This is a genomic window from Alsobacter ponti (assembly GCF_024294805.1).
GTDB classification, from domain to species: Bacteria; Pseudomonadota; Alphaproteobacteria; order Rhizobiales; family Beijerinckiaceae; genus Alsobacter; species Alsobacter ponti.
Genome location: NZ_JANCLU010000018.1, coordinates 57,172 through 106,284, shown reverse-complemented (window position 1 = coordinate 106,284; position 49,113 = coordinate 57,172). Strand labels below are relative to the sequence as shown.

Sequence of the window (49,113 nt, the reverse complement as noted above, 5' to 3'; positions counted from 1 at the left end):
CAACCAGACCCCACGCCGGAATCGGAGGCCTCAGCCCATGGCAGAGGCTGAACAACCTCTTTGGAAACGACACCTAGCGCAATATGTCGCGCGTAGCGCGTCCTGATGGCCTTTTTCCATGGAGCGCCGCTTCGCGGCAGCATCCATGCGCTGGCCCCCGGATATGCCTCCGCCAAGGCTCCGGCATTCCGGGAACGGGCGGACTGCCGTCCGCCCTTTGGCGGCCGGCCGGAGGCCCGCCATCCCCATCGCGCGCCGCTTCTACCCCGCGGCGGCGCCGGCGTTTTGGGCGGCTTCGGCCTGGAGGCGGGCGACGGTGGCCGCGGCGCCGGCGGCGTGCGGATCGACCGCGCCGCCGGAGGTCGACACCGCGACGGTGGCGCTGGCGAACTCGATGCCGAGCGCCGGGAAGGTCGCGACCATGCGCTTGATCGCGTTGCGCTGGATGAAGGACGGCTTGCCCGGCCGCACCGTGAACTTGAAGCGCACCACCAGCGCCTGGTCGGCGATGTCGGCGACGCCCTGCATCTTCAGCGGCTCGAGGATCTCCGGCTTGATCTCCGGATCCTCCAGCATGTCCTGGCCGATCTTCTTCGTCGCCTTGCGCAGCTTCTCGACGTCGGTCTCGCGGGCGAAGCGCAGGTTGAACTTCACCGTCGTCCAGTCGCGGCTGAAATTGGTGATCTGCCCGAGCTGGCCGAACGGGATGGTGTGGACCTGCCCGTTCTGGTGGCGCAGCTTCAGCGAGCGCAGCGTGAAGCCCTCCACCGTGCCCTTCGCCTTGCCGCAGTCGATGTACTCGCCGATGCGGAAGGCGTCGTCGGTGAGGTAGAACACACCCGACACGATGTCGCGCACCAGCGTCTGGCTGCCGAACGAAATGGCGAGGCCGAACACCGACGCGCCGGCGATCAGCGGCGTGACGTTGACGCCCATCTCCGACAGCACGATCAGCACCGCCAGCACGCCGATGACCACAGCCAAAGCGACGCGCATCAGCGGCATCAGCGTGGCCAGCCGCGACGCCCCGCTGTCCGCCGCGCGGTCCTCGTCGGTCGGCATGCCGACCTGGTGGCGCGCCACATAGCGGCCGGTGACGAGCTTGACCAGCTCCCACGCCACATAGGCGACGAACAGCGTCGCCCCCGCCCGCACCGAGGCGCGCGTCAACTCGCGCCACTGGCTGGCGTCGAACAGCCCGATCACGTTGACGACCCAGCTCTGCGCCACCGCCAGCGCCGCGAAGATGACCACCAGCACGCGCAGGCTGCGCGCCACGACATCCATGGCCAGCGGGGGCGCGACGTGCGTCACTCCCGGCAGCGCCCCATCGGCCGCCGCCTCCTCCGACGCCAGCGCCGCCGGCCGCAGCCGCTCCAGCACCGCCTTCAGCAGCGTCTCGAAGACGAGCAGCGCGATGACGATGTTGAGCGTCAGCAGCATCGCCGAAGGCACGGCGAAGCGCGCCGAAATCGCCCCGAACACCTGCGTCCCGACCAGCAGCGTCCAGAACGGCACGGCGAGCATCAGCCAGCGCGCCCCCAGCCACGCCCCGAAGCTTCCCGGCGCGGCGAGGCCGCCGAACCAGTGCGCGCCGACATCCCGGCCCCGGCGCGACACCGCGACGAAGACCAGCAGCAGCACGAGGTTGACGACGAGCTGCCCGGCGCTGATCGCCTCCGACGGCGCGTGAATGGCGATGAGCATGCGCAGCACCACGCGCAGGGCGACCACCGCCAGGATGACGCGCGACACCAGCCGCATGCCGAGCGCGGCCTCGTCGTCGGACACGGACGCGAGGCGGGCTCCCGCCTCGCCCGGCCGCAGCACGACCCGGAAGGCGAACAGATAGAGCCGCCACCCGAACAGCGCCGCCAGCACGCCGCTGGCGACCCGCGACTGCGGCTCGACCCCGTTGAACCAGGCGCCGATGGCCCCGTAGCTGACCAGCCACACCGCGGCGAGCCCGAGAACGTCGAGCGCCGCGAGGCCGGCCAGGCTCATGAGCCCCCGCGGCCCGTTCGACGGCGCGGACGCCGCCGCAAGCCGCGCCCGCGTCGAGGCGAAGACGCGCCGCGTCGCAGCCTCGGCCCCCACCGCCGCCACGCAGGCGAGCGCCAGCAGGATGAGATAGGCGAACGGGCCGCGCCGCGCGTCGACGGCCAGCTCGTCCGGGATGCGGGCGAGATTCGCCCAGAACGCCGGCAGGGCGGAGAGCACGCGCTGGGCGCGGGACACGAAGTCGCCGACCTGCTGCGCCATCGGGTCCGCCGCCTCGGCCTCGGCCGGCCGCGCCGCAACGGGCGGCTGCGCCGGGGCCTGCGGGACGGCCTTGCCCTCCTCGCGCAGCTTCTGCGCCACCGCCTCGCTGATGGAATTGACGAGCTGGTCGAACTGCTCGCGGCTCATGCCGGCCGGCGGCGCGGCGGTTTGCGCCAGGGCCGGGCCCGCGCCGAGCCAGAGCGCCAGCACCAGTCCGAGCGTCGCGACGAGGCTGCGCAGCATCATGAAAGTCCCCCACCCCGGCTCCCGGGTTCGGAGGGAGCTTGTCGGATGTTTAAAGCGCGTCGACGACCTTGCATAGATCAAGGCAACGCGAGGACCGCAACTTAACTGACTATAGGGTTGCGCAATGAAGCAGCGCATAAAAAAGCCCCGCCACGAAGGCAGGGCTCAAGTTGGAAGCAATCGCCACTCTTCGTGACCGGGCCGATGGTAGCTCCGGCGGGGCTCTCACCAAGTTAAGGTTTCGTATAGCCGTTCAGGCCGCCGTGCGCGTCAGCGACGGCTCGAAGACCAGCCGGACGATATTGCGGTCCCCGGACTCGGTCACCGGCACGTGCCAGTACTGCGGGCCCATCGAGGGAAACTGCTCCATGGCGAGCTGGATCTCGACCAGCGGCGTGTTGTGCCGCCGCGCCGCCGACAGCGCGCCGTCGAGCAGGAGGGTCATGTGGTCCTCGGCGGAAGGCGGCTCGGTGACCACGAAGGACAGCCGGCTGTTCGCGGTTTGAAGCGACAGTTCGAGGGTCTGCATCAGCTCGGAAACCATTCGGGACTCCAGGGTAGTCGAGGTCGCCGGCGCGCGGGCGCGGCCGGGAAGCGTCCAGCCTTCAACTCGCAACCGGGGCGGAGGTTGCCGAGCCCAGCGGGCTTCGGCGGGCCGCGCGGCGGAATCCGAACGGAAAACGGCCCGAATTCGCGGAATCAATCTCGAAGACTTGATAAAGGCGGTGTTCGGGGGCGGATTCCGCGCGGAACAGGAATCCTTCCGCGCGGTTTCGATCCGCGTTTTCGGAAGCTCAGCCGTCGCGCCGGCGCCGACGGCGGCCGCCGGATTCCGCAACCGATTCGCGTGGCGTCGGGAACTCCACAACCTTGGCGAGTTCCGGGAACGGCTCGACCTTGTTGGGAATCGCCATGGCGTTGACGAAGTGCTCCTGGAAGGCCGGCTCCAGCGCCGTCTCGATTTTCTCGATGCCGAGCACCGTCTTCTCGATCTCGGCCCGCGACCGCAGGTTGAGAAGGGCGATCCGCGCTCCCGTCCCCGCCGCGTTGCCGGCCGAGGCGACCCTGGAGAGGTCGCAGTCCGGGATCAGCCCCAGCACCATGGCGTAGCGCACGTCGATATGGCTGCCGAACGCGCCGGCCAGCGTAATTCTCTCAACCTTGTCAACGCCGTAGCGGTCCATCAGCAGGCGGATGCCGGCGTACAAGGCGGCCTTGGCGAGCTGGATGGCGCGCACGTCGTTCTGGCTGATCGACAGGCGCGGCTCGCCCTCCCGGACGAGGTAGGAGAAGGTCCGCCCCGTCGCCTCGATGCGCGGGGAGCGCTCCGCCAGCCCGCCGTCGATCACCCCGTCCGTCGTGATGATCCCCGAAAGCCACATCTCGGCGACGATCTCGATGATGCCGGACCCGCAGATGCCGGTGACGCCGGTGGAGGCGGTCGCCTCCTCGAAGCCCGGCTCGTTCGACCACAGGTCGCAACCGATCACCTTGTAGCGCGGCTCCAGCGTCTGCCGGTCGATCCTGACCCGCTCGATCGCCCCCGGCGCCGCCCGCTGCCCGCAGGAGATCTGCGCCCCCTCGAAGGCCGGCCCGGTGGGGGAGGAGCAGGCCAGCAGCCGCTGGCGGTTGCCCAGCACGATCTCGGCGTTGGTGCCGACGTCGACCAGCAGCGTCAGCTCGTCCTTGAGGTAGGGCCCCTCGGAGAGCACGACGCCCGCCGTATCGGCCCCGACATGGCCGGCGATGCAGGGCAGCGCGTAGACATACGCCCCCGGGGCGATGACGATGCCGAGGTCCCGCGCCGGGACCTCGTAGGCCCCGTCGATGGTGAGCGCGAAGGGCGCGCCGCCGAGCTCCACCGGGTTCAGCCCGAGCAGGAGGTGGTGCATGATGGGGTTGCCCACCACGGTCATCTCGAGCACGTCGGCGCGGTCGATGCCCGCCTCGGCGACGACGTCGCCGACCAAGCGGTCCAGCGCCTCGCGCACCGAGGAGGTGAGCTCGCGCTCCCCGCCGGGGTTCATCATCACGTAGGAGACGCGCGACATCAGGTCCTCGCCGAACCTGATCTGCGGGTTCATCAGGCCCGCCGAGGCGACCACCTCGCCGGTGATGAGGTCGGTGAGATGGGCGGCGATGGTGGTCGAGCCCACGTCGACCGCCATGCCGTGCGCCCGCTCCCGCAGGCCCGGCCACAGCGCCACGATCTCGCGTCCGCGCAGGGCGGCGGTGACGCTCCACTCGCCTGCGTGCAGCGTCGCCTGCAGCGTGGCGAGCACCGGCAGGCTGGCGGTGACGCCTTCGACGCCCCACTGCGCCGCCAGCGCCGCCTGCAGGCGGCGGAAGTCGCTCGCCGGGTCGTGCATGTCCGGCTGCGCGACCTCGACGAAGGCGAGCCGGACGACCGGGTCGATCTCGATGGGATGGGCCTCGGCGCGCTTGCGCACTACCTGGCGGTGGACCTGGCTGTCGGGCGGGACGTCGACCACGAGGTCGCCGGTCACGCGCGCCTGGCAGCCCAGCCGGCGGCCGTTCGCCAGCGCGCCGCGCTTGGCCGCGTAGCGCGCCTCGACGGCGTTCCACGCCGTCACGTGGCGCGCGCCGGACTCGATGCCGTGCTTGGAGAACGTGCCCTCGCCGATCTCGACCTGGCAGCGGCCGCAGATGCCGCGCCCGCCGCACACGGAGTCGAGGTCGACGCCGAGCTGGCGCGCCGCCTCGAGCACGGGCGTGCCCTCGGCGAACCGGCCGCGCTTTCCGGACGGCGTGAAGACGACGAGATGGTCGGCCAAGGCCTCGCCCTCAGCCGCGCGCGCGGCGACGGCCCTCGCGGCGGCCGCGCTCGCCGGCCGCGCCCTCGGGGGCGGGCTCGCGGAACTTGCGGATCCACGAGCCGCAGTTCGGATCGTGCCCCATCACCACGTCCGCGCCGAGGATCGCCTGGATGTCCTCGTTGTGCAGCGGATTCATGATGGCCGAGGTCATGCCGGCGCCGATCATCATCGGCAGGAAGGCGGCGTTGAGCCCGCGCCGGTTGGGCAGGCCGAAGGAGAAGTTCGACGCGCCGCAGGTGGTGTTGACCTTCAGCTCCTCGCGCAGGCGGCGCAGCAGGTGGATCAGCTTGCGGCCGGCGTCGTTGATCGCGCCCACCGGCATGACCAGCGGGTCGACCACGATGTCCTCACGCGGGATGCCGAAGTCTGCGGCGCGCTCGACGATCTTGCGGGCCACCTCGAAGCGCACGTCCGGGTCCTCGGAAATGCCGGTCTCGTCGTTGGAGATGGCGACCACGGCGGCGTTGTACTTCTTGACGAGCGGGAGCACCTGCTCCAGCCGCTCCTCCTCGCCGGTGACGGAGTTGACCAGCGGCTTGCCGCGATAGGCGGCGAGCCCCGCCTCCAGGGCGGCCACGATGGACGAATCGATCGACAGCGGAACCGGCACGGTGTCCTGCACCAGCCGCACGCACTCGGCGAGGATGGCCGGCTCGTCGGCGAGCGGGATGCCGGCGTTGACGTCGAGCATCTGCGCCCCGGCCTCGACCTGCGCGACGGCGTCGGCGAGCACGCGGCTGTAGTCTCCCCGCGCCATCTCCTCGGCCAGCAGCTTGCGCCCGGTCGGGTTGATGCGCTCGCCGATCATCACGAAACGGTGGTCGAAACCGATCACGACCTTCTGCTTTTCGGACGTGAGCACAGTCTCGGTCATGCGGTCCTCCTGGGGGGCGAAGTCGGCGTCGGGGGCACGATGGGGGATGGGTCGTCGCTGCAGCGCAAAAGAGCCGATATGGCGGGCTTGTCAATGCCCGTCAGCCGGAGCCGAGCGATTCCACGGCCTCCAAGCGCGGCTGGAAGTCGCGCCGCCACGGCGTGCGGCCGCGCAGCACGCCCGACTCGTGGACGATCTCCGACACGTACTCCTCCTGGCGGTAGGCCATGACGTGGATGCCGGCGACGCCTGGGATCTCCCGCACCTCCTGGATGATGTCGATGCACAGCCGCTTGCCTTCGCGCTTCTGGTCGGCCGCGCCCTCCAGCCTCGCGATGACAGGGTCGGGGATGTGAACGCCGGCGACGTTGGCGCGCATCCACTTCGCGGTGCGGGCGGAAGCGAGCGGCCCCACTCCCACGAGAATGAAGCACTTCTCGTGCAGGCCGAGGTCGCGCACCCGCGCCATGAACTGTCGAAACCGCGGCACGTCGAAGCAATATTGCGTCTGGCAGAACTGCGCGCCGGCCGCGATCTTCTTGGCGAGCCGCAGGGGCCGGAAGTCGAAGGGCGGCGCGAACGGGTTCTCGGCCGCGCCGAGAAAAAGCTGCGGCGCGGAGCTGAGCTTGCGGCCCGAGAGGAAACGCTGCTCATCGCGCATGGTGCGTAGGGTGTGCAGCAGAGAGGTCGAGTCGAGGTCAAAGACGGGCTTCGCCTCGGGATGGTCGCCGCACTGCACGCCGTCCCCGGTCAGCGCCAGCACGTTGCACACGCCCAGCGCCGCCGCGCCGAGCACGTTGCCCTGGATGGCGATGCGGTTGTAGTCGCGGCAGGAGATCTGCATCACCGGCGAATAGCCGATGCGCGTCAGCAGCGCGCAGATGGCGACGCTCGACATGTGGCAGTGCGCGCCCGAGCCGTCGGTCGCGTTGATGCCGTCGACCCAGCCCTCGAAGATATGGGCGCGCTCGTAGACGTCCTCGGCGTCGCCGGAATCCGGTGGATTCAGCTCGGCGGTGACGGCGAACTCGCCGCGCCGCAGCACGCGCTCCAGCCGGCCCCGGGAGGAGTGGCCGGGCAGCGGCGGCAGCGGCGCGTGTGGCTCCGGCCCGATGTCGTCTGGGTGCGGCCTCATCCCGTCGCGGCTCCCTTGCGCGCGCCCTCCGGCGCGGGCTCCGGCCGCTTGGCGCGCATGACGCGCAGCCACGACGACGTGCCCTTGAGACGGTGGTCCACCGGCGGCTGCGCCTCGGCGATGCGGTCGCCGTCCGCCATGCGCCGGCTACCCTCCCACGCCTGGACCCAGACGCACGGCATGTCCGGATACACTTCGCACGTGCCGTCCTGCCGCACGCCGCCGCACGGCCCGTTGCGCAGCGCCTTGGGGCAGTTCATCGGGCAGGACATGCCGGTCGAGGACAGGACGCACTGGCCGCACATGCGGCAGTCGAACAGCGGCCCCTTCACGGCGCGCTCGACCAGCGCGACGGTGCCCTCGGCCCGGTCGTAGCCGACGCGCCGCGCCAGCGGGGCGAGCGCCAGCAGCACGCGCTCGAACCCGGCGTAGAAACGTTCCGCCGCCGCGGCGTGGCGCACCGCGAACAGGCGGGGACGCCACGAGCCGACCATCGGCGGACGCCGGCCCGCGGGTTCGAAGGCGGCCGGCGTGAGCATCTCAGGCCTCCCGGCCGTGGCGCGCGACAAGCTCGACGAGCCGCGCCTTGTCGTACTCGGCCTCCAGCCGCCGCGCCGCCGCCTCGGCCTCGGCCTCCAGGTCGTCGCCGCACGGCGTCGGCTCGGCGCGCCGCCAGTCGGCGAGATAGTCGTCGGTCGCCTGCGCGCCGGAGCGCATGGCGGCGGCGTCGATGGCCTGCACGAAGCGCTCGGGCAGTTCCCGCTTGGCGGTCTGCCGGCCGGCCTTGACGATCACTTGCGCCGGGATGTCGCGCCAGTAGACGACGATGAGTTGCGCCAATGGTCAGGCTCCGGGCTGGGTGTCGGGGGACGGGGGAAGGAAGGCGGAAAGCCCTGCGAGGCCGGTGAAGCGGCGCTCGAAGGCGAGCCCCAGCCGAGCAGCGGCGGCCTCGGCCCGGCGCGTCAGGGCCGGGTCGTCGAGCTGGGCGAGGTACACGACCCGCGCATAGTGGCCGAAATAGTCCTTCAGCAGCTCGGGGTAGCGGTCGAGCCCCAGGCCCTTGACGACCAGCCGGTCGAAATGCCGGACGAGATAGTCCGTGAGGTAGAACGTGCCGGGCTCTTCCTCGGCCAGCGCCGCGAAGTCGGTCGCGCCGGCGAAGAACTCGTAGCAGTGCGCCCCCTCGATGCGCGACACGCCTTCCTCGGCGAGAACGGCGTCGAGCCGGCCGCCCGTGCCGCAATCGCCGTACAGGCAGAGGATGTCGTCGTAGCGGTCGCGATTGGCGCGGATCTTCCGCCGCACCTCGCCCGGAATCCGCTCCGGCCGGTTGTGCAGGATGGCGGGCAGGCAGGTGACGTCCAGCCCCTCCAGCCGGTTCGCCTCGACCACCGCCAGCAGCTCGCGGGCGAGCGCCCCGCAGGCGATCACCAGCGTGCGGCGGGGCGTCGGCACGGCACGCTCCTAGCTGGACCGGGCGACGCCGGAGCCCTGGCGGCGGGCCATGAAGCTCTTGGCGGTTTCCACCGCCACCGCGGCGTCGCGGCAATAGGCGTCGGCGCCGATCGACTCGGCGAAGGTCTCGTTGAGCGGAGCGCCGCCGACCAGCACGACGTGGTCGTTGCGGATGCCCTTCTCCTTCAGCGTGTCGATGACGACCTTCATGTACGGCATGGTGGTGGTCAGCAGGGCCGACATGCCGACGATGTCGGGCTGGTGCGTCTCGATGGCTTCGAGATAGTTCTCGACCGGGTTGTTGATGCCGAGGTCGATCACCTCGAACCCGGCGCCTTCCATCATCATGCAGACGAGGTTCTTGCCGATGTCGTGGATGTCGCCCTTGACCGTGCCGATCACCATCTTGCCGATCTTCGGCGCGCCGGTCTCCGCCAGCAGCGGGCGCAGGATGAACATCCCGGCCTTCATGGCGTTGGCCGACATCAGCACTTCCGGCACGAACAGGATGCCGTCGCGGAAGTCCTCGCCGACGATCCGCATGCCCTCGACCAGCGCCGTGGTGAGCACGTCGTAGGGCGTCCAGTTGCGCGCCAGCAGGATGCGGACGCCTTCCTCGATCTCCTCCTTGAGCCCGTCGTACAGGTCGTCATGCATCTGCTCGACGAGTTCGTCGTCGGAAAGGGAGTTCAGGTCGAGGTCGTCCGCTGCAGCCATTGCAAGCAACTCCACATCGCCGCCGGGGACCCTTTTTCGAGGCCGGAACCGGCTGTCTTCAGCTTGTCGCGGTTTGCTATAGCGCATTATCGTCCGTAAGACACCGGATAGGCCGAAGGCGACATGCGGCGCGTCGGCCCGTCTCGGTTCGCCCCCTCCGAGCGGCGTCGCGCCGGCGCAACCTGATCCGGAGCCCGGCGCGGCAAGGCGGCCGAGCCGTCCGTCTTCCCGAGTCCCAAATGGGACAGCAACCGTCGCAGCCAAGCCATTTCGGGGCATTGTCCTCCCACACACTGACCCGAGACGACGAGCGGCGCGGGGCTGTGCGAAGCCGCTCCGGACTCGCCGCGTGGTTCCGGGGGGGACTTGGCGTCGATGGATGTGAGCAGCGAGGCCCGGGGACGGCGCGGCCGGCGAGGCGGACGCGGCGAGGCGGAACCGGCCCCCGCCCAACGGCCGCAGCCCCGGCTGCCTTTCGCCCCCGTCCCGGCCGTCTCGGAGGACGAGCTGGAAGCCATCCACGCGGCGTCGCTGACCGTGCTCGAAGAGATCGGCATGGACTTCCTGCACGCCGGCGCGCGGCAGATCCTGCGCGAGGCAGGCGCCGAGGTTTCTCCCGATTCCGAGCGTGTCCGCTTCCCGCGCGAGCTGGTGGAGAAGCAGATCGGCCTCGCGCCGCGCCAGTTCACGCTGCACGCCCGCAACCCGGCGCGCAACGTGACCATCGGCGGCGACGCCGTCGCCTTCTGCTCGGTGGCGAGCGCCCCCAACGTCGCCGACCGGGAGGGCGGACGCCGGCCCGGCAACCGCGCCGACTACCAGAACCTCATCCGCCTCGGGCACAGCCTGGACGCGGTGCATGTATGGGGCGGCTACCCGGTCGAGCCGGCCGACATCCATCCGTCGGTTCGCCACCTCGACGCGCTGTTCGACCTGCTCACCCTGTCGGACAAGCCGATCCACGCCTATTCGCTCGGCCGCCAGCGCAACCTCGACGCCATCGAGCTGACGCGCATCGCGCGCGGCGTCGACGACGCGACGCTCGAGGTCGAGCCCTCGCTGTTCACCATCGTCAATTCGTCGTCGCCGCTGCGCCTCGACGCGCCCATGCTGGAGGGCGTCATCCAGATGGCCAAGCGCAACCAGGTGACGGTGCTGACACCGTTCACGCTGGCCGGCGCGATGGCCCCGGTGACCATCGCCGGCGCGGTGGCGCAGCAGAACGCCGAGGCGCTGGCCGGGCTGGTGCTGGCCCAGACTGTGCGGCCCGGCTCGCCTTTCGTGTATGGCGGCTTCACGTCCAACGTGGACATGAAGTCCGGCGCGCCGGCCTTCGGCACGCCCGAATACATGAAGGCCTGCCTGCTCGGCGGCCAGCTCGCCCGCCGCTACGGCCTGCCCTACCGCTCCTCCAACGCCAACGCGGCCAACACGCTCGACGCCCAGGCGGCTTACGAGAGCGTGTTCTCGCTGTGGGGAGCGATCATGGGCGGCGTCAACCTGCTGATGCACGGCGCCGGCTGGATGGAAGGCGGGCTGCACGCCTCGTTCGAGAAGATGGTGCTCGACGCCGACCTGCTCGGCATGGTGGCCGAGTTCCTGCGCCCCGTCGGCGTGACGCCGGAGGACCTGGCGCTCGACGCCATGCGCGAGGTGGGCCCGGGCGGGCATTTCTTCGGCTGCGCGCACACCCAGGCGCGCTACCGCAACGCCTTCTTCGCGCCGATGATCTCCGACTGGCGCAACTACGAGACCTGGCGCGAGGCGGGATCGCCGACCGCCTACGACACGGCCAACCGCCTCTACCGCGCGAAACTGGACCGCTACGAGGCGCCGCCGATCGACCCGTCGACGCTGGAGGAGCTGGAAGCCTTCGTGGCTCGCCGCAAGGCGGAAGGCGGCGTGCCGACGGACTTTTGAACGGGGACAGACGGGGACGCGAGCATGAAATCCCATGCACGGGCGGTGGTGATCGGCGGCGGCGTGGTGGGAGCCAGCGTGCTCTACCACCTGACGAAGGTCGGCTGGAAGGACGTGATGCTGATCGAGCGGTCCGAGCTGACCTCGGGCTCGACCTGGCACGCCGCCGGCGGCATGCACACCATCAACGGCGACCCGAACGTCGCCAAGCTGCAGCAATACACGATCAACCTCTACAAGGAGATCGAGGCGATCTCCGGCCAGTCCTGCGGCGTCCACCTCACCGGCGGCCTGATGCTGGCCGGCACGCGCGAGCGCATGGACTGGCTGAAGATGGTCCACGCGCGCGGGCGCTATCTCGGCATGGAGCTCGACCTGCTCTCCATCGAGGAGGCGCACAGGCTGTTCCCGCTGATGGACCCGAAATACTTCGTGGGCGCGCTCTACGACCCCATCGAGGGGCATGTCGACCCGTGGGGCGTCACCAGCGCCTACGCCAAGTCGGCGCAGATCGGCGGCGCGGAAGTGGTCCGCCACAACCGCGTCACCGGCCTCGCGCAGCGCGCCGACGGCACGTGGACCGTCTCCACCGAGCAGGGCGAGGTCCACGCCGAGCACGTCGTCAACGCCGGCGGCCTGTGGGCGCGCGAGGTGGGCCGCATGGCCGGGCTCGAACTGCCGATCCTCGCCATGGAGCACCAGTACATCATCTCCGAGGACATCCCGGAGCTGGCCGGACAGGACAAGGAGATGCTCCACGTCGTCGATTTCGACGGCGAAATCTACATGCGCCAGGAGCGCGGCGGCATCCTGCTCGGCACCTACGAGCGCGCCGGGACGCCGTGGTCGGAGCACGAGACGCCGTGGACCTTCGGCCACGAGCTGCTGCCCAACGACCTCGACCGCATCGCCCCCTCGCTGGAGGTGGGCTTCGCCCATTATCCGGTGCTGGAGAAGGCGGGCATCCGCAAGGTCATCAACGGCCCCTTCACCTTCGCGCCGGACGGCAACCCGCTGATCGGCCCGATCCGCGGCCTGCGCAATTACTGGGTGGCCTGCGGCGTGATGGCCGGCTTCAGCCAGGGCGGCGGCGTCGGGCTGGCGCTGTCGAACTGGATGGCGGAGGGAGACCCCGGCTTCGACGTGTGGGCCATGGACGTGGCGCGCTACGGCGAGTGGGCGACGCTGGCCTACACCAACGCCAAGGTGCGCGAGAACTATTCCCGCCGCTTCCGCATCCGCTTCCCTAACGAGGAGCTGACGGCGGCGCGGCCGCTGCGCACGACACCGCTCTATGACCGGCTGAAGGCGGAGAACGCGGTGTTCGGCGAGAGCTACGGCCTCGAGCATCCGCTCTGGTTCGCCCCGGCCGGCGAGAAGGCGGAGGAGGACATCAGCTTCCGGCGCTCCAACGCCTTCCCGCACGTGGCGCGCGAATGCGCCGCCGTGCGCGAGCGCGTCGGGCTGATGGAGACGTCGAGCTACGCCAAGTACGAGGTGACCGGGGCCGGCGCCGAGGCGTTCCTGTCGCGGATCATGGCCAACCGGATGCCCGCGCAGGGGCGCATCGTGCTGACGCCGATGCTGAACGAGCGCGGCAAGCTGATCGGCGACTTCACCGTCGGCCGGCTGGGGCCGGACCGCTTCCTGGTGATCGGCTCCGGCCCGGCCGAGACCTACCACATGCGCTGGTTCCTCTCCCGCAAGCAGGACAAGGGGGTGCGCATCGAGGCCTGCGGCCAGCGCCTGCAGGGCCTCTCCGTCGCCGGGCCCCGCTCGCGCGAGCTGCTCGCGGGGCTGACGCGAGCGGACCTCTCGACGGCGTCGTTCCCGTTCCTGTCGATCGCGAGCATGGACATCGGCCCGGTGCCCGCCACCGTGGGGCGGATCAGCTTCACCGGCGATCTCGGCTACGAGATCTGGGTGTCGCCGGAGTATCAGCGCACGCTGTTCGAGCTGCTGCGCGAGGCCGGGCGCGAGTTCGGCCTGGAGCTGTTCGGCGGGCGCGCGCTGAACGCGATGCGGCTGGAGAAGAGCTTCGGCACCTGGGCGCGCGAGTACCGCCCGATCTACGGCCCCGTCGAGGCCGGGCTGTCGCGCTTCGTCGACCTGCGCAAGCCCGACTTCGTCGGCCGCGACGCGGCGGCGCGGGAGAAGGAGAGCGGCGGCGCGCTGCGGCTCACCGTCTTCCAGGTCGACGCCGCCGACGCGGACGCCATCGGCGACGAGCCGGTGTGGCACGACGGCAAGGTGGTCGGCTGGATCACCTCGGGCGGCTACGCCCACTGGTCGAAGGCGTCCGTCGCGCTGGGCTACGTGCCGAAGGCGCTCGCCGGCGCTCCCCAGGGCTTCGAGGTCGAGATCATCGGCGAGCGCCGCAAGGCGACGCCGCTGGCGCGGCCGTTGTTCGACCCGGACGGAGCGCGCATGCGCGCCTGACACCCGACATAGCGGGAGACGCCGCCATGACGACGAACGACACGGACGCGCCTTCCAGACGCCAGCGCCGGGAGGGCCACCGCGCGCCGCGCGCCCGGCAGGCCCCAGTCGCCGCGCGGCAGTCGCCCTGGGGGCAGCTGCGCAACCCGTACCGGCCGTTCGAGATCCTCTCCGCCGACGCCATCGAGGCCATCCACGCGGCGTCCCTGCACGTGCTGGAGACGACCGGCATCTCGGTGCAGTCGGACAGCGTCCGCGCGCTGTGCGTCGAGAAGGGCGCGGAGCCCATGGCGGACGGCGTGCGCGTGCGCTTCGACCGCGCGCTGGTGGAGACCGCCATCGCCACCGCGCCGTCCTCCTTCACCATCGCCACCCGCAACCCCGCGCGAACGGTGCGCGTCGGCGACGGGCATCTGGTGTTCTCGACGGTGAGCGGCCCGCCCAATTGCTCGGACCTCGCCGGCGGCCGCCGCCCGGGCTCGATGAAGGACTACGAGGACTTCCTGCGCCTCGGCCAATTGTTCAACGTCGTGCACGTGATCGGCGGCTACCCGGTGGAGCCGCTCGACGTGCCGGTGCCGGTCCGCCACCTCGTCGGGCTGCAGTCGATGGTGACGCTGACCGACAAGGCCCCGCGCATCTACTGCCACAATCTGCAGCGCACCCGCGACGCGCTGGAGATCATCCGGATCGCGGCGGGGCGCAAGCCCGGGGAGATCGAGCGCGAGCCCATCTCCTTCGCCATCATCAACACCAACTCGCCGCTCCAGCTCGACAAGGCCATGGTCGAGGGCATCGTCGAGATGGCGCGGATGAACCAGCCGACCGTCATCACCCCGTTCACGCTGGCGGGCGCGATGGCCCCGGTGACGCTGATCGGCGCGCTGGCGCAGCAGAACGCCGAGGCGCTGGCCGGCATCGCCATCAGCCAGTTCGCGCGGCCGGGCGCGCCGGTCGTCTATGGCGCGTTCACCACCAACGTGAACATGAAGTCGGGCGCGCCGGCCTTCGGCACGCCGGAATACGCCAAGGCCGCCCTCGTCTCGGGCCAGCTCGCGCGCCGCTACGGCCTGCCCTTCCGCTCGTCGAACATCAACACGTCCAACGCGCCCGACGCGCAGGCCGCCTACGAATCGATGATGGCGACGTGGTCCGCCATCACCGGCGGCGTCAATTTTCTGCACCAGGCGACCGGCTGGCTGGAAGGCGGGCTCACGGCCTCGTTCGAGAAGTTCGTCATGGACGTCGAGATGCTTCAGCTCTTCGCGTCGTTCCTGCGGCCGGAGCCGGTGGACGCCGGCTCGCTCGCTCTCGACGCCATCGCCGAGGTCGGCCCCGGCGGGCATTTCTTCGCCACGTCGCACACGCTGGAGCGCTACGAAACAGCGTTCTACGCGCCGCTGCTGTCGGACTGGCGGAATTTCGACGCCTGGGCGGCGGACGGGGCGCGGGACGCGACGCAGCGCGCCGCCGCCATCGCGCAACAGGCCCTGTCGGAATACGAGCAGCCGCAACTCGACGAGGCCGCCGCCGAGGAGATCGCCGCCTTCGTCGCCCGCCGGACACAAGAAGGGGGCGCGCCAGTGAACTGACGCGCCCCCCGCCGCGTGGGAACTCGATGACGTGGCCGAGCCTGAGCCTTTGTGCGGTGGAGTCCCGATGACCGAGCCCAGGTCCTTATTATTCGTGGCAGATCGCGCGGAACTCAGAAATTCGTAGCGCTCCCATCAGTAATGCTCCGTAAGCCCTTTGGCGCGGTCGCAAACACGCCAGCAACGGTCGGTTTTGGTCGCTTAAACGCCCGATTCAAAACCGGTTCTCACCAATTGAAAACGGGCGACGACAGCATCGGCCAACAATCAACAAAAACAACACGGCGACCGACATTAGTCGAAGGCTGACTTATAAACCCGCGTTTCGTCAAAAACGCGCCAACCCGCCGCTACGCCACGCGCGTCTTCGCCAGCATCTCCTCGTCCAGCGCATAGCCGAGCCCGGGCCCGGAGGGCATGACGATGAAGCCGTCGGCGTCGACCTCGAGCTTCTCCGCCATCATGTAGTCGCGCCGGTCGAGCCCCCATTCCGGCGGGTCGTAAGGATATTCCATGTACACGCCCTGCGTCGTGCCGCAGACGAGGTGCGCGTTGGCCATCACGCCCATGCCGTTGGTCCAGGTGTGCGGCGTGAACACCAAATTGTGCTCCTGCGCCATCGCGGCGACGCGGCGCAGTCCGGTGATGCCGCCCACCAGCGCGGCGTCAGGCTGGAGCACGTCGAGGCACTGGCCGGCAATGAGGTCGCGGAACTCGTAGAGTTCGCGCGTCATCTCGCCGCCGGCGATGCGCACGTCCGTCATGTCCCGCAGGCGGCGCATCCCTTCGCGATCGCCGCGATGCAGCGGCTCCTCCATCCAGTACACGCGCACCCGCTCCAGTTCGCGCGCCACGGTGAGCGCGTCCTTCAGCGACCACGCGGGATAGGTGTCCCACGGCAGCCGCCAGCCCTGGTTGCAGTCGACCATCAGGTCCAGCCGGTCGCCCACCCGCGCGCGCACGGCCTCCAGCGCCGCCACGTCCTTCCGCCAGTCGCCGCGGTGGAAGCGGATCTTCATCGCCCGGAAGCCGCGTTCCAGATAGGCCTCGGCGACGTCGGCCAGCGCCTGCGGGTCGCGCAGCGTGCCCGACGAGGCGTAGGCGCGGACCCTGTCGGTGAGTCCGCCGAGCAGCTTGTAGACCGGCTGGCCGGCGATCTTGCCGGCGAGGTCCCACAGCGCGAGGTCGAGCGGCCAGCAGCGCCCGTAGTGGAACTGGATGTTGTCGATCACGCGGTAGTGTCGCTCGATGTCGAGCGGGTCCTGCCCGACGAACAGGTGCTCGTGGCCGGCGAAGCCGACCATGAGGTCGCCCGAGCCGAAGCCGGTCAGCCCCTCGTCCGTATGCACGCGCACGATGGTGGCGTCCCAGAACGTGCGCGGGCGCGTGTCCCAGCTGGCGTGGAACGGCGGGTCGAAATGCAGCCTGTGCTGCGTGATCTCGATGGACGCGATCTTCACCTTGCCCCTCCCTGCCGCGCTCAGGCCTGCGCCAGCACGCTCGCCGCGAAACGCTCCAGGTCCGCGTCGGACGCCGGCCGGCGGTTGGAGTTGCGCATCGCCGCGTTCTCCGGCCGGCGGATCTGCGCCGCGAGCGTCGCCGCGTCGACGCCGGCGAACTCGTCGGCGATGGAGACGCGCACGCCGGCCGCGCGCAGCAGCCGCTCGAACGCGTCCGGCACGCGCGCCGCGTCGCGCCCCTCGCCCATCGCTTCCGCCACGGCGGCGAACCGGCCCGCGTCGTCCGCCACGTTCCAGGGCAGCGTCGCCAGCATCGCCACGCCCACCGCGCGGCCGTGATGGATCGGCCGCAGCGAGCCCAGCGCGTGGCCGATGGCGTGGCCGATCGCCGTTCCGCCATTGTCGATCGCCACGCCCGCGAAGGCGGCGGCGAGCTGCATGCCGGCGCGCGCCGCGAGGTCGCGCGGATGCGCCACCGCCTGCTCGAGATGCCGGCAAGCGAGACGGATCGCCGCGTGCGCGTAGACGTCGTTGGCGACGTTGGCGTTGACGTTGGTCGCCGCCTCGATGGCGTGGACGAGCGCGTCGATGCCGGTCGCGCCCGTCAGATGCGGCGGCAGGCCGACCGTCAGCTCCGGATCGAGCACGACGAGCTGGGCGCGCAGCTCGGCTCCCCAGAACCATTGCTTTGCCCCCTCGTCGTCGGCGACGACGCTGACCCTCGTGGTCTCGGACCCCGTGCCGGCCGTCGTCGGCACGCAGATCTTGGGCAGCGGGTTCGGCGGCAGCGGCGCGGCGCACAGCGCGTAGGCGATGGAAGGGGCGTCGGCCGGCGCGACGGCGGCGATCAGCTTGGCGGCGTCCATGGCCGAGCCGCCGCCGAGCCCCACCACGGCGCGCGCCCCCGCGCTTCGGGCGAGCGCCGCCCCGGCGTCCACCTGCCGCACGGTGGGATCGCTCTTGATGGCGTCGAACACCACCGGGGACAGCCCGGCCCGCCGCAGCACGGCCTGCGCCTCGTCGATCATGCCCGAGGGACGCAGGCCCGGATCGGCGACGAGCAGCACGGGCGCGCCGGCTCCCGCGAGGGCGGCGGCGCGCTCGCCGATTGCGGCGAGAGCGCCCTCTCCCTGCACGATGGGCGGGACGGGTTCGAGACTGACCGGCACCTTCGTTCTCCTGCTCGACAGCGTGGCGACGACGGCGAGCTTGGTCCAGCGTCAGCTTCGCCGCAAGACGGCGCGGCGACCCGGTTTAGTGGGTTGCGTCGGGCATCGCCGCCTTGCGGCGCTCGATGTAATCGCGCAGCGCCTCGTCGACGCCCGGATCGATGGCGGGCGGCTGGTACTCGGCCAGCATCTTCTTCCACAGCGCGTTGGCGCGGCGCGGCGCGTCGAGGCCGCCCTCCGCCGTCCACTGCTCGACCGAATTGTTGTCCGCCACCGAGGAGCGGTAGAAGGCGGTCTCGAAATTGGCCTGGGTGTGGGCGCAGCCGAGGAAATGCCCGCCGGGCGGCACCTCGCGGAAGGCTTCCATCGCCTGGCCGTTGTCGCTGATGTCGACCCCGCGCGCGAGCACGTGCATCATGCCGAGCTGGTCGCAGTCCATCACGAACTTCTCGTAGGAGCTGGCGAGCCCGCCTTCCATCCAGCCGGCCGCGTGCAGCACAAAGTTCGCGCCCGCGTGGATGGTCGGCACCAGCGTCTGAGCGCTCTCGTAGGCCGCCTGCGCGTCCGGAATTTTCGAGGCGCACAGCGAGCCGCCGGTGCGGAAGGGCAGGCCGCAGCGGCGGGCGAGTTGCCCGGCCCCGTAGATGGCCAGCGCCGCCTCCGGCGTGCCGAAGGTCGGCGCGCCGGACTGCATGGAGAGCGTCGACACGAACGTCCCGAAGATGACCGGCGCGCCGCGCTTCACGAGCTGCACGAAGGACACGCCGGCCAGCACCTCCGCCAGCACCTGCGACAGCGTGCCTGCCACCGTCACCGGGCTCATCGCCCCCGAGAGGATGAAGGGGGTGATGATGGTCGCCTGGTTGTGCTGGGCGTAGACGTCCGCCGCGCCGAGCATGGTGCCATCCCAGACCAGCGGCGAATTGGCGTTGATGAGGCTGGTGCAGACCGTGTTCTCGCGCACGAACTCCGCGCCGAACAGCAGCTCGCACAGGCGCACCGTGTCGAGCGCGCGGTCGGGGTGCGTCACCGAGCCCATGAACGGCTTGTCCGACCAGCGCATGTGCGCGTAGACCATCTCCAGGTGGCGCTTGTTGACCGGCAGGTCGACCGGCTCGCACACCGTGCCGCCCGAGTGGTGCATGAACGGCGAGGCGTAGGAGAGCTTCACGAAGTTCTCGAAGTCCTCCATCGTGCCGTAGCGCCGGCCCTTGTCGATGTCGTGGACGAAGGGGGAGCCGTAGACCGGCGCGAACACGATGTCGTCGCCGCCGACATGGACGCTGCGCTCGGGGTTGCGGGCGTGCTGGATGTAGTCGGTCGGCGCGCTGGCGATGAGCTGGCGCGCGAGGCCCTTGGGAAAGCGCACCCTCTCGCCCTTGACGTCGCAGCCGGCCGAGCGGAGCAGCTGGATGGCGCGCGGATAGTCGCGGAACTCGATGCCAATCTCCTCCAGGATGGTCTCGGCGTTGTGCTCGATGATCGCCAGCCCCTCGGCAGTCAGCACGTTCGTCACCGGGAGGTTGCGCGTGATGAACGGCACGGACAAAGCCGACCGCTGCTGCCGCGCCGTCCGCCGGGCCTCGCGCCCTCGCCGTCCCTCGCGGCCCGAGGCCAGTGCCTCCTCGCTCATCGCTCAACTCCCTGCCGCGCTCCGCGCCGGCCACGCCTCGTCACCGGGCTCCAGAATAGGTCGGCGCGGCGGGGCCACTGGCGGAGTTGCGCCTTGAAGTTGTCGCCCGGCGTCATGTCATGGCGCGCCGCCGACACTGCGCGTCGCCGCTCGGCCAGAGGCGGCGCACCCGGGGATGGAGAGTGTGGGCACGGAACCGAAGGAGCCGACGGATGAGGACGCACGCGCGGGTGGTGGTGATCGGAGGCGGCGTGGTCGGCGTGTCCACGCTCTATCATCTCGCCCGCAAGGGCTGGTCCGACGTCGTGCTCGTCGAGCGCAAGGAGCTGACCTCCGGCTCGACCTGGCACGCCGCCGGCCTGCTCCCGCTGTTCAACCTCAGCTACTCGGTCGGCCAAATCCACAAATACTCGGTGGGGCTGTACGCCACGCTGGAGGAGGAGACCGGCCAGAACGTCGGATTCAAGCATGTCAGCAATATCCGCCTCGCCCGCACGCGCGACCGCATGGACGAGTTCATGACCTATGCCGGCGTGGCGCGGACCATCGGCGTCAACGTCAACGTGCTCACGCCCGCGCAGGTGAAGGAGATCTGGCCGCTCTGCGTCACCGACGGCCTGCTCGGCGCCATCCAGCACCCCGACGACGGCTATATCCAGCCTGCCGACCTCACCCAGGCGCTGGCCACCGGCGCGCGCCGGCGCGGCGCGCAGATTCTCCGCCACACCGCGGTGCTCGCCATCGCCCGCACGCCGTCCGGCGAATGGCTGGTGACGACCGACAAGGGCGAGATCGCCTGCGAGCACGTGGTCTGCGCCACCGGCAATTTCGCCCGCCGCACCGGGGCCATGCTGGGCCTCGACATCCCGGTCATCCCCGTCGAGCACCAGTACATCGTCACCGAGCCCCACCCCGCCATCGTCGAGCGCCACCGCCAGGGCCTGCCCGAGATGGGCGTGCTGCGCGAGGCCGACAGCTCCTGGTACATGCGCGAGGAGGCCGGCGGGCTGATCCTCGGCCCCTACGAAAAGGGCGCGCCGTGCTGCTACGTCGACGGCCCCGACGACGCCAGCGAATACGAGCTGTTCCAGGAAGACCTCGAGCGCCTGGAGCCGCACATCGAGACGGCCATCGCCCGCGTGCCTGCCTTCGGCGAGGTCGGCATCAAGAAGGTCTACAACGGCGCGATCTGCTACACCCCGGACGGCGGCCCGATCGTCGGCCCGGCCTGGGACCTGCGCAACGTGTGGCTGAACGAGGGCCACTCCTTCGGCGTCACGGCGGCCGGCGGGGCGGGCTGGCAGCTCGCCGAGTGGATCGTCGAGGGCGAGCCGACCATCGACATGACCGGCGTCGACCCGCGCCGCTTCGGCCCCTATGCCTCGCGCGGCTATCTGCGCCGCAAGACCGAGGAGGCCTACGCCAACGTCTTCACGCCGCACTACCCGGACGAGGAGCGCGCCGCCGCCCGCCCGCTCAAGACCGCGCCCTGCTACGAGCGCATGAAGGCGCTCGGCGCCGTGTTCGGCTCCGTCTATGGCTGGGAGCGCCCCAACTGGTTCGCCCCGCCCGGCTACGAGGTTCCGGCCACGGAGCTCAACGTCGACGACGTGCTGACCAACGAAAACCACGCCCCGCCGGCCGAGGACGGCAAGGTGAAGGAGCGCTGGAGCTTCCGCCGCTCCAACTACTTCCCGTTCGTCGGCGAGGAGGTGAAAAACGTCACCGACAATGTCGGCCTGCAGGACATGACGCCCTTCGCCAAGATGGTGGTGACCGGGCCCGGCGCGCGCGACTGGCTCGACTCGATCCTCGCCAACCGCATTCCCCGGCGCGGTCGCGTCGGCCTGTGCCACCTGCTGACCGCGCGCGGCGGAGTGCGCGCGGAATTCACGGTGTTCGAGCGGGCTTCCGACGAGTTCTACCTCGTCTCCGCCGGCGCGCTGGAGCGCCACGACCACGACGTCCTGCGCAAGCTGCTGCCGGAGGACGGCAGCGTGCGCCTGCAGCCGGTCACCGCCGCCTACGGCGTGCTGATCGTCGCCGGGCCGCGCTCGCGCGATCTGCTGCAGGGGCTGACCGACGCCGACCTCTCGACCAAGGCGTTCCCCTGGCTCACCGGCCAGCGCATCTCCGTCGGCCCCGTGACGCTGGACGCGCTGCGCGTGAACTTCGTCGGCGAACTCGGCTGGGAGTTGCATCACCCCATCGAGACGCAGCTCGCTCTGTTCGACCTGCTGATGCGCGAGGGCGCGCGCTTCGGCATCAAGCCGTTCGGCATTCGGGCGATGATGTCGATGGCCATCGAAAAATCGTACCGGCTGATGGGCCGCGAACTGTCGAACGAGTATTCCGCATTCGAATCTGGAATTGACCGCTTTGTCGTGCCGAACAAGGGGGATTTCATCGGGCGAAGTTCGCTTCTCGCATGGCGTGAACGTGGACATTCCAATCGTTTCGTGACGCTCGAGGTGCAGGGCGCGGTCGACGCCGACCCGCGCGGCTCGGAGCCGATCTGGCTCGGCGGCGACCTCGTCGGCCGCACCACCTCCGGCGGATTCGGCTGGCGAACCGACAAGTCCCTGGCCCTCGGCATGGTCCTGCCCGACCTCGGCGAGCCGGGCTCGGAGCTCGAGGTCACCATCCTCGGCGAGCGCCGCCGGGCGACCGTCGTGCCGGAGAGCCCGTTCGATCCCGCCAACGAGCGGTTGAGAGGCTGACCCCGTCCGTGCGAGAGAGGGCCGACGCCGCGCCTCCGGCCCGGCCCCCACACGGATATCCGGCATGACCCTTCCCCCCGGGGCGCGCTACTCGATCGGCATCGACACCGGCGGCACCTACACGGACGCCGCCGTCGTCGAGATGTCGTCCCGGCTCGTCGTCGCCACCGCCAAGGCCTTGACGACGAAGGGGAATCTCTCCATCGGCGTGGCCGAGGCGCTGAGCCTCGCGCTGGCCGGCGTCGCCCCGGCGGACGTCGCGCTGGTGTCGCTCTCCACCACGCTGGCGACCAACGCCATCGTCGAGGGGCACGGCTCCGCCATCGGCGTCATCCTGATCGGCTTCGACGACGGCATGGCGAAGCGCGCCGAGATCGAGGCGGCGCTGCCCGGCGCGCGGATCCTGCGCTGCGACGGCGGGCACGACCACGCCGGCCGGGAGACGCGGGAACTGGACGTCGCCGCCGTCTCCCGCTTCCTCGACGACACGGCGGCGGTCGTCGACGCCTACGCCGTCGCCGCGCACTGGTCGGTCCGCAACGCCTCGCACGAGGAACGGGCGCGCGAACTCATCGCCGCCACCGGCCGCCCCGTCTCGCTGTCGAGCGACCTCGCCCACGCCCTCGACGCGCCCCGCCGGGCCCTCACCGCGGCGCTCAACGCGCGGATCGTGCATCGCATCGCGCTGCTCATCGAGGCGGTGCGCGACGCCATGGCCGGGCACGGCGTCGCCGCCCCGCTGCTCGTCGTCAAGGGCGACGGCACGCTCGCATCGGCCGCCGCGGTGGCGCTGCGCCCGGTCGAGACCATCCTGTCCGGCCCGGCGGCGAGCGTCATCGGCGCGCGCTTCCTCTCCGGCCTCGACGATCTCGTCGTCAGCGATGTCGGCGGAACGACGACCGATATCGCGGTCGTGGAGCGGGGCTGGCCCAGGCTCGACCGGCACGGAGCGATGGTGGGCGGACGCCGAACGCTGGTGCGGGCCATCGACGTCCGGACGTTCGGGCTGGGCGGCGACAGCGAGGTCGTATCGCAGGGCGCGGGCCGCGTCGTCCTCTCGGCGGGGCGGGTCGCGCCGCTGTCCCTGCTGGCCGCGCGCCATCCCGGCGTGCTCGACACGATGCGCCGCGCGCTCGCCGACCCCACCGGCGAATCCCACGCGGACCGCTTCGTGCTGCGCCCCTTCGGCCAGCGCGACGAACCCGGCGTCGCCGGCCTGTCGCAGACCGAGCTGGGCATACTGGATTCCGTGCGCGAAGGCCCGGCCCCGCTGGCCCGGATCGCGTCGAGCCCGTCGCGCCAGCGAATGCTGCGGCGACTGGTCGAGGCCGGCGCGCTCATCGTCGCCGCGTTCACGCCGAGCGACGCGGCGCACATCCTCGGCATGCAGGGCCAGTGGAGCCGCGAGGGAGCCGTGCTCGGCGCCTTGCTGCTGGAGCGGCGCATCCGCATGGCCCGCCCGCGCGGCGACGAGGAAACCGACGCGGCGGCGCGCCGGTTCGCCGAGGAAGTCCTCGACGCCGCCGTGCGGAAGAGCGGCCGGGTGCTGATCGAGAGCCTCGCGGGTGGCCCGCCGGAGGGCGAGGTCGGGGACGGGATCGTCGAGGCGGCCGTCTCGGGCGAAGGCCGCTTTCGCCACCTGTCAGTGAACCTGCGGCCGGCCGCGCCGCTCGTCGCGGTCGGCGGACCCGCGCCGATCCTCTACCCCGAACTCGGCCGCCGCCTCGGTTGCGAGATCGTGCTGCCGCCGCACGGCGAGGTCGCCAACGCGGTCGGCGCGGCGGTCGGCGTCGTGAAGGCGCAGGCCATCGTCGACATTTCGTCCGAAGGCGGCCTCTACCGCGTCCATGGCGGCGGAACCCCGGTGACGGTCGACGACCCCACCCGGGCGCTCGCCCTCGCCACCGACCTCGCGCGGGAGCGGGCTCTTGAGCTGGCGGCGGAGCGCGGCGGCGGACGCGACCGCCACGTCGACGTTCACGTCGACCGGGTCGATCTTCCGGGCCTCGGGGGGGACGCCGCGCTGATCGCCGCGACCATCGTCGCCGAGTGCTGGGCCCCTCCGGCCTGAGCGTCAGCGCTGGCGCATCCGCCAATCGGGAGCGACGTAGAATTCGGCATTGGACGCGGGCAGAAGCGGCCTTCCGAGAACGTGGTCGGACGCCTTCTCGCCGATCATGATGGCCGGCGCGTTCAGGTTGCCGGTGGTGATGACGGGCATGACGGACGTGTCGGCGACGCGCAGCCCGTCGACGCCAATGACGCGCAGTTCGGGGTCCACCACGGCCAGCGGATCGTCCGGCCGGCCGATGCGGCAGGTGCCGCACGGGTGATAGGCGCTTTCGACGCGCGCGCGGATGAACGCGTCGATCTCGGCGTCGGACCGCACGTCCGGACCAGGCTGCAACTCGCGTCCGCGATACCGCTCGAAGGCCGGCTGGGCGAAGATCTCGCGGGTCAGGCGCACGGCGGCGCGCATCTCCGTCCAGTCATCCTCGTGGCTCATATAGTTGAAGCGGATGCTCGGAGGCGCGAACGGATCGGCCGAGGCGAGCCGCACTTCGCCCCGGCTCTTGGAGCGCATCGGCCCGACATGGGCCTGAAAGCCGTGCCCCTCCACGCGCGCCCTGCCGTTGTAGTCGATGGCGGCGGGAAGGAAGTGATATTGCAGGTCTGGCCATTCCACCCCGGCGCGGCTGCGGATGAAGCCGCAGCTCTCGAAATGGTTGGTCGCCCCGAGCCCGTCGCCGCGCAGCAGCCAGCGCAGGCCGATCAGCGCCTTCGACCACGGCTTCATGGCGGAGTACAGCGTCACCGGCTCGCGGCTCTCCACCTGGAAATAGAACTCCAGATGGTCCTGTAGATTGCCGCCGACGCCGGGCCGGTCGCGCAGCACCGGCACCGAGAAGCTTGCGAGGTGCGCGGCCGGCCCGATGCCGGAGCGCATCAGCAGGAGCGGAGAGGCGATGGGCCCGGCCGCCACAATCACTTCGCGCCGAGCCCGCACGATGCGTTCCTCGCCTGCGGGCCCGCCGCGCCGATAGGCGACGCCGACGGCGCGCCCGGCCTCGAACATCAGGCTGGTCGCCTGCGCGGACGTGACCACCGTCACGTTGGGTCGGCGCATGGCCGGCTTGAGATAGGCGTTCGCCGCGCTCCAGCGCCGTCCGCGATGGATCGTCTGGTCCATGCGTCCGAAGCCCTCCTGCCGGTAGCCGTTGACGTCCTCCGTCTCGGCGTAGCCGGCCTGCACGGCGGCGTCGATGAAGGCTCGGTAGAGCGGGTTGGCGAGCTTCCCGTAGCTCGTGTGCAGGGGCCCTTCGGAGCCGCGCCAGGCGTCGCCGCCCTCCTCCCTCGTTTCGGCGCGCCGGAAATAGGGCAGCACGTTGCGATAGCCCCAGCCGGCGGCTCCGAGCGCCTCCCAGGCTTCGAAGTCGAGCGCGTTGCCGCGGATATAGACCATGCCGTTGATCGACGACGATCCGCCGAGCACCTTGCCGCGCGGCACGTGCAGGCGGCGACCGTTGAGGTGCGGCTCGGGCTCGCTCTCGTAGCCCCAGTCGTAGCGGGGCGAGTTCATCGGGATGGAGAGCGCGCTCGGCATCTGGATGAACACCGAGCGGTCGCTGCCGCCCGCCTCCAGCACGGCGACGCTGTGGCGTCCGTCCTCACTCAGGCGGGCCGCCATCACGCAGCCGGCGGAACCGGCCCCCACGATCACAAAATCGACTGTTTCCGGAAGGTTCGCCATTCCCGCCGCTACGAAAGCCCCTCGACGAGCCCGTTTTCATCGAGACCGATATGCTCGGCGGAGGGCACGCGCGGCAAGCCCGGCATGGTCATGATCTCCCCGCAGATCACCACGACGAACCCGGCCCCGGCCGAGAGGCGGATTTCGCGGATGGGGACCACGTGGCCGCTCGGCGCACCGCGCAGCTCGGGATCGGTCGAAAACGAGTATTGCGTCTTCGCGACGCAGATCGGCAGCCCGCCATGGCCGGCGGCCTGCAATTCGCGAAACTCGTTGCGGATGCGCTGGTCGGCGATGATGTCGGACGCGCCGTAGATCTCGGTCGCGATCAGCCTCATCTTGTCCCACAGCGGCAACTCGTCGGCGTAGAGCGGACGGAAGCCCAGCCCGTCCAGCGCCCCCGCCGCGTGGGCGATCTCCGCCACACGGTGCGCCAGGGCCTCGATGCCGGCGGAGCCCTGGGCGAAGTGGTCGCAGACGATCGCGTCGACTCCGAATTCGGCGCGGCAGAGCTCCTGGATCAGGGCGAGTTCGTCCGGCGTGTCGGTGGCGAACCGGTTGACGCCGACCACGGCGGGTACGCCGAACTTCCTGATGTTGGCCAGATGGCGGCCGAGATTCGCCATGCCCTTGCGCAGCGCCGGCAGGTTCTCGGCCGCGAGCTGGTCCTTCGGCACCCCGCCGTGCATCTTGAGCGCGCGCACGGTGGCGACGAGGACCGCCGCCGCCGGCTCCAGCCCCGCCTTGCGGCACTTGATGTCAAAAAACTTCTCGGCCCCGAGGTCGGCGCCGAACCCCGCCTCCGTCACGACGAAGTCGGCCAGATGAAGGGCCGTCCTGGTCGCCACGACGGAGTTGCATCCATGCGCGATGTTCGCGAATGGCCCGCCGTGGACGAAGGCCGGCGTGCCTTCGAGGGTCTGGACGAGATTGGGCTGGAATGCGTCCTTGAGCAGCACGGTCATCGCGCCGGCGGCCTTGAGGTCGCGGGCCGTCACGGGCTTCCGGTCCCGCGTCTGCGCGACGACGATGCGCCCCAGGCGTTCCTCCAGGTCGGCGAGATCGCTCGCCAGGCAGAATACGGCCATCACCTCCGAGGCGACCGTGATGTCGAAGCCATCCTCGCGCGGGAAACCGTTTGAGACCCCGCCCAGCGAGCTGACGAGCGAGCGCAAGGCGCGGTCGTTCATGTCCAGCACGCGACGCCATGAGACGCGGCGCGGATCGATGCCGAGCGCGTTGCCCCAGTAGATATGATTGTCGAGCAAGGCCGCGAGCAGGTTGTTCGCCGCCGTGATGGCGTGGAAATCCCCGGTGAAGTGCAGGTTGATCTGCTCCATCGGCACGACCTGCGCGTAGCCGCCGCCGGCCGCTCCGCCCTTCATGCCGAAGCACGGCCCGAGCGACGGTTCGCGCAGGCAGATCGCCGCGCTGCGGCCGATGCGGTTCAGGCCGTCGCCGAGGCCCACGGTCGTCGTGGTCTTGCCCTCGCCCGCCGGGGTCGGGCTGATGGCGGTGACGAGGATGAGCTTGCCCTGGGGCCGCTTGGCGGCTTCGCGCACGAAAGCCGTGTCCAGCTTGGCGATGTGCCGGCCGAAATGGTGCAAGGCGTCCGGGGGAATTCCGAGCCGCTCGGCCACGGTCTCGATCGGTTTCAGTCGCGCCGCCCGCGCGATGTCCAGGTCGCTCAGCATCCTGCCACTCCCCTCCCCGGGAGGCGCGGATTCCCGCCTGCTCTCCCGCAGCTTCGACAGGGAGTGTCGGATATTCGCGAGACGCGCCGGACGACCAATGCGGCGCGTTCTGGCCAGAAAGCGTCAGATGGCGCTTTCACACCGCCTTGCGTCGCTCCTGCGACGGCGTGCGGTCGAAGTGCTCGCTGTAGCACTTGGAGAAGTGCGAAGCCGAGACGAATCCGCACGCCAGGCCGATGGTGAGCACCGGCATGGAGGTCTGACGCAGCAGATAGCGCGCGCGATTGAGGCGCAGGCCGAGATAGTAGCGGGTCGGGGCTTCGCCGATATAGCGCCGGAACAGCCGCTCGAGCTGGCGCGTGGACAGGCCCACCGCTTCCGCGAGCTCCGCGCAGGACAACGGCGTCTCCAGGCTGTTCTCCATGTGCGACACGACCGAGATGAGCTTCGGATGGGCGACGCCGAGCCGGGCCCGCAGCTCCATGCGCTGGCGCTCGTGCGCGTCGCGGATGCGGTGATGGATCATCTGGTCGGTGACCTGCGCGGCGACGTCGGGCCCCTTCTGCTTGGCGATCATCGACAGCATCATGTCGATGGCGGCCGTGCCGCCCGCGCAGGTGAAGCGGTTTCGGTCCACCTCGAACAGCTCCTGCGTCACCTCGATGTCGGGGAATTCCTCCCGGAAACTGTCGTGGTTCTCCCAGTGAATGGTGCACTTGCGCCCGGCCAGCAGGCCCGCCTTCGCGAGCACGTAGGTGCCGGTGCAGACCGCGCCGATGGACACGCCGTAGAAGGCCAGCGTGCGCAGCTTGGCGATGAGTTCGCGATGGTCGAAGCGCTGCACGTCGATGCCCGCGCAGACCACTACGGCCGGCATCGGCCCGACATCGGCGTAGGCGCCGTCCGCGGCGATCGCCACGCCGTTGGAGGCGGTGACGGGCCGCCCGTCCGGCGAGAAGATGCGCCAGCCATAGACCTGCCGTCCGCAGCACCGATTGGCCAGGCGCAGCGGCTCGATGGCGGAGGTGAAGGCGATCATCGAGAAATCGGGCACCACGAGGAACCCGAACGTGTGGACGCTGTCCGGCGCGGCGGGCTGGGCCGGCGTCGTCTCGAGCGCAATGTTTCCTCGAGCCCCTGGCGAATGCAGCATGGCGCGCTGTCCTGCTTGCGACGGTTGCAGGCAGCGTCAGTCGAAATCCGCGCAGGGTCAATTCAATTCACGACATGTGTGTCGTCTCCGCGCTAACGGCGTGTCGCGTCCTCATGCCGCAACGCCACGTTGTCAGAGGCGACGCCTGCGGCGATGCACGGGCGGCACGTCGATGACGCCCGCTCCGGCACGCTCGGGCGGCAGGACGGGAGTTGGGGCAGCCAGCGACCGGACGTCGGGGCGCCCGCCCGTGCCGGCATGGGCGGAGGGCTCGGCCAGAAACTCGGCGATCAGCCGCGCCACGCGTGGCGCGGCCACGCTGGTGCCGCCCATCGCCACGAGGGAGCCGGTGCGCGTGCCGGCTCCGAAGACGCCGGGACAAGCTCCTGAGTCCTCGCTCCGGGCGGCCACGTCCGGGCCGGTGCGTGTCCAGAGGGAGGCGCCCGGGGTTCCAGGCGTCGGCCCGCCGGCCGAGTAATCCAGCAAGCTCCCGTTGTCCGCGCGAAATCCGGCGACGACCACCGGCTCGTCGCCCGTCGCGATGGCGTTCATCAAGCCGTCGCGCTTGATGGGACAGCCGGGGAGATCGCGGCCGTCCTCGACCCGGCCTTTCTCGTCGAAGCGGCGATATTGCCTGTCCTCGAAGAAGGACTGCCGGCCGCGCGGCGGATAGCCGAACGGCGTATCGTCGCGCTGCACCCAGCAGGCGACCGTCTCGCGGCGGGTCAGGCCGAGATTCCTGACGCGAACGGTCCAGACGCCGGACGGCGCGATGGGGTCGACCGGCGTCAGCGAACCGGCTCCCTCGATGCGCGCGGTCGGCTGCAGCGCGATCAGGAACATGCCGCGCTGCGAGCCGGGCGTGGGCTGGTGATAGGTGACCTGGCACAGCACGCCGCCGTCGTCCTCCAGTTCGAGCGCCTTGGCGTCGCCTTCGCCCAGCGGCGGGCTGGCCGGGCGCGCGCCGGGCGGAACCACGATGACTTCGACGCGGCGCGACACCGCCACGGCCGGCGGCAGCCAGATCTCGACAAAGCTCGGCGTCAGGTCGTCCGGGTGAACCCGCCACGACAGCTCGTGCTCGGGCTTGGCCGGCGTGAACTGGAACTCGGCGTGCCCCCGCCCCTGGCGGCTGTTGCCGGACGGCAGCACGACGCGCATCGGCAGGCCAGCGCCGGCCTGGTTGTAATCCCGCACGACCGTGTCGATGGCCTCCTCGAGGATGTGCGTGCCGTCGTGCGGGCCGGCGACGAGCCCGTAGCTGAGATTGACCACGACCGGCAGGCGCGGCCCGCCATTGGCGAGCGTGAGCGCCGTGTTGCGGATGTATTTCAGCGCGTCCGAGGCATAGCTCGCCAGGGTGGTCCCGGACGTGTTGCGGGTCGTGGCGACCGGCAGTTGGACGCCGACGAGAATCCAGTCGGGCGCGTCGGCGGGGTCAAACCCGCAGGCGAGGTCCATGACATGCGCCCCATGGGTGGCGTGGCGCGCCAGGGAGCGCCAGCCGCTGCGGGCGAAATCCGCCACGTGCAGCCTGCGGTAGACCTCGTCCTCATCGACGGGACCGCCGGGACGGCAATCGTCGAGCGCCTGGTCGATTTCGTCGCGGGTGATCTCACGTCCGTAGCGGAAGATGTCGACCGGGCCGCGATAGTCGCCGTCCTGGACCCACACGGCCTCGACCCGCGTGCGGCCGTTCCTGTCCCTGAACCGTTCGTGCGCGAAGGGCAGGCCGTCGTCGATGACGCCGACCACGACCGTGTTGGGCGAGACCTTGCCGCGCTTCACCCTCGCGACCGCCTCCTGCGCGGTCGCGACGATGCCTTTGTCGAGGCATCTTTCAGGGAGCGGCGGCCCGAAGCACACGCGGTCGAGCACCGGCAGCACGGGCCCGATCAGATCCCGCCCTCTCAAGTGTGCGGCAGCCGGCAGGAACGCGGTGTGAAACCGGTCGGGCCTGAGGGCGCCGTATGTGATCGTCTGGCTGGCCTCGATGAAAGCCTCGACCAGTTCGCGCGTTTCATTGGGGACGTCGCCGCTGCCGAGCAGCGCGTTGGCCGCGCCCATGTTCAGCGAGAACAACACCGACGTGCGTTGGCCGACCTGGCCGGGCAGCAACGCATCGGGCCGGCCCGGGCCGGTCGTCCACGCGAGATACGGATCGAGGTTTCCACCCGTGTCATCCAGCGTTCTCGAGATCCAGCGCATCGCGATCGCCCTCCGCCGCCCGTCGGGTCACGCCCACTCGGCGCGGGCCTTGTTCCACAGCCACGCCAGAATGCCGTCGGCGGAGCTCGGGTCGATGTTGGCCTGGCCAATCAGCGACGAATACTTGGGCGTGGTGCGAACGAGGCGTTCCTGATCCACGTCGTAGAGCTTGTGCCAGACGAAGTCCGTGTCGCCGTTGAAATGCGATCCGTCGAACCGCCAAGCGCGATAGGCGGAGCCTTGGGAAAACCGCGTCACCAGGTATTGCCCGACGGTGACGCCGATCAGCATCCCCACGATGCTGTCGACCGGGAAATGCAGGCCCGCGACGGTCCGGTTCTGCGCGATGCGCGCGGCGAGCCTGAGAAGCTGCACCCGCCATTTCCGGCTGTTGTAAATGAACGGATCGCCCGGGTTGGGATTGGCCGCGCGTTGCAGATGCCACAGCACCACCGCCGTCGCGAAGGCCTCCGAGGCGTGTCCGCTCGGGAAGGACGCATGCCCCGGAGTGGCGATGACGGGCTGCACCTGCGGCGTGTGCTCAACCGGCCGCTTGCACGCCAGCGCGTGCTTCAAGCGCAGGTGGACGAAGATGGTCAGGCGCTGCGCGGCGGCCAGCAATTCGATAGTGAAGGGCGTGCGGTCCGGACTGATGTTGGAGACCGAGGCGACGAACGCGAAGCCGCCGTTCATCTGCGTCAGGATCTCCGCGCCGCGGTCCGTTCTGAGTTCCGCGTATTCGTTCAGGAAATCGAGCTGTCGGCGAAACACGGCCATGCTCGGGCGCCGGATTTCAAGGAGAGGCTTGTAGCTCGCCGTCGGCGGGCGACCCGGCTTCGCCGCCACGGACGATTCGAGATGCCAGACCTTCATGTGGGTTGGCCGGCCCGAGCCGGGATCGGGGTCCTCGGCCGTGAAGCCGATCCGCGACATCAACTCGAAGTCGATCACGCCACCGCGAATGAAAGCGGACCAGCGGGCGAGATTATCCGCGTCCTCGATGGCCAATTCGGAAGGCGGGACGCTCGGCTTGTCCCACGTGCCGACAAGCCCGTCGCGCGTGCGGACCAGCGCCTCGGACACGAGCGGATGATCGTACGGCGACCCGCCGAACCCGCCGAATCCTCCGAAGCCCCCGAACCCGCCGAAGCCCCCGAATCCTCCGAAACCGCCGAAGCCGCCGAAGCCGCCGAAACCGCCAAAGCCGCCGAAGCCGCCTTCCCCGGATAACTGGCTCATCGTTTCCGCCCCCCTTGCGAAGATGTCAGTCAGGCACTCCCGTCATGCCGAGGACCTGCGCGAATTCCTGCCCCACCCAGAACGGCGAACTCGGCGCGCGGGCCAGCCATCCCTGCACGGTGAGTTGCGGGTCCAGTCGCAACAGCTCCCGGGTCGTCGCGCGCGCGCCGTCATGGTCGCCCAGCTGCCATTGGGCGACGGACAGGACGCGCAGGGTCGAGGTGTGGTTTCGATTGGCGCGCAGCGAGCGGCGGGCCAGTTGTACGGCGGCGTCGTACTGGCGCGCGGAAATGCAGGCGGAGGCCGCGAGCGAATCGTAGAACCAGCGTCGCGGATCGAGAGGCGACAGGCGCAGCGCTCGCCTCGTGCAGGTCATCGCCTGCGGTCCTTCGCCCATGAAGGCGTGCAGCGTGCCCTTGAGGGACCACGCCAGCGGATCGTTCGGGTTGTTGCGCAGCGCGAGGTCGTAGCGCTCGCGCGCCACGTCGAGCCGCCGCAGCAGGTTGGTATGAACGAAGCCGTCGACCGCCAGCGCCAGCGAGCACGTCGGGTCGCTGTCGAGCGCCTGCTTCGTGCATTGCAGCGCCATCTGCGCGTCGCGATCGGGATCGTCGGACCAGCCCTGCTGCACGCGCAGCACGTGCCAGTTCGCGAGCCAGGCCTGCGGGATGGCCTGGCGGCGTCCCCGTTCCACGAGTTCGTCGAGCAGAGCCTTGGCGCTGTCGAAGTCGCTTGCCGAAAGGCGGTGCATCAGCGCGATCGCGGCGATCAGCAAGGTGTAGCTCGTCAGCGTCGGAAGCGCCTGGGACTGCGCGCGCTGCAACTCGCGCTTCATCACCGCCTTGTTCACGTCGGCGGCGATGTGGTCGATCATCTCCCGGCGGCCGCCGAGCAGGCCCGCGACCTTGCCCTTTTGCCGCGTCGTCAGGACGATCTGGCCCGTCTTGCAGTCGGCCAGCTCGGTGTCGATCGTGATCGACTGGCCGCTGGTGCGGTATTCCCCGGAGAGCACGTAGTCGGCCTGCAGATTGGCGCGGATTTGCTCGAGCGTCGCTCCGCGCCCGCGAAACGCCGTCGTCGACAGGCGGGAGACGAGGTTCAGTTCGGTCGAGCGGGACAGGTCCCTGATCAGTTCCTCGGCGACGACCTCGCCGAGCAGGTCGTTCTGGTCGCTGTCGCGCGTGATGAAGGGCACGATGGCGAGCGAGGGTAGCAGCTCGGTGAAGAAATAGGCGGGCTCGCTCACGGGGTTCGGCCCTGGCGGCCCGATGCGGTAGGCGCGGACGGGCTGCGCCAGGTGTTTCAGGTAGCAATCGCCCAGGTCCTCGATGTCGGCGTCGAGGTCGGCGGTCAGCCCGTCGCGGACTGCCGCCGAGATGACGATCTGGTCGGGCCCGGCCAAAGTCACGAGGCGAGCGGCGCGGTTCACGCCCCGTCCGTAGATGTCGTTCTGGTCGAGCACCACGTCGCTGGTCTCGATGCCCGCCCGCAAGTGAATCCGGGCGTTGACCGGGAGGCCTTCGTTCAGCCGCTGCGCGACGTCGCGGATCGCGAAAGCCGCGGTCACGGCGGAGCGGACGTCGGAAAAATCGAGCAGCAGGCCGTCGCCGAGGCTCTTGATCAGGCGGCCGTTGAGAGGCGCGAGAATATCGGACCGGATCGTCTCGACAAGGGCGAGCCAACGCCCCAGAAAGCCGGCCTCGTCCTCCTCGACCAGGCGGACCGACTCGACCACGTCCATGAAGATGATGGCGCGGTGCGCCCGCGTGACGGCCGAGTACCGGACAAGACTGGCACTGTCCGATCCGCTCAAATCACACTCCATGCGTAATCGAGCACACTCGGGCGCCGGATCCGGCGGAAGAGTTGGCAGGCGGAATATCTAACGCCCGTTTCGAAGGTTCCGCAACCGGCAGTTGCATTGCGATGCATGCCTGGCGAACCGACGACGCATTCGGCGCGTCTACCCGGACGCGGCCGACGGCGCGTGAGAGGGGAACTGTGCCGATTGCGGGATCGCCGAGAGGCGAAGCGCCTCAGCCTCGCGAAGGTGCGAGCGCGGTGCGGACGAAACGGCCGAGGCTCCGCAAGATCGCGTAGGTCGCCTGGCGTTCGTCGAACGCGTTGGTCACCTGGGCGCGCCGGGCGGTGACGTAGGAGTTCTGAACGTCGAGGAGCTCGAGCAGCGTGCGCCGGCCGCCCTGGAACTGCTCGCGATAGAGCTCCAGCGCCTTCTTGCTGTCGGCGACGGCGTCGGCGAGGCTCTGCGCCTTGCGGCGGCTGGAGCCGATCGAGAGATAGTTCTGGCGCAGCTCCTGGACGAGGTCGTCCCTGAGGTCGCGCAGCTTCATCTCGGCTTCGGTCTGCCGGCCGGACGCCTGTTCCACCTGCTGGCTGTTCAGGCCGCCGTCGAACAGGCGGTAGGACAATTGCACCATGCCGCGCACGTCGACCTCGGTCTTGGTCGTGCGGTTGGCGTACATCTTGTTCTGCGCCGTGGCGTCGAGGCCTATTCTTGGAAGCCCCGACGAGCGAACCGCGTCGATTTCGGCCTGGGCGGCGCGGATCACCGCCTTCTGTGCGTTGAGGGCGGGATTGACGTTGGCGGCTTCCGCGATGGCCGCCACCTCGTCGGGGGGGATCGCCGAGGAGAGCGTGGGCGCCTGCTTCAGCGCGGCTGGGCGCACGTGGGTGAGGCGTTCGAACTTGTTGGTCGCAAGCTGGAGGTCGTAGTCCGTGTCGGCCCGCGTCGTCTCCGCATCCACGACGCGCGCCGAGACGCGTTTCACATCCGCGATGGTGGCGTTGCCGTTCTTCTCGTTATCCGAAACGAGGCGGGCGATCTCGTTCAGCGCGCGCAGATTGTCATCGGCCAGGCCGAGCAGTTCGCGCAGCATCAGGATGCGCAAATAGGTCTGCGCCGCGCTGAAGGCGATGTCCTCGGCGCTCGCGACAACCCGCAGCGCGTCCGCGTCGGCCGCACGGACGGCGCGCTCGATGTCCCGCGTCGTCGCGCCGAAGTTGTACAGGAGCTGCTGGGCCGAGACATTCATCTCGCCGCGCGCCGCGCCCGTTGCGTTGCTCGCATCGAAATACGCGCCGGGATTTTCCGAGCTGTAGTTGCCCAGCGAGCCCCAGCCGGCGGCCGAGGTCAGCGCCACCTGCGGATACAGCGCGGACTTCGCCACGCCTACGCCGGCCCGCGATTGCGTGGCGCGCGCCGCCGCGATGCCGATGACGGGGTTGTCCGCGAGCGCCGCCAGCACGATGCCGGACAGAGTCCCCGTTGCGGCGGCCGCGGCCTTGGGCGCCGGGTCCTGCCCGGGCTTCCGCGCCGGCTCCTGCGCGGCGGTTGAGGACGTCGTCTCCGGCCTGGTCGTGTCGCTCGGGCTCGTACCGGACACCACCTCCGGAGCCGCCTGGATCGAGGCCGTTTCGACGGGATCGATGGGTTCGATGGTCTTCGCGATGGCGTCGGAGGGAGCTGAATTGGCGAGGATGAGCGGTCCGCCGGCTTTTTCCGGAGAGGACTGGCACCCCGCCAGCGCGAGAGCGGCGGCGAGCATGGTCGGAACGGGGACGAACGCCGCCCCCCAAACCCGGAAATGCGCGCTCCAAATCCGCATCAACCGCAATGTCTTTCCGCGGAGAAAATCCGCACGAATCAGTCGAAATAATTTCTCCTTAACTACGATGGAAAGCCGAATCCGGCAAGATGTCTGTTGTTAAGGGTTTATTTACTTTTGCCGGGAGATCGCGCGGCGCAACACGCGCCACGACAACCTTGAATCCCGCCCAAGTTGATGGCGACTTCTTGCAATGCTTGGGAGATCGCCAAGGCGCTGCCACCAACGCGCGCAGGCGTTTGCTGGCTTCTTTCGAAGTAAAGGCGAAGTGAGGGAACTGTCCCTTAGGCCGGGTTGAGGCCGTAATCCTTGACCAGTTCGGTCACCGCCGCATCGTCCAGTGTGTTACGGAATCGAATGCCGTAGCCCTCGGTTCGGCAGTTCACGATCGTCCCCGGCCAACGCAGGTCGAGCAGGCGAACCTCCACCTCGCAGCCGCGCCGATCGAGGATGTAGGTGCTGGCTTCGCGGAACAAAACGCCGCCGCGCGACAGCTCCAGGACGAGGCCGTCGATCTCGTAATCACGGTCGATAAAGTAGAGGCTGCCCGGAACGCAGCACGGCAGCCGCTGGTGGACCCGCGCGAACTGCGCCCGCTGTGAGAGGAGCGAGCGGATCCGCGCGACGCCCGGCATCGACAGTACACTCATCCCGTCCACTCCTTCCTGGTCCTGCCCAGTTCGTTGTCCTGTCCCGGCCACCTGTCGGTTCCGCCGGGAGCTGGCGCCAGTCCCTTAGTTCCGCGCGGCGGGAGACCCCGACCGCAGTTTTTCCGCCAAGGCGCGCAGCCGCGCCAGAGACTGCACCGAATCCAACGGCGAAGCGGGCGCCTCGGCTGGCGCGAACGAAATGGGGGCGATGTCAGGCTGGGGAGACCGATGATTGCCGCGCGCCAGTTCCGAGTAGGACACCAGCACCGCCTCCATGGTGCGGGACAGGTCGGCGAATCCGTCGGCCATGCCGGACTCGATCGACCGCGCCACGCCCCGCAACTCATGAACCATGACGTTGGCGGGGCCGGAAGTGTCCAGGGAGGCGGCGAGTTCCGCCTGCTCTTCCGAAAGCCGGGTGAACCCGACGCCCAGCGTGCGCGCGGTCTCGGACATGGCGCGCGCGATCTCGCCGAGGCCGGCGTCAAGCGCGGGCCTGATGGCGGCGGCGAAAGCCTCCGGCTGCCGGGCCATCTGCTCCGTGAGCGAGTGAACGGTCGTCGCGGTGTCGCCCTCGCGACGCGCCAGGGCCGCCAGCGCCTCGCCGTGCCGCTCCTGCCAGGTCTCGGCGGCGGCGGCGTGAGCATTGCCGAGATGGGCGAGCGTCTCCACCTCCCGCATCTTCGTCACGGCGACATCCTGCGCGTTCGAAATGGCGGCGATCCTGTCCGTCAGCTCCTGGCGCGCGCCCTCGACGCTTGCGGCGAGCGTCGTGAAGCTCTCGTCGAGACGGGCCGTGTTCTGGCGCGCCTGCTCGCCCATGGCATGCTGGTCCGCGGCGAGTTGACGAAGCACCGCGAGGTGCGACCCGTGGTGCGCCTCGATCCGCTGGCCGACGCCCGCGAAGCCCTCCACGAGCCGCGTGTCGACACGCTCGGCCACCTGCGCCACTTCGCGACGCAGTTCCGACAGTTCGGCGCGCGTCGCGTCGGTCCGCGCCAGAGCGTCTCGAATGTCGTTTTCGTGGCGCGAAAAGCTTTCGATGTGCCGGCAAACGTCGGAGAGCATTTCCGCCTGCTCTCCGTGGCGCTGGGCGAGGCGGCGAATGCTTTCCGCGGCGGCGTCGAACGTCTGGTTGGCATGACGGAAGCTGCCCATCAGCGCGACGGCCAGGCCGCCGATCTGCCCGGCGACGACGCGCAATCCCGTTCCTTCGCCGGTCGGCTGGATTTCGTTGGCGTTCTCCATGTCGGAGATGCCGGCGAGCCAGGCCTCGAATTCGTCGCGGACAGCGTTGGTGGCCTGGCTCGCGAAGCGGCTGATCAGCCCGAGTACGAGCGAGCCGAACAGCCCGAACAGCGACGCCGAAAAGCCGGTGGCCATCGCCGTCAGAGGCACCTGCAGATCGCGGATAAGCCCCTTCACGGCGTCCGGCGAAGTCGCGTCTTCACCGGCCACTCCGCCGATGATCGCGCCCACCGACCCGACCATCTCCATCAGGCCGATGAAGGTGCCCAGGAGGCCGAGGAGGATGCACACGCCGGTGAGATAGATGACGAGCTGGCGGTCGAGCGCGATACGCCCGTCAACCGCATGCACCAGGTTCTGCATGGTGCTGACAGAGATCCTCATGCGCTTGTTGCGCAGCAATTCCTCTTGCGTGAAGTCGAAAATGTGCCCGAGAAGATGTGGCCGGCGGTACAGCGTGCCCGGCTCGAAGCACCGGAAGTGGCGGGCCAGCGGATCGGTCACGCCGTTCTTGCGCGTGTCGGTGATATCGCTCCAGATTTCCTGCAGGGCGGCGACCGCGCGATGTTCGTTGCGCAGCTTGAACATTCCAATGATGACGCGCGACGAGCCGAACACGAACACCGCGATGATCATCACGTTCAGATAGGTGTTCGAGATGAGGCCAATATAGATGAAGTGCCATTGCCATGTGCACAGGGCCGCGAGCAGGAGATACACGATCCCCACTCGCACCAGCTGAACTCTCAATTGAGCCGTCATGGCAAGCTCCGAACACCTAACGCAAATTTATACAATAAAATAATTACTGTACGCTTGATACCAGGACGAGATTGCGTCCCTTCACCTTGTCACTGTCTTCCAGCCGCATGGTGATCCGGGTTGCGGCCACTCCCGTTTCAATGAGCTTCTGGCGCACGGCGAAGGCGCGGTAGTACGCGGCCCTTCGCGCTTCGGACAGCGCCGGCGACTCGATGTCGGCCAGGCCTCTGACCTCGATCCGCCCGTCCTTCCCGACGATCCCCGCCGATCGGATGGCGGCCTGGAGCGCTTTGGCCGCTTCGGCATCCAGCACAGTCGCTTCGGCCTTGAAATCCACCGCTACGATCTCGCCCGGCGACTCGACCTTTCCGCCCGACTTGCGTGGTTGGGCCGGCGAGGGGTTCGTCGTCTCGATCCATTCGCCGCCTCGCGGCGGCAAGGCCGTGATCTCGATGGCCGCGCCCTGCTCCGCCCCCTTGTCCGCCTCACGCTGACTCTTGTCGTCCTTGCCGGCGCTGTCGGAAACGTCCTGGACGGGCCTCGGCGGCTGCGTCCGAGCCTGCGCCTGGGCTTGCGTCTGGGCCTGCGCCTGGTCCGACTGCTGCGCCTGCGTCGGGGCTTGCGTCGGGGCCTGCGCCTGGTCAGTCCGCTGCGCCTGCGACGACGCCTGTGCTTTCGCCTCGGACGGCGTGGGCTCTCTCGGGAGAGGATCTGACGACGCCGCACGCTCGGCAGCCGGGGCGACGCTCGGACGCGGAGCATCCCCCGGCGAACGCGGTTCCACAGCCGCCATCTGGGGCTGCGCCATTGTGTCTCGGCCGACCGTCACGGGATTGCCGGCGCTGTCGACGACATCCTGGACGGGCTTCGGCGGCTGCGTCTGGGCCTGCGGCTGGTGCGGCTGCTGCGCCTGCGACGGCGCCTGTGCTTGCGCCTCGGACGGCGTAGGTTCCCTGGGGAGAGGATCAGGCGAAGCCGCCGGCTTGGCGGCAGGGGCGACGCCCGGACGCGGATCGTCCCCCGGCGAACGCGGTTCCACTGCCGCCATCTGGGGCTGCGCCGTTGTGTCTCGGCCGACCGTCACGGGATTGCCGGAGCGATCGCCCGTCTCGCGCTCCACGATGTCGTCCTTGCCGCCGCTCGCGATATCTCCCGCTGGCGCGATCCCAGCCCGGTTTTCCGGCCGCATCGTGAGCACACGCTTCTCGCCGCCGCCCATGCCGGCGCCGGACAGCAAGGTTTCGGGAGCGTCCGTCAGACCCTGCTCCGGACTGTCGCCAGCGCCGACCCACGGGGCATCGACGTTGGGACCGTGGATGGTCGCGTTGCGCGCCTTCAGCACCTTGACGATCTGGCGGGCGAGCACTTCGGGCTGGCCACCCTCCGTGGGGATCTCGACGCCGGCGGCCGCCGCGATCTGCACGAGGTAACGGCGAGAGAGTCCTTGCGACAGGATGAAGATCACGATGCCGAGCAGCATCATGATGAGAGTCAGCACCATGACCATCGTGGTGAGCGCATCCACGAAGCCGGGCCAGATATTCTCTTCCTGTTCGCCGTGGCCTCCGGCCATGGTGCTAGTCCCCCCTCTCGACCGTCACGCCGCGACGCCAAGGCGGGCGAGAACGTCCGCCTTCGGTCCATCCGCGACGATGCGGCCCTCGTCCATCCAGACCACGCGATCGACCAGGGCCAGCAGCCCTGCCCGGTGGGTGGCGACGATCAATGTCTGGCCCCGCGTCGCCTCGCGCAGGTCGCGCACGATGCGGGCCTCGATTCCGTTGTCCAGGGCGGCGGTCGGCTCGTCGAGGATAAGCGTGTCGCCCGGCGCGCACAGAGCCCTGGCCAGCATCGCCACCTGGCGTTCGCCGCCGGAGAGCCTGCAGCCGCGCGGGCCGACCTCCATGGCGTAGCCGCTGGGATGGCGGGCGGCGATCTCGCGCGCGCCGGAAACTGCCGCGGCGCGCATGAAGCGCGCCTCGTCGACCACGTCGAGGCCGAGGCAGATATTGGCCCGCAACGTCAGGTCGAACAGCACCTGGTCCTGGCTCATCAGGCTGAACCGGCGGCGGAGCGCCTGCGGAGAGACCTGCCTGATGTCCGCGCCATCGAGAAGGACGGCTCCCGATTGCGGCTCCAGGAGGCGCGTCAGCAGGCGCAGCAGCGTGCTCTTGCCCGAGCCGATGCGCCCGACGATGGCGACCCGTTCGCCCGGCCGAATGGTCAGGTCGATGTCCTTCAACGCCGGACGGGACTCGCCCGGATACGTGAACGACACCTTCCGCAACTCCAGATGCCCCACCATCCGCGCCGGCTGCGCCTCGGGATCGCCCGCCTCCTCGATCGGCGCGTGCAGCACGCCGCGCAGCAGATCCGAGGTGCTGCGTTGCAGCTGGAGACGATGCAGGAGCGCGACAACGGTGCCGATGGGCGCCATCACACGTCCGACAAGCAGCGTCGCGGCTGCCATCGCGCCGACGGTCATCACGCCGTCGGCGATGGCGTAGACCGAGATGAACATGGCGGCCACGATGAGAAGCTGCCCGATCATCCCGGTGGCCTGAGCGGCGACGGTCTGCCAATGACGGCCGCGGTGGGCAGCGTAGGCGATCTCGTCGGTCAGCCGTTCCCAATGGCGGGTGAGGACCGGCTCGGCGGAACTCGACTTGATGGTCTCCAGACCTTCCACCGTCTCCGTGAGCATGTTGGCCTGGAGGCGCGCAAGGCCGACGGATTTGCGCGTCGCCGCGACGGACGCGTGGTGCGTCGCGACCATGGCCAGCGCGATGAGCGCCCCGCCGGCCACCGGCGTCAACGCGACCGGGCCTGCGACCGCGTAGAGCATGCCCGAGACGACCAGCACGAACGGCGCGTCGACGGCGAGCGACACCAGGAGCGCCGGGGCCGTCTGGCACATGCCCTCCAGTTCACGCAGGCCCACCGTCAGCGCGGCGGCGGTACGCGGGGCATCCACCAATCGCAGTCTCACCAGCCGGTCGTAGAACCGCGACTGCAGATCGACCGTCGCCTGGGCGGCGGCCGCGTCCAGCAGCGTGGAGCGCGCCACGCGCAGCGCGAGGTCCGCCACGAGGGCGATGAGGATGCCGAGCGACAGCGCCCAGAGCGTCTCGAGGGCAAGGTGCGGAATGACGCGGTCGTAGACCGCCATCGAATAAATCGGCAGCGCCAACACGAGGACATTACTAAGAAGGTTGGCAAGCATCGCCTTGGCAAGGGCGCCCCGGCTCCTGGCCCAGACGAATCCCAGCACATCGCGAAAGACATCGCGTGTCCTCGCCGCCTCTGCGGGTTCCGCCGCGTCCTCTCCCTGGAGCAACGAGCGCGGGCGAACGAACACCACCGGCCCCGCAGCGCCCGCCGCGAACTCGCGCGCGACGACGACCCGGCGTCCCTCCGGCGACAGGATCTCGATGCCGCCGGACGACTTAACCCGCGTAACGATCCACGTGGACCCGTCGTCCCTCAGCACGATGCAAGGGCAGTCCTCGTCGCGCAGATCCTGCGCGCGCCGCTCATCGAGCGTGGCCTCGAGCCCGTACGCGGCCGCCGCCGAGGCGAGCGCCACCGGCGTCGGCGCTCCGCCGGGAAGAGACGCAACGGCGCGCGCCTCCCGCCCAAACCAGCACCGCGCGATCAAAGCCAAGTCGCCGGCCAGCGTGCCAGAGGACGCGACGACCGGAGAAGCTTGAACTTCGGTGCTCGGATCGGCGATGATCGCGGCGTTTCGAACAACGCTCGCCACCCCTTCGGGGGCCATGAAACCCTCTTTCGTTAAAAAATACTGAAAATTTATAAGGCTTAAAGTCGGATTGTATGCAATTTATGAGTGATTGTAGGGGCTAATGGAATTAGGCGGGATAGCTACAAGCAGGTTATACTCGCGTCAATTTCCAGAAAGTTTTCATATGCGGATTTTTACGGAAAATGCTTAAGAAACCCAACGAGAGCGCGATCACGATTCCGAGCCTGTCGGCCGGCATCGCCCGCAGGGCCAGCGCGGCGATGATCTACACGATCGCCGCCTCTCTCGCGGCCTTTCTGGTCTGGGCGGCGTGGACCGATCTCGACAAGGTCACGCATGGCGCCGGCCGTGTGGTGCCGCAGATGCAGAACCAGGTGGTGCAGCATCTGGAAGGGGGCATCGTCTCGGAAATTCTGGTCAAGGAAGGCGACCGGGTCCAGCGCGGCGAGCCGCTGATGCGAATCGACAACAGCTTCGCCCGCTCGGAACTCGCCCAGGCCAGCATTGAGTTGAAGGCCAAGTACATCCGGCTGGCGCGGCTCGAGGCGGAGAGCAAGGGATTGCAGCGACCCGAGTGGCCGGCGACGTACATCAAGGACTTGCCCGGCATCGCGGAGCGCGAGACGGCCTTGTTCGAAACACGCCAGAAGACGATGCACGCGCAGGAGCAGATCCTCGACGACCAGTTGCGTCAGAAGGAGCTGGAGCTCTCCGAGTTCAGGTCGCGCCTGATCAACACGCAGGCGGAGCGGGAGCTCGTGCAGAAGCGCGTCGCCAATCTTCGCCGCCTCGCCGCGCTCGGCGCCGTGTCGCAGAACGAGCTGCTCGACAACGAGCGGACGCTGCAGCAGATGGACGCCCGGATGTCTGACCTTGGGCACGACATTCCTCGCACGGACTCCGCGCTGAACGAAATCCGGAACCGGCGCGCCGAGGCCGCCCTGAGGTTTCGAGGCGACGCCGACAAGGAGCGCGCCGACACCGAGGTTCAGATCGCCAAGCTGAACGAATCCATCTCGGCGATGCAGGACCGGCGCATCCGGTCCGAAGTGGTCGCGCCGATGACCGGAGTGATCAACAAGCTCTTCGTCAACACGATCGGCGGCGTGGTGAAGTCCGGCGAACCACTAGCGCAGCTGGTGCCGTTCGACTCGTCCGTGGCCGTCGAGGCCCGCCTGTCGCCCACAGACCGCGCGCAGGTCTGGCCCGGGCTGCCGGCGATCGTCAAGGTGAGCGCCTACGACTTCTCGATCTACGGCGGGCTTCCCGGCAAGGTGGTCGAGATATCGCCCGACGTCCTGCAGGACGAAAAGGGCCAGCCTTACTTCCGCGTGCGCCTGGAGGCGGACGCGACGGCGTTCGGCCCCGACAAGCCCGTCGTCCCCGGAATGCTGGCTGAGATCAACATCATCTCGGGTCATCAGACCGTATTGTCAGCGCTGCTTCGCCCCGTGCGCAGAGTTCAGGAGATGGCCCTGCGCTGACGCACGCGGCGCGCCGGGCCGCTGCGCGGCTCGCGGCGCGGCCCCCGCTCGCCTGACGGCCCCGACCTACTTTTCAGGCCGCCATGACGATCAGCTGCGCAAGCTTGTGCGCATCGTCATGCACCGTTCCGTCATAGACCGTGTACGTCGTCGCGCCGCCGGCGTCGACCGACGAGGTGACAGTCTCCGTCCCGCTGAGATTGAGCCAACCGCCGCCGGACGCGCCGGACCCAACGTCGTTCCCGTCCACCTTGAGGGTCAGCACCGAGGCGCCGTCCGCGCCGGCGATTCCCCGGATTCCGGCGGAGGATAGGCTGCCTGAAGCGGCCACGCCCGCTCCGGTGAAGTCCAGCACCTCCACATGGCTCAGGACGCCCGCGCCCGAGACGTTGGAGAGCGCCACCGCTCCGCCCGAGAAGCTGACCGTGTCCGTCCCGGCCCCGCCCTCGATCGACGGTGGCGTCACCAGCGCGCTGGTGTCCAGGCGGAACAGGTCGTTGTCCGCGCCACCGTCGACCCGGTCGCCCGCGCCGGCGAGGATCGTATCCGCGCCCGCTCCACCGCTTATAGTATCCGCGCCCGAGCCGCCCGTCAGGACGTTGGCCGACGTCGAGCCGGTCAGCGTGACTCCGGTCAGCAACCCTGAAGCGTCGACGTGCTCGAAGCTGGTTACGACGGCGTTGTCCCCGGACGTTTGGTCCGCCGTCTGTGACAGGTTCACGTTCTGAGCGTCGGCGAGGACGAGCGTGTCGTTGCCCGTGCCACCGTCCAGCGTCGCCGAAGTCGCGTGGTAGACGAGACGGTCGTCGCCCGCGCCGCCGGCCAGACTGTCCACGCCGAGCCCGCCATCGAGCGAATCGGACCCGCTTCCGCCCAAGATGGTTTCGTCGCTCGATGAGCCCACCACGGTCGCGCCCGCCCCGGCCCCGAGGGCCGAGGCGTCGACCCGTTCGAACCCCGTATTGGCGACCAGATCCACCGAAGCCGCGGCTCCGACCACGAGCGTGTCGTTCCCCGCGCCGCCGAGCAGCTGCGCATTAGCCGCGAAAGTGACCCGGTCGTCGCCGTCGCCCGCGTCGACCCGGTCGCCCGCTCCGATACCGGCGATGGTGTCGTTGCCCGCGCCGCCGAGAATTGTCTCGGCCGCGCCGCCGCCCAGCAGGCTGTCCGCGCCGTCCCCGCCCGAGAGCGAGTCCGCGCCGCCGCCGCCGGACAGCGTGTCGTTGCCCGATCCGCCAAGCAATGTGTTCGCGCCGGTGGAGCCGGTGAGATTCAGCGCGGCGGTCGCTGCCGAACCATCGACGCTCTCGAAGGTCAGGACCTGGCTAAAGTCGTTCAGCGTCTGGTCCGCCGCATTCCCGAGGTTCACGACGAGGCCCGGCGTCGTCGCGCCGAGCACGAGTATATCGTTGCCGGCCTCGCCCGCCAGGATCGCGCCCGTGACGTTCGAATAGATCACCCGGTCGTCGCCGGCGCCCGCCGCGATCGAGTCGCCGCCGCCCTTGCCGTCGATCGTGTCGGCATATTGCGAGCCCGTCACGCTGTCGGCGGACGTCGTTCCCAGGAAGTTGACCGCCGACGTCGCCCCACTCGCGTCGAGCCTTTCGAAGGCGGAGGCCATCAGTCCGGACGCCAACGCGCCGGTGAAGTCGATGGCGCCGCCCGCGCCGGATATGACGAGCGTGTCGTTGCCCGAACCGCCAACCGCGGTGGCGTTGCCTCCCAACAGCACCGTGATGGCGTCGTCGCCCGCGCGCCCGTCGAGGGAGTCGGCGCCTCCGCGTCCTATCAGCCCGTCGGCGGCGGAGCTGCCGATCAGGGTGTCCGCGTTGGTCGTGCCCCGCAGATACACGGTCGCCGAAAGCCGGCTCGCGTCGATGGCCTCGAAACCCTGGACCGTGATGTCGCCGTCATTGGACGGGGACTGGTCGTTGGCGGCGAGGTCATAGACATAGTTGCCGTCGCGGCTTCCGAGCACCAACGTGTCCTGCCCGGCCTCGCCATCCAGGATCCCGTTGTCTTGTCCGGCCCAATAGACGATGCGGTCGTTCCCAGCGCCGCCCCTGATGGTCTCGTAGGCGGCCTCGCCAAGGTCGATGCTGTCGTTGCCGGCGCCGCCGACAAACCACGCGAACGTCTGTGCTGCCCCAATCACGGTGAAATTGCCGGTCGCCACCCCAGCGTTGATCCTCCTGAAGTTGTCGACGAAGCCTTGATTGGCCGTGCCGGCGTCGATGGTGTTGTTGACAAGGTTGACGTTGTGGTCGTCGGCTCCTGTGAAACCGAGGTAGTTGGTGCCCGTGCCGCCGTCCAGCCACATGGCGGAGCCGTCAGCCACGACGGAGTCGTCGCCATCCCCCGCGAGCACCGTGTCCTGTCCGGTTCCGGAGTTGATGGTGTCGTTGCCTGCGCCCGTGGTTATCCTGTCGTTGCCCGCGCCGCTGTTCACTCTGTCCGCGCCGCTTCCGGTGGTGATCGTCTCGTTGCCCGTGCCGCCCGTGACTCTCTGCACCTCGCCTCGCGAAGAGCCGTTGTAGGATTCGATTCCCGACGCACCGATGTCGATTTGGAACAAGGTGATCCCGGTATCCAATCCAACCAGCGTCAGCGTGTCCGATCCCGCGCCGCCCAGCACCGTGCCGTCGCCAGTCCATAGCAAGACGTCGTTGCCGTCGCCCCCATCGACCGAATCCTTGCCGCCATTCCCGTCGATGGAGTCGTTACCGGCTCCGCCCAGCAGTGTGTCGCCCCGCACCGCGTCGAAGAATGCGCCGCCCAGCAGCGTGTCGTTGCCCGCGCCGCCGTCGAGGCTGTTGTTGGCCGTAGACCCGCCGGTCAGCGAATCGTTGCCGCCAAAGCCCAAGAGAGTGTCCGCCCCGCCTCCACCGGTGAGCGTGTCGGCGGCGTTGCCGCCCGTCAGAGAGTTCGCCCCAGCCGTGCCCGTAAGAACATTTGACCCGGTCGTCGAGCCGATGATGTTCTCGACGTTCGAGACGACGTCGCCCTGCGCGTCTCCGCCAACGCCTGTCCCCGACACGAGGCTCAGCATCACGCCTCCGGCCGAGGCCGAATAGTCGACGGTGTCGATTCCGGCTCCACCGTCGAGCGTGTCCGCGCCCGCGCCGCCAACGAGCGTGTCGTTGCCGCCGCCACCCGACAGGATGTTCGCGCCGGAGTTGCCGGTGAGCGAGTCCGCGCCCGTCGAGGAGCCGATGACGTTCTCGAAATCGTAGGCAGTGTCGCCGTCGGCGTCGCCTCCCGAGACGGTGTCCTGCCCGGCGTCGGCGAGCGTCACCGTGACGCCACCGGCCGAGGCCGAGTAGTCAAGGGTGTCGACGCCCTGGCCGCCGTCCAGGCTGTCCGCGCCGCCCTTGCCGGCAATGGTGTCGTCGCCGCCGAGCCCGATGATTGTGTCGGCGGCGGAACCGCCCTGCAGAATCTGCGAGGCGTTGGTGCCGATGAGGTTGAGAGCGCCGGTGTAGTTGTTGGTGATGAGCCCCTCGAAGTTGACGGCGCGGCCGCCGAAGAGGGTTCCGGTTCCGAAGTCGAGGGTGAGCGCGTCCGAACCCGTCAGCACCAGGGCGTCGGAGCCCGCGCCGCCATCCAGCGACGCGCCGTCGCGCCAGACCACCGTATCGTTGCCGCCGCCGGTGGAGATTGTGTCCGCCCCGCCGCCGCCATCGACGGAGTCGGCCCCGGTGTCGGTATTGAGGCCCGTAATGATCGACTCGGCGTTGACGCCGCCGACGACGGTCATGGACGCGGTACGCGACCCCGACACACGCAGCGCTTCGAATCCCGTCGACGAGAGATTCACGCTCACCGAGGCGTTGCTGGAAATGGACAGCGTGTCCTGTCCCGCGCCGCCGATGACCGACCCCGATCCCGCCCAGGTCACGTTGTCGTCGCCGCCTCCCGCGTCGATCGTGTCAGCGCCGCCCGCGCCATTGATGGTGTCGGCAAAGGCCGAGCCGGCGATGGAATTGGCGGCCGCGGAGCCGATGACGGAGACGCCGGCCGTCGCCGTGGCGGCGTCGATGTTCTCGAAATTGCGAACCGTCGCGTTGTCGCCAACGGTCTGGTCGCTCTGACCGAGGTTGATCGAGACCGCGCCGGAAACCACCAGCGTGTCGGACGCCGCGCCGCCGTCCAGCGTGGCCGCGACGTTGCGGTAGATTACCCGGTCGGCCCCGTCGCCGGCGTCCACGCTGTCCGCGCCTCCGCCGCCGTCCAGCGTGTCGGCGGAGGCCGAGCCGGTCACGCTCTCGGCCGCAGTCGAGCCCTTGAAATTGACCGCGCTGGTGAGGCCGCCGGCGTCGATCGCCTCGAACCCGGTGAAGGGGTTGGCGGCGAGCGACAGGTCCAGCGTGCCGCCAGCGCCCGTGAGCGCAAGCGTGTCGTTGCCGGCACCTCCCGATAGCGTGGCGGTTCCGCCGAGAGCGGTGTTGACCTGGTCGTTGCCGTCGCCCGCACTCACCTGGTCGCTTCCGCCAGCCCCGGTGATGGTATCGTCGCCCGCGCCGCCGACGATCGTGTCCGCGCCGGTCGAGCCGGTGATGCTGTCGTCGCCGGCCCCGCCGTCCAGCGAGTCGGATCCGCCGCCGCCGGCGATCGTGTCGCCGGCCGATCCACCGAGCAGCGTGTTCGCGCCGCTCGAGCCGGTCAGGTTCACGGCGGTCGCGAGAGCGCTCGCGTCGATCGCCTCGAGATTCGTCGCAGCCAGCCCATCGGTCGTCGGGGTCTGGTCAGCCGCCGCGAGGTTGAACGCGTTCTCGGCGGCTGAGCGAAGCTGGGTCAGCACCAGCGTGTCGTTGCCGGCGCCGCCGTCGACCGACCCGCCCCAGCGATAGACGATTCGGTCGTTACCCGCGCCGCCAAACACCGTGCCGGCGTTTCCGCCATCGATGCTGTCGTTGCCCGTACCGCCTCTGATGACCTCACTCAAGGTTGTCGAGCCGATCAGGGTGAGCGGGCCGGTCGCAGCCGATGCGTCGATCGCCTCGAACCCGGACACGCGCGTGGCGTCCGACAGTCCGGTCTGGAAGTTGACGACGTGCGAAGCGGATCCGGTGAAGA

30 protein-coding genes (1 of these 30 only partly in view) are annotated in these 49,113 nt (G+C 69.5%); 6 read left to right on the top strand and 24 right to left on the bottom strand.

Annotation, left to right across the window (positions count from 1 at the left end; translation table 11 throughout):
- Nucleotides 1–261: 261 nt before the first annotated feature.
- The 9 genes from NK718_RS16965 to NK718_RS16925 form a co-directional block, all read right to left on the bottom strand.
- The gene (locus NK718_RS16965) at nt 262–2,508 is read right to left on the bottom strand and encodes a mechanosensitive ion channel domain-containing protein (protein WP_254744689.1); all 2,247 of its coding nucleotides are present in this window, start codon (nt 2,506–2,508) and stop codon (nt 262–264) included.
- A 253-nt stretch (nt 2,509–2,761) separates the two neighbouring features.
- The gene (locus tag NK718_RS16960; protein WP_254744687.1) at nt 2,762–3,052 is read right to left on the bottom strand and encodes a hypothetical protein; all 291 of its coding nucleotides are present in this window, start codon (nt 3,050–3,052) and stop codon (nt 2,762–2,764) included.
- Between the two features lie 250 nt (nt 3,053–3,302).
- A complete protein-coding gene (locus NK718_RS16955; protein ID WP_254744685.1) occupies nt 3,303–5,303 on the bottom strand; it encodes an ASKHA domain-containing protein in 2,001 nt (666 codons plus the stop codon).
- Nucleotides 5,304–5,313: 10 nt separating this feature from the next.
- Complete coding sequence (locus NK718_RS16950) at nt 5,314–6,219, bottom strand: methyltetrahydrofolate cobalamin methyltransferase (protein ID WP_254744683.1); 906 nt, start codon at nt 6,217–6,219, stop codon at nt 5,314–5,316.
- Nucleotides 6,220–6,319: 100 nt separating this feature from the next.
- Nucleotides 6,320–7,354, bottom strand: a complete 1,035-nt coding sequence (locus NK718_RS16945; RefSeq protein ID WP_254744682.1) for a methylenetetrahydrofolate reductase — start codon at nt 7,352–7,354, stop codon at nt 6,320–6,322.
- Complete coding sequence (locus tag NK718_RS16940) at nt 7,351–7,893, bottom strand: methylenetetrahydrofolate reductase C-terminal domain-containing protein (RefSeq protein WP_371877312.1); 543 nt, start codon at nt 7,891–7,893, stop codon at nt 7,351–7,353. The genes NK718_RS16945 and NK718_RS16940 overlap by 4 nt, the downstream gene beginning before the upstream one ends.
- 1 nt (nt 7,894) lies before the next feature.
- Entirely contained in the window at nt 7,895–8,194 is a 300-nt protein-coding gene (locus tag NK718_RS16935; RefSeq protein ID WP_254744681.1) for a virulence factor, read from the bottom strand.
- A gap of 3 nt (nt 8,195–8,197) precedes the next feature.
- On the bottom strand, nt 8,198–8,809 hold the full coding sequence (locus tag NK718_RS16930; protein WP_254744680.1) for a DUF1638 domain-containing protein: 612 nt from the start codon (nt 8,807–8,809) through the stop codon (nt 8,198–8,200).
- A 9-nt stretch (nt 8,810–8,818) separates the two neighbouring features.
- The gene (locus NK718_RS16925) at nt 8,819–9,526 is read right to left on the bottom strand and encodes a cobalamin B12-binding domain-containing protein (RefSeq protein WP_254744678.1); all 708 of its coding nucleotides are present in this window, start codon (nt 9,524–9,526) and stop codon (nt 8,819–8,821) included.
- 375 nt (nt 9,527–9,901) lie between these two features.
- Between NK718_RS16925 and NK718_RS16920 the strand changes: the two genes are divergently transcribed.
- From NK718_RS16920 to NK718_RS16910, 3 genes are read left to right on the top strand one after another with little or no spacing between them, the layout of a single operon-like run.
- Complete coding sequence (locus NK718_RS16920) at nt 9,902–11,446, top strand: trimethylamine methyltransferase family protein (RefSeq protein ID WP_254744676.1); 1,545 nt, start codon at nt 9,902–9,904, stop codon at nt 11,444–11,446.
- Between the two features lie 24 nt (nt 11,447–11,470).
- Nucleotides 11,471–13,885, top strand: a complete 2,415-nt coding sequence (locus NK718_RS16915; protein ID WP_254744674.1) for a GcvT family protein — start codon at nt 11,471–11,473, stop codon at nt 13,883–13,885.
- A 26-nt stretch (nt 13,886–13,911) separates the two neighbouring features.
- Nucleotides 13,912–15,477 carry a trimethylamine methyltransferase family protein gene (locus NK718_RS16910; RefSeq protein ID WP_254744672.1) on the top strand — a complete coding sequence of 522 codons (1,566 nt, stop codon included), beginning with the start codon at nt 13,912–13,914 and terminating at the stop codon, nt 15,475–15,477.
- Between the two features lie 350 nt (nt 15,478–15,827).
- Here NK718_RS16910 and NK718_RS16905 read toward each other — a convergent pair whose 3' ends face one another.
- The 3 genes from NK718_RS16905 to NK718_RS16895 all read right to left on the bottom strand — a co-directional run bounded on the left by NK718_RS16905 (nt 15,828) and on the right by NK718_RS16895 (nt 19,739).
- Entirely contained in the window at nt 15,828–16,937 is a 1,110-nt protein-coding gene (locus NK718_RS16905; RefSeq protein WP_254744670.1) for a mandelate racemase/muconate lactonizing enzyme family protein, read from the bottom strand.
- A gap of 20 nt (nt 16,938–16,957) precedes the next feature.
- Nucleotides 16,958–18,106 carry an iron-containing alcohol dehydrogenase gene (locus NK718_RS16900; RefSeq protein ID WP_254744668.1) on the bottom strand — a complete coding sequence of 383 codons (1,149 nt, stop codon included), beginning with the start codon at nt 18,104–18,106 and terminating at the stop codon, nt 16,958–16,960.
- Between the two features lie 85 nt (nt 18,107–18,191).
- Entirely contained in the window at nt 18,192–19,739 is a 1,548-nt protein-coding gene (locus tag NK718_RS16895) for a trimethylamine methyltransferase family protein (RefSeq protein WP_254744666.1), read from the bottom strand.
- A gap of 212 nt (nt 19,740–19,951) precedes the next feature.
- Between NK718_RS16895 and NK718_RS16890 the strand changes: the two genes are divergently transcribed.
- Nucleotides 19,952–22,459, top strand: a complete 2,508-nt coding sequence (locus NK718_RS16890) for a GcvT family protein (RefSeq protein WP_254744664.1) — start codon at nt 19,952–19,954, stop codon at nt 22,457–22,459.
- A gap of 64 nt (nt 22,460–22,523) precedes the next feature.
- A complete protein-coding gene (locus tag NK718_RS16885) occupies nt 22,524–24,530 on the top strand; it encodes a hydantoinase/oxoprolinase family protein (protein WP_254744662.1) in 2,007 nt (668 codons plus the stop codon).
- 3 nt (nt 24,531–24,533) lie between these two features.
- On the opposite strand, the gene betA is transcribed toward NK718_RS16885, so the two are convergent.
- From betA to NK718_RS16830, 11 genes are all read right to left on the bottom strand, one after another.
- Nucleotides 24,534–26,210, bottom strand: coding sequence for a choline dehydrogenase (gene betA, locus NK718_RS16880; protein WP_254744660.1), 1,677 nt, complete (start codon nt 26,208–26,210; stop codon nt 24,534–24,536).
- Between the two features lie 8 nt (nt 26,211–26,218).
- Nucleotides 26,219–27,904: a formate--tetrahydrofolate ligase gene (locus NK718_RS16875; RefSeq protein WP_254744658.1), complete on the bottom strand. Its 1,686-nt coding sequence runs from the start codon at nt 27,902–27,904 to the stop codon at nt 26,219–26,221.
- Between the two features lie 136 nt (nt 27,905–28,040).
- Nucleotides 28,041–29,057: a GlxA family transcriptional regulator gene (locus tag NK718_RS16870; protein ID WP_254744656.1), complete on the bottom strand. Its 1,017-nt coding sequence runs from the start codon at nt 29,055–29,057 to the stop codon at nt 28,041–28,043.
- A gap of 132 nt (nt 29,058–29,189) precedes the next feature.
- Entirely contained in the window at nt 29,190–31,265 is a 2,076-nt protein-coding gene (locus NK718_RS16865) for a S8/S53 family peptidase (RefSeq protein WP_254744654.1), read from the bottom strand.
- Between the two features lie 27 nt (nt 31,266–31,292).
- Nucleotides 31,293–32,504: a phosphatase PAP2 family protein gene (locus tag NK718_RS16860; protein WP_254744652.1), complete on the bottom strand. Its 1,212-nt coding sequence runs from the start codon at nt 32,502–32,504 to the stop codon at nt 31,293–31,295.
- A 25-nt stretch (nt 32,505–32,529) separates the two neighbouring features.
- The gene (locus NK718_RS16855) at nt 32,530–34,317 is read right to left on the bottom strand and encodes an adenylate/guanylate cyclase domain-containing protein (protein WP_254744650.1); all 1,788 of its coding nucleotides are present in this window, start codon (nt 34,315–34,317) and stop codon (nt 32,530–32,532) included.
- A 223-nt stretch (nt 34,318–34,540) separates the two neighbouring features.
- Nucleotides 34,541–36,130: a TolC family protein gene (locus NK718_RS16850; protein WP_254744648.1), complete on the bottom strand. Its 1,590-nt coding sequence runs from the start codon at nt 36,128–36,130 to the stop codon at nt 34,541–34,543.
- Between the two features lie 284 nt (nt 36,131–36,414).
- A complete protein-coding gene (locus NK718_RS16845) occupies nt 36,415–36,780 on the bottom strand; it encodes a PilZ domain-containing protein (RefSeq protein ID WP_254744645.1) in 366 nt (121 codons plus the stop codon).
- A gap of 84 nt (nt 36,781–36,864) precedes the next feature.
- Nucleotides 36,865–38,790 carry a hypothetical protein gene (locus tag NK718_RS16840; protein ID WP_254744643.1) on the bottom strand — a complete coding sequence of 642 codons (1,926 nt, stop codon included), beginning with the start codon at nt 38,788–38,790 and terminating at the stop codon, nt 36,865–36,867.
- 43 nt (nt 38,791–38,833) lie between these two features.
- Nucleotides 38,834–40,363: a hypothetical protein gene (locus tag NK718_RS16835; RefSeq protein ID WP_254744641.1), complete on the bottom strand. Its 1,530-nt coding sequence runs from the start codon at nt 40,361–40,363 to the stop codon at nt 38,834–38,836.
- A 24-nt stretch (nt 40,364–40,387) separates the two neighbouring features.
- Nucleotides 40,388–42,568, bottom strand: coding sequence for a peptidase domain-containing ABC transporter (locus NK718_RS16830; protein ID WP_254744639.1), 2,181 nt, complete (start codon nt 42,566–42,568; stop codon nt 40,388–40,390).
- A gap of 167 nt (nt 42,569–42,735) precedes the next feature.
- Here NK718_RS16830 and NK718_RS16825 point away from each other — a divergent pair, with 167 nt between their 5' ends.
- Nucleotides 42,736–44,037, top strand: a complete 1,302-nt coding sequence (locus NK718_RS16825) for an HlyD family type I secretion periplasmic adaptor subunit (protein WP_254744637.1) — start codon at nt 42,736–42,738, stop codon at nt 44,035–44,037.
- A 73-nt stretch (nt 44,038–44,110) separates the two neighbouring features.
- Here NK718_RS16825 and NK718_RS16820 read toward each other — a convergent pair whose 3' ends face one another.
- On the bottom strand, nt 44,111–49,113 hold the 3' end of the coding sequence (locus tag NK718_RS16820; protein ID WP_305883677.1) for a calcium-binding protein. The gene runs 11,209 nt beyond the window's last position; 5,003 of the gene's 16,212 nt are visible here — the last part of the coding sequence; its start codon lies beyond the right edge, outside the window — the gene reads right to left on this strand; it ends in the stop codon at nt 44,111–44,113.

Coding starts and splice junctions, on each gene's coding strand:
- NK718_RS16950 (WP_254744683.1), bottom strand. CDS start 6,219: ATGACCGAGACTGTGCTCACGTCCGAAAAGCAGAAGGTCGTGATCGGT.
- NK718_RS16920 (WP_254744676.1), top strand. CDS start 9,902: ATGGATGTGAGCAGCGAGGCCCGGGGACGGCGCGGCCGGCGAGGCGGA.
- NK718_RS16965 (WP_254744689.1), bottom strand. CDS start 2,508: ATGATGCTGCGCAGCCTCGTCGCGACGCTCGGACTGGTGCTGGCGCTC.
- NK718_RS16885 (WP_254744662.1), top strand. CDS start 22,524: ATGACCCTTCCCCCCGGGGCGCGCTACTCGATCGGCATCGACACCGGC.
- NK718_RS16870 (WP_254744656.1), bottom strand. CDS start 29,057: ATGCTGCATTCGCCAGGGGCTCGAGGAAACATTGCGCTCGAGACGACG.
- NK718_RS16940 (WP_371877312.1), bottom strand. CDS start 7,893: ATGCTCACGCCGGCCGCCTTCGAACCCGCGGGCCGGCGTCCGCCGATG.
- NK718_RS16865 (WP_254744654.1), bottom strand. CDS start 31,265: ATGCGCTGGATCTCGAGAACGCTGGATGACACGGGTGGAAACCTCGAT.
- NK718_RS16915 (WP_254744674.1), top strand. CDS start 11,471: ATGAAATCCCATGCACGGGCGGTGGTGATCGGCGGCGGCGTGGTGGGA.
- NK718_RS16960 (WP_254744687.1), bottom strand. CDS start 3,052: ATGGTTTCCGAGCTGATGCAGACCCTCGAACTGTCGCTTCAAACCGCG.
- NK718_RS16850 (WP_254744648.1), bottom strand. CDS start 36,130: ATGCGGATTTGGAGCGCGCATTTCCGGGTTTGGGGGGCGGCGTTCGTC.
- NK718_RS16875 (WP_254744658.1), bottom strand. CDS start 27,904: ATGCTGAGCGACCTGGACATCGCGCGGGCGGCGCGACTGAAACCGATC.
- betA (WP_254744660.1), bottom strand. CDS start 26,210: ATGGCGAACCTTCCGGAAACAGTCGATTTTGTGATCGTGGGGGCCGGT.
- NK718_RS16895 (WP_254744666.1), bottom strand. CDS start 19,739: ATGAGCGAGGAGGCACTGGCCTCGGGCCGCGAGGGACGGCGAGGGCGC.
- NK718_RS16825 (WP_254744637.1), top strand. CDS start 42,736: ATGCTTAAGAAACCCAACGAGAGCGCGATCACGATTCCGAGCCTGTCG.
- NK718_RS16830 (WP_254744639.1), bottom strand. CDS start 42,568: ATGGCCCCCGAAGGGGTGGCGAGCGTTGTTCGAAACGCCGCGATCATC.
- NK718_RS16860 (WP_254744652.1), bottom strand. CDS start 32,504: ATGAGCCAGTTATCCGGGGAAGGCGGCTTCGGCGGCTTTGGCGGTTTC.
- NK718_RS16945 (WP_254744682.1), bottom strand. CDS start 7,354: ATGAGGCCGCACCCAGACGACATCGGGCCGGAGCCACACGCGCCGCTG.
- NK718_RS16910 (WP_254744672.1), top strand. CDS start 13,912: ATGACGACGAACGACACGGACGCGCCTTCCAGACGCCAGCGCCGGGAG.
- NK718_RS16835 (WP_254744641.1), bottom strand. CDS start 40,363: ATGGCCGGAGGCCACGGCGAACAGGAAGAGAATATCTGGCCCGGCTTC.
- NK718_RS16840 (WP_254744643.1), bottom strand. CDS start 38,790: ATGACGGCTCAATTGAGAGTTCAGCTGGTGCGAGTGGGGATCGTGTAT.
- NK718_RS16925 (WP_254744678.1), bottom strand. CDS start 9,526: ATGGCTGCAGCGGACGACCTCGACCTGAACTCCCTTTCCGACGACGAA.
- NK718_RS16845 (WP_254744645.1), bottom strand. CDS start 36,780: ATGAGTGTACTGTCGATGCCGGGCGTCGCGCGGATCCGCTCGCTCCTC.
- NK718_RS16890 (WP_254744664.1), top strand. CDS start 19,952: ATGAGGACGCACGCGCGGGTGGTGGTGATCGGAGGCGGCGTGGTCGGC.